The sequence below is a fragment of the Algoriphagus sp. genome (assembly GCF_039969895.1).
Lineage (GTDB): Bacteria > Bacteroidota > Bacteroidia > Cytophagales > Cyclobacteriaceae > Algoriphagus.
In genome coordinates this window covers 115344-161072 of the sequence record NZ_JBDVMZ010000010.1, presented here as the reverse complement: position 1 = coordinate 161072, position 45729 = coordinate 115344, and the positions used below count along the sequence as shown (strand labels likewise).

The 45729-nt window shown below is 40.6% G+C and carries 37 protein-coding genes, 1 tRNA gene and 1 pseudogene (1 of these 39 cut by a window edge); 10 read left to right on the top strand and 29 right to left on the bottom strand.

What is annotated here, in order from left to right; all coding sequences use genetic code 11:
• Positions 1-383 precede the first annotated feature (383 nt).
• From ABJH64_RS06055 to rpmH, 5 genes are all read right to left on the bottom strand, one after another.
• Positions 384-893: a DUF2480 family protein gene (locus ABJH64_RS06055; RefSeq protein WP_348277028.1), complete on the bottom strand. Its 510-nt coding sequence runs from the start codon at positions 891-893 to the stop codon at positions 384-386.
• The gene (gene tsaB / locus ABJH64_RS06050; protein WP_348277027.1) at positions 890-1579 is read right to left on the bottom strand and encodes a tRNA (adenosine(37)-N6)-threonylcarbamoyltransferase complex dimerization subunit type 1 TsaB; all 690 of its coding nucleotides are present in this window, start codon (positions 1577-1579) and stop codon (positions 890-892) included. The genes ABJH64_RS06055 and tsaB overlap by 4 nt, the downstream gene beginning before the upstream one ends.
• 5 nt (positions 1580-1584) lie before the next feature.
• Positions 1585-3246 carry a S41 family peptidase gene (locus ABJH64_RS06045; protein ID WP_348277026.1) on the bottom strand — a complete coding sequence of 554 codons (1662 nt, stop codon included), beginning with the start codon at positions 3244-3246 and terminating at the stop codon, positions 1585-1587.
• A gap of 103 nt (positions 3247-3349) precedes the next feature.
• Entirely contained in the window at positions 3350-3742 is a 393-nt protein-coding gene (rnpA, locus tag ABJH64_RS06040) for a ribonuclease P protein component (protein WP_348277025.1), read from the bottom strand.
• 48 nt (positions 3743-3790) lie between these two features.
• Positions 3791-3949 carry a 50S ribosomal protein L34 gene (gene rpmH / locus ABJH64_RS06035; RefSeq protein ID WP_091698287.1) on the bottom strand — a complete coding sequence of 53 codons (159 nt, stop codon included), beginning with the start codon at positions 3947-3949 and terminating at the stop codon, positions 3791-3793.
• A gap of 138 nt (positions 3950-4087) precedes the next feature.
• Between rpmH and ABJH64_RS06030 the strand changes: the two genes are divergently transcribed.
• Positions 4088-5734, top strand: coding sequence for a M61 family peptidase (locus tag ABJH64_RS06030; RefSeq protein ID WP_348277024.1), 1647 nt, complete (start codon positions 4088-4090; stop codon positions 5732-5734).
• 60 nt (positions 5735-5794) lie between these two features.
• Here ABJH64_RS06030 and ABJH64_RS06025 read toward each other — a convergent pair whose 3' ends face one another.
• The 8 genes from ABJH64_RS06025 to rimO all read right to left on the bottom strand — a co-directional run bounded on the left by ABJH64_RS06025 (position 5795) and on the right by rimO (position 14438).
• Positions 5795-6520, bottom strand: a complete 726-nt coding sequence (locus tag ABJH64_RS06025; RefSeq protein ID WP_348277023.1) for a peptidase, M16 family protein — start codon at positions 6518-6520, stop codon at positions 5795-5797.
• Positions 6521-6526: 6 nt separating this feature from the next.
• Positions 6527-8575, bottom strand: coding sequence for a pitrilysin family protein (locus ABJH64_RS06020; protein WP_348277022.1), 2049 nt, complete (start codon positions 8573-8575; stop codon positions 6527-6529).
• A 27-nt stretch (positions 8576-8602) separates the two neighbouring features.
• Positions 8603-9931, bottom strand: a complete 1329-nt coding sequence (locus tag ABJH64_RS06015; RefSeq protein ID WP_348277030.1) for a pitrilysin family protein — start codon at positions 9929-9931, stop codon at positions 8603-8605.
• Between the two features lie 189 nt (positions 9932-10120).
• On the bottom strand, positions 10121-11116 hold the full coding sequence (locus ABJH64_RS06010) for an adenosine kinase (RefSeq protein WP_348277021.1): 996 nt from the start codon (positions 11114-11116) through the stop codon (positions 10121-10123).
• Positions 11117-11322: 206 nt separating this feature from the next.
• Positions 11323-12486 (bottom strand): hypothetical protein, encoded by a 1164-nt coding sequence (locus ABJH64_RS06005; RefSeq protein WP_348277020.1) that lies wholly within the window; start codon positions 12484-12486, stop codon positions 11323-11325.
• 95 nt (positions 12487-12581) lie between these two features.
• The gene (locus ABJH64_RS06000; RefSeq protein WP_348277019.1) at positions 12582-12836 is read right to left on the bottom strand and encodes a type II toxin-antitoxin system RelE/ParE family toxin; all 255 of its coding nucleotides are present in this window, start codon (positions 12834-12836) and stop codon (positions 12582-12584) included.
• Entirely contained in the window at positions 12836-13045 is a 210-nt protein-coding gene (locus tag ABJH64_RS05995; protein ID WP_348277018.1) for a hypothetical protein, read from the bottom strand. Before ABJH64_RS05995 ends, ABJH64_RS06000 begins: the two co-directional genes overlap by 1 nt.
• Before the next feature lie 79 nt (positions 13046-13124).
• Positions 13125-14438, bottom strand: coding sequence for a 30S ribosomal protein S12 methylthiotransferase RimO (gene rimO, locus ABJH64_RS05990; protein WP_348277017.1), 1314 nt, complete (start codon positions 14436-14438; stop codon positions 13125-13127).
• Between the two features lie 211 nt (positions 14439-14649).
• On the opposite strand from rimO, the pseudogene ABJH64_RS05985 reads away from it, so the two are divergent.
• Positions 14650-15012, top strand: a pseudogene (locus ABJH64_RS05985) (GxxExxY protein).
• A 456-nt stretch (positions 15013-15468) separates the two neighbouring features.
• Here ABJH64_RS05985 and ABJH64_RS05980 read toward each other — a convergent pair.
• Positions 15469-16563: a hypothetical protein gene (locus tag ABJH64_RS05980; RefSeq protein WP_348277016.1), complete on the bottom strand. Its 1095-nt coding sequence runs from the start codon at positions 16561-16563 to the stop codon at positions 15469-15471.
• A 324-nt stretch (positions 16564-16887) separates the two neighbouring features.
• Here ABJH64_RS05980 and ABJH64_RS05975 point away from each other — a divergent pair, with 324 nt between their 5' ends.
• The gene (locus ABJH64_RS05975) at positions 16888-18897 is read left to right on the top strand and encodes a dehydrogenase E1 component subunit alpha/beta (RefSeq protein ID WP_348277015.1); all 2010 of its coding nucleotides are present in this window, start codon (positions 16888-16890) and stop codon (positions 18895-18897) included.
• Between the two features lie 172 nt (positions 18898-19069).
• Here the strand turns inward: ABJH64_RS05975 and ABJH64_RS05970 are convergent, their stop codons facing one another.
• From ABJH64_RS05970 to ABJH64_RS05960, 3 genes are all read right to left on the bottom strand, one after another.
• On the bottom strand, positions 19070-20197 hold the full coding sequence (locus tag ABJH64_RS05970; RefSeq protein ID WP_348299514.1) for a hypothetical protein: 1128 nt from the start codon (positions 20195-20197) through the stop codon (positions 19070-19072).
• Complete coding sequence (locus tag ABJH64_RS05965) at positions 20194-20448, bottom strand: hypothetical protein (RefSeq protein ID WP_348277013.1); 255 nt, start codon at positions 20446-20448, stop codon at positions 20194-20196. Before ABJH64_RS05965 ends, ABJH64_RS05970 begins: the two co-directional genes overlap by 4 nt.
• Before the next feature lie 601 nt (positions 20449-21049).
• Positions 21050-21265: a hypothetical protein gene (locus ABJH64_RS05960; protein ID WP_348277012.1), complete on the bottom strand. Its 216-nt coding sequence runs from the start codon at positions 21263-21265 to the stop codon at positions 21050-21052.
• Positions 21266-21562: 297 nt separating this feature from the next.
• Here ABJH64_RS05960 and ABJH64_RS05955 point away from each other — a divergent pair, with 297 nt between their 5' ends.
• On the top strand, positions 21563-22891 hold the full coding sequence (locus tag ABJH64_RS05955) for a DUF5723 family protein (RefSeq protein WP_348277011.1): 1329 nt from the start codon (positions 21563-21565) through the stop codon (positions 22889-22891).
• A gap of 52 nt (positions 22892-22943) precedes the next feature.
• Here the strand turns inward: ABJH64_RS05955 and ABJH64_RS05950 are convergent, their stop codons facing one another.
• The 4 genes from ABJH64_RS05950 to ABJH64_RS05935 form a co-directional block, all read right to left on the bottom strand.
• Entirely contained in the window at positions 22944-23402 is a 459-nt protein-coding gene (locus ABJH64_RS05950; protein WP_348277010.1) for a small multi-drug export protein, read from the bottom strand.
• A gap of 438 nt (positions 23403-23840) precedes the next feature.
• Positions 23841-24182 (bottom strand): STAS domain-containing protein, encoded by a 342-nt coding sequence (locus ABJH64_RS05945; protein ID WP_348277009.1) that lies wholly within the window; start codon positions 24180-24182, stop codon positions 23841-23843.
• Between the two features lie 308 nt (positions 24183-24490).
• Positions 24491-24964, bottom strand: a complete 474-nt coding sequence (locus tag ABJH64_RS05940; RefSeq protein ID WP_348277008.1) for a transcriptional repressor — start codon at positions 24962-24964, stop codon at positions 24491-24493.
• Positions 24965-25018: 54 nt separating this feature from the next.
• On the bottom strand, positions 25019-27235 hold the full coding sequence (locus ABJH64_RS05935) for a bifunctional (p)ppGpp synthetase/guanosine-3',5'-bis(diphosphate) 3'-pyrophosphohydrolase (protein ID WP_348277007.1): 2217 nt from the start codon (positions 27233-27235) through the stop codon (positions 25019-25021).
• Between the two features lie 154 nt (positions 27236-27389).
• On the opposite strand from ABJH64_RS05935, the gene ABJH64_RS05930 reads away from it, so the two are divergent.
• The 4 genes from ABJH64_RS05930 (at position 27390) to clpX (ending at position 30861) form a co-directional block, all read left to right on the top strand.
• Positions 27390-27471: transfer RNA gene (locus tag ABJH64_RS05930), tRNA-Leu, on the top strand.
• Between the two features lie 91 nt (positions 27472-27562).
• Positions 27563-28885, top strand: coding sequence for a trigger factor (gene tig, locus ABJH64_RS05925; protein ID WP_348277006.1), 1323 nt, complete (start codon positions 27563-27565; stop codon positions 28883-28885).
• Positions 28886-28960: 75 nt separating this feature from the next.
• A complete protein-coding gene (locus ABJH64_RS05920) occupies positions 28961-29635 on the top strand; it encodes an ATP-dependent Clp protease proteolytic subunit (protein WP_283414911.1) in 675 nt (224 codons plus the stop codon).
• Positions 29635-30861, top strand: coding sequence for an ATP-dependent Clp protease ATP-binding subunit ClpX (clpX, locus tag ABJH64_RS05915; RefSeq protein WP_348277005.1), 1227 nt, complete (start codon positions 29635-29637; stop codon positions 30859-30861). Before ABJH64_RS05920 ends, clpX begins: the two co-directional genes overlap by 1 nt.
• Positions 30862-30893: 32 nt before the next feature.
• Here the strand turns inward: clpX and lpxB are convergent, their stop codons facing one another.
• The 8 genes from lpxB to ABJH64_RS05875 form a co-directional block, all read right to left on the bottom strand.
• Entirely contained in the window at positions 30894-32015 is a 1122-nt protein-coding gene (gene lpxB, locus ABJH64_RS05910; RefSeq protein WP_348277004.1) for a lipid-A-disaccharide synthase, read from the bottom strand.
• 69 nt (positions 32016-32084) lie between these two features.
• Positions 32085-32465, bottom strand: a complete 381-nt coding sequence (locus ABJH64_RS05905; RefSeq protein ID WP_348277003.1) for a four helix bundle protein — start codon at positions 32463-32465, stop codon at positions 32085-32087.
• A gap of 71 nt (positions 32466-32536) precedes the next feature.
• The gene (locus ABJH64_RS05900; RefSeq protein ID WP_348277002.1) at positions 32537-32956 is read right to left on the bottom strand and encodes a 6-carboxytetrahydropterin synthase; all 420 of its coding nucleotides are present in this window, start codon (positions 32954-32956) and stop codon (positions 32537-32539) included.
• A 128-nt stretch (positions 32957-33084) separates the two neighbouring features.
• Positions 33085-34035: a DUF1735 domain-containing protein gene (locus tag ABJH64_RS05895; protein ID WP_348277001.1), complete on the bottom strand. Its 951-nt coding sequence runs from the start codon at positions 34033-34035 to the stop codon at positions 33085-33087.
• Positions 34036-34055: 20 nt separating this feature from the next.
• A complete protein-coding gene (locus ABJH64_RS05890) occupies positions 34056-35639 on the bottom strand; it encodes a SusD/RagB family nutrient-binding outer membrane lipoprotein (RefSeq protein WP_348277000.1) in 1584 nt (527 codons plus the stop codon).
• 10 nt (positions 35640-35649) lie between these two features.
• Positions 35650-38754: a SusC/RagA family TonB-linked outer membrane protein gene (locus ABJH64_RS05885; protein WP_348276999.1), complete on the bottom strand. Its 3105-nt coding sequence runs from the start codon at positions 38752-38754 to the stop codon at positions 35650-35652.
• 485 nt (positions 38755-39239) lie between these two features.
• A complete protein-coding gene (locus tag ABJH64_RS05880; RefSeq protein WP_348276998.1) occupies positions 39240-41162 on the bottom strand; it encodes an OmpA family protein in 1923 nt (640 codons plus the stop codon).
• 4 nt (positions 41163-41166) lie between these two features.
• Complete coding sequence (locus ABJH64_RS05875) at positions 41167-41793, bottom strand: 7-carboxy-7-deazaguanine synthase QueE (RefSeq protein ID WP_348276997.1); 627 nt, start codon at positions 41791-41793, stop codon at positions 41167-41169.
• Between the two features lie 227 nt (positions 41794-42020).
• Between ABJH64_RS05875 and leuS the strand changes: the two genes are divergently transcribed.
• Together leuS and ABJH64_RS05865 are read left to right on the top strand one after the other, a co-directional pair.
• Positions 42021-44795 carry a leucine--tRNA ligase gene (gene leuS, locus ABJH64_RS05870; RefSeq protein WP_348276996.1) on the top strand — a complete coding sequence of 925 codons (2775 nt, stop codon included), beginning with the start codon at positions 42021-42023 and terminating at the stop codon, positions 44793-44795.
• A 102-nt stretch (positions 44796-44897) separates the two neighbouring features.
• A protein-coding gene (locus tag ABJH64_RS05865) for a glycosyltransferase family 4 protein (RefSeq protein WP_348276995.1) crosses the window boundary here: on the top strand, positions 44898-45729 show its 5' portion. 194 nt of this gene lie beyond the right edge of the window; the window shows 832 of its 1026 coding nt (coding positions 1-832); the start codon lies at positions 44898-44900; its stop codon lies beyond the right edge, outside the window.

The following is a 45729-nucleotide window of genomic DNA, read 5'->3' as shown; positions in this document are numbered from 1 at the left end:
GGTCTTGGTCAGATGCCTCAATCTCCCGATTTCTGCTCCGTTTTTTCCCCTTCCTTGCTGAAGGGAGTGCAAAGGTAAAAGGTTATTTTTAAACCGCAATACCTAGCGCGAAATTTATTTTTGAAAGTTTTTCAGGTTACTACCCTCGCCTCTCTCTATACCCATCCGTTAGATCGGTGCGCAAAGGTAAGGACTCTTTTTTCTCTTCCTAGCTCTACGCTTAAATTTCTTTTTTTCAATCTAATCTAGAGAATTTTCCCTAATCCCTCTAACACCGTGTGCGTCGTTTGGGAGTGCAAATATCTACCTTTTTTGATTAAGGACAAGAGTGATCCACAAGAAAAACATAAAAAAATTCCGTGTTTCTCGCAGTCTATTAATTATCAGGACTTTTGTTTTTTGTACAGAGGAACGGTGCTGCATGGTTCGCCATACATAATGGACTTAGCTTGACATTGGATCAATGAAATAATTTTGCCGTAGGCAAATAAGGGGATAGGGAAATCACTGCATCCTTTGACCACAACTGGCCTATCTGTAAATGAATCGCTATCCAGTTTCCTAAGACTTTCATGAGAAATCATCACTTCAAGTTCTTTCAAATCTCCAATAGCAAAGCCAAGAGCTACGGAGTGTAGATAGGTTGCCACCAACATAAATGCCCAGTTAGGCACAATAGCATCAGCAGTACAAGTGATAGCAACCCACTTATTTTCATACTGAGTCCAATCAATTTCTTTAAGTGCTGCTCTAAATTCCTTTTCTCTGAGAATTAACTCCTGAAATAGAAAAGGCTTCAAGTCAAAAACCACACGTTCTTCCCTAGGGTATATATCCTCAAGGTTAATCGTAACGATAGAACTAATTGCAACTCTATTTATAATCTCACTCATATAAACAATGAATTCTTTTTGGATTGAAGGGCTTTGAATTCCTTCAGGTAATTTGGAACGAAATAGGCAAGGTCAGCAAACTTCTTCCTTTCGTACTTATGAAAAGCTAACTGTCCAATATAATCTGCAGAAATACGAACCTCAAGAAAGACAGCATTCGGATGATTAATAACCTTAGAGACTTTCTCCACTGCATCCCCAACGAAATATACTTTCCCTTTACCTAGCAGCTCTGAAAAGGAATGCTCATCGACAATTTCGGAATCAAGTTTAGCTGCGGTATTCATATCAAAATCGAATATTTCTCTATAAACCTCCATTCTTCTAGCGTCTAGCATGGCTACAACATACCCGGAATCATTCAGCCTCGCTTTAGCTCCCAAGCACAAAGCCTCTAATGTACTAACCGCGATTAGCGGTATGTCACAGGCAAACGCTAATCCTTTAGCAACAGAAACTCCAATTCTCAGTCCTGTATATGACCCTGGGCCTTCTGAAACAGCAACTGCCTCTACATCCTCTATGGCAAGGTCGCATGCTAGCAACAGAGAACTGACCATCCCCATTAACTTTTCGGAATGGGCACCAGGAACATCCAATGATTTCTCTCCCAATAATATTCCCGCTTGATGCAGCGCGATGGAACATATAGGTGTAGAAGTCTCTAAAGAGAGAATAACTGCCATCTGCTTTATTTTGAGGAAGCTGTCAACACTGATTTGACTTTGGCTGGGTCTTGAAGAAATTCTCTAGCCAATTGCACCACTTCATCATCCTGCAATCCTGCCTCAATCATTCCTTCTTGGAAATAATACCTAGACACAATTTCTTGGGAAAGAATTTTCTTAATTTCCTCCTTATTTGTAACGAGATCCTGCTCTTTACTGTGTTGCACTCTTTTTTCGAGAGCATCAATCTGAGCTTTGATCTCATCATAATAATCTACCTTCTCGGCATTCTCACGCATATCTTCCACAGATTTCTCTAAATAAGTGGTGTAATCGTATTCTTTTCCTTCCAGCCATTTTACGAAATCAGCATAATCTGAATCCGAAATTGAGAAGCTTGCTGGATCTGAGATTTCAGAATGAGCATAGAAATAATCCGTACCAAAATCAAAAACATGATTTCTTGCTACCAAACTATAAGATATCGGTGCGTAGCTTTTTTGCTCTATAGTTTCATCAGGCTCAATGCCTGCCCCGTCTAATACTTTTCTGCCATTTTTGGTGTAAAACACTTTCCTCAAAGAATCTGGAATTGTAAACAACTCATCGTTTTCTCTGCTTTGCAAATAATCGATGGCCTGAATACAGCGTCCGCTTGGAATATAATACTTTGCAGTTGTCACTTTCATCTGGGCGTTGTAGGTCAGAGGTACAGTGGTTTGTACTAGACCTTTTCCAAAGGATTTTCTACCTATCAAAACAGCTCTATCATAATCCTGAAGTGTACCTGCTATGATTTCAGAAGCAGAAGCACTTCGCTCATTCAGCAAAACCACCATCGGGATATCCTTATCTACCGGTGTCTTGGTAGTTTTGTAGGTATAATTCACGTTTTCTAGTTTCCCGATAGTTTTTACAACCTCTTTTCCTTTAGGTATAAAAAGATTAATAATCTCCACAGCCTCATTTACCAGTCCACCCGGATTATCTCTCACGTCTAATACCAGCCGATCTATGCCTTGGCTTTTCAAATCCAATAACGCATTTCTAACTTCTGTGGAAGCGTTAGTGGTAAACTCAGCTAGTTTGATGTAACCCGTTTTATCATCCAATTTACCATAATATGGCACATTCTTAATAGCAATTTTCTTCCGGATCACATCAAATTCAAGCGTATCCTGATCTCTTTTTATCACCAGATGCACAGGTGTGTTTGCTGGTCCTTTAAGAAGAGCAGACACGTCTGCTGTTCCATAGTCACTTACGTCAGTCGTATCGATCTTCAGTATGTAATCCGCAATCTTCAACCCTACGGTCTGAGCTGGGAAACCAGTATAAGGCATAATAACCATACTACCCTCTCCTCGATTTCCAATCAACGCACCTATCCCCGCGTATTCCCCTGTAGTCATCATGCGGTAATCGTCAGAATCTTCCTCTGGTACATAGGTAGTGTAAGGATCTAGCTCTTCTAACATCGCATTAATTCCGATGGTCACCAGTTTGTCTGGGTCTATATCATCTACATAATAAGAGTCTAACTCTCTGATAAGAGTGGCGAAAATGTCAATATTCTTCGCTATTGCAAATAGCTTGTCATTTTTAGCTTGGAACGCAAAAAATCCTGTGAGCACCATAGCTCCCAAAACAAAGATCAGAAGGGATTTTTTCAATGATTTATTCATACGTTAATACTTTTTTTAAAAAGGTCAATTAGCCAATCTTTTCATAAACTAGGAAGAATCTCAGCCCAAGGAATCATACCAATGGTTGACGTCCTTACTCTTTCTAAATTTCAGGTTGAGAAGGGACTTCACCGACTATACTAGCTAATTTCTTTAAAGCTAAAATGATTTTAGTCTGAATTTCTGAGAACTCCATCAGCTCCGAACTTACATATATTAAGCCAATAGACATAATTGGGGCTGAAGTAGGAATGATTGACTTATTTAGTCTATAGGCTTCACGCATTCTTCTTTTGACGAAGTTGCGCCCTACTGCTTTCTTGATTTTCTTCTTCGAAACGGAGAAAAGCACCTGAGAGGTTCCACCATTTTGGTCCTTTTTAACAATAAATTGGACTTTGAATGGGTATAAAAAAAAAGAGGAACCTTCGTTAAAAAGTTCCTTGATAAGCTTGTCGGCATGAAGCCGCTCACTTTTTCGGAGTCTGTAATTCATCACAAGGACTATAATCGTATGTGAACATACGAAAAACAGCGCTAAGAATTACTTCTTCAATGTCTTTTCTGAAGAAACAGTAAGCTTGTGTCTTCCTTTAGCTCTTCTAGCCTTAAGTACTCTTCTACCGTTAGCAGAAGACATTCTTTCTTTAAAGCCGTGCTTATTTTTTCTTTTTCTACGGGAAGGTTGAAATGTTCTTTTCATGATCGAATATCTTTATCTAATTGCTTGCTTGATTAAGTCTCCTTGGATTGCTCCCCAAAAAGGAATGCAAAGATAAGTACCATTTCTTTAAATGCAAACAAGCCAAAAAACATTTGACAGAATTCACCAAAATTTCCTATGATTAAATATCATATAAAATCTATTAATCCTGTATCTCAATTTATCCAAATCTCGCTCTATATTCCTGTAAGGCATCTTTCGAGGGTCAGACTGCAACTCCCAGCCTGGCGTGCAGGACGTTATCAGCTCGCAAATTACGTTCAAAATATTCGAAGTCTGCACGTGATCTCACCCACTGGACAGAGGATTCCGAATGCCAAACTCACCAAAGATCTATGGGAATTCAGCCCTGATCATGTGGGTGAATATCAAGTGAGTTATGAATATTATTGTGCGAAGATGGATGCAGGCTCCAGCTGGGTGGATGAAGAGGAAATCTATTTGAATTTCGTGAACTTTTGTTTTGAAATTGAGGGTCAATCCGAAGAAAGAATTGAAGTTCAGGTAGAAACCCCTGAGAATTTCCGAACCTGCACTACGCTTCTCTCTGAAAATAAGCTATACTTCGCCAATAGCTTTCAACAATTAGCTGACAGTAGTTTTCTGGCTTCTGAAAGCCTAATCCATGAAACATTTCAAGAAGGGACTGTCAATTTTCATTTATGGTTTCATGGGAAAATTCATTTTGACTTAACCGAGTTTAAAGAAAATATCAAGGGGTTTGCGCAAAAGCAAATGGAAGCATTTGGGGAATTCCCTGTTGAGGAATATCACTTCATCTATGAACTTCTCCCCTACCCGCATTATCATGGAGTCGAGCATCAGCGCGGAACCGTCATTACTTTTGGTCCAGCAGAAAGTCTATCAGATAGAAAGCACATGAACGAACTTATGGGCGTAAGTTGCCATGAGCTTTATCATGCTTGGAATGTGTGTCAGATCAGACCAGCGGAAATTATGCCCTACGACTTTTCTACTGAGGCATATCACCAGGCGGGCTGGGTGGTAGAAGGAATCACCACCTACATGGGAGATGTTTTCCTTCTCAGATCTGGCTATTTTTCCTTGGCTGAATATGTTGAAACTTTTGAGAAAATAATCAACAGAGAAGCGATAAACTTTGGCTGGCAGAATCAATCTATCTTAGACTCCAGCTTTGACCTTTGGATAGACGGCTATGTGGCAGGCATTCCTGACAAAAAAGTGAGTATTTATACCCACGGTGCATTAATCGCATTTTGCCTGGATGCGATGCTTTTGGATGAAAAATCCTCACTTCATGAAGTGATGAAGATCTTATGGAGAAGATTTGGCAAACCGAAGATTGGTTATACGCTGAAAGAAGTATGGGAGGCCATCCTGTCAAAGACAAGCCATCCTATTTATTTCAATCAGTTTTATGATGACTACATCGCGGGAAAAGAAGATATTTTCCCACTAGTAAAAAAACATCTAGACTCTCTAGGATTCGGATTAGAAACCAAAGCCAGAGAAGATCATTTGGCATCTCACTTCGGGATACTATTACAGGAGGATGGTAAAATCATCAAAATCCATCCTGCAAGTGAAGCCCACAAAAAACTAATGGTGGGTGATCTTGTAGTATCCCAAGAGTTAAGACACGGGAGCATCACCTTATCAATTAACCGATTTGGTCGAAAAATGAATGTGGAATTGGCGACTTCTGAGTCAATTCTATTCGCAGACTATTTTCTTCAAGTTAAAAATAGTAACACCAAAAGAGCTAGATGGATTGCTGGGTAAAACAACACGGGCCGTCCAATAATCAGACAGCCCGTAGTGTAACTTTATAAAATTTAAACCTCAATTAAATATCGACGAATCTAACTCCTGATTAAACTTTATTGAAGTGATTTTAGCTTCCAAAGGCATAGGTAGCATGGAGTTAGAGATCATCATTACCATCGGCATCACCAGCCCATCCACTTCTTTGTAATCCTGGTAAGTAACGGTACCAGCAGTAGTAGATTCAGTCTGTAGCTTCAATCCAGTGGCTACGCTATAATATTCTATCGTATCAGCATCTCCACCAGTGCTGAATGCAAGCTTGTGGGCTTGCTCACCCGCCACCTCAGCAGTGCCTTCATAAGTAGCAGTAATTCCCAATTCTTCTAAATACAATTCACGGAAGGCGTAAATCTGATTTTTCATTGCTTCTAATTGCTCTCCTGTCAAGGTTTGTTCTTGACCCATTGCAGATACTTTTGCGGTGCCGTCTTTCATTACGGTTCTAGATATAACATTACCATTCATCTCTGTCACATTCAGCAAACGCTGATTTTGCTGATCAATGACGCTTGAAATATCCAGTACCATTCCCTGAATCTCCGCTTGCATATTCATATCCATGTTGTGAATTGCCTTCATTTTGGCCTCACCTCCAGTAGCTTTCACATAATTAGCGATCACTTCTTGGACAGAGTTTACCACGATAGCTTGAGTTATCTTTTCTTTTTCTGCCAAAGTAGCCTGTGTGGTAACTGGTGCTGCTAGAAGGCCTAAAGCTGCTACTAATAGTATTTTTTTCATAATTGATTAGTTAAAATCCTCTTCTGTTAGAACAGGATTAAGTTCAAGGTTTGTCACCTTCGCTTCCAATGGTACAGGAATCATAGCTGACTTGATCGTCATAGCCATCGGGATCATTACTCCATTTTTTTCCTGATAGTCGGTGTAAAAAGTATCACCGGAAACTGGGTTTTCGTTTTTAATTTTCAAACCTGATTCTACTGAGTAATAGTTGCTCACCGTAGCACCAAGCGGAGTAGTCACAATAACCTTATAAGCTGGGGTTCCCTCCACATCTTTGATACCGTCAAGTTTCAAAGTGTAACCCATGGTACCGTAATAAAGCTCAGGTAAATAATAGGTTTCCATTTTTGAGGCGTCCATCTGCTCATCCGTCATATCCATAGATTGGCCTCGGACTTTAACTAATCCCTTGCCGTCTTTGATCACCGAACTTTGCATCACATTTCCACCTACAAGGGTGTTCTGCATGTAGCGCATGTTAGCATTGTCGAATACCTGCTCGATCGTCAATTGCTGACCCATGATTTCAGCTACCATGGTCACTTTTGCTGCTTTGATTGCACTTGCAGCACTTTTTCCACCTATAGCTTCTATGTAATTATCAATAACTTTCTCTACAGTCATATCCGCATCCACAGCAGCCATTTCTTTTGCAGGAAAGCCCATGTTGTCATACATAATCACTTCGCCAAACTGCGCCAATTTGTCTTTGATTTCACTTGCATTTCCTACCGCAGTGATGTACAAGTTGTCCGGATTGATTAGATTTTTCGCTGTTTGATTAATATCCTCCACAGTCAAGGCATTCATTTTCTGCAAATAGGTCTCATAGTAATCTTTTGGCAGACCGTATCGCTCTATATTCAAGGCAAAATTTGCTATCGTAGCAGGACTCTCAAGAGATCTACCAAAGGAACCTGCTAAGCTCGCCTTAGCTTTTTCCAATTCTTCCTGTGTCACACCCTCATCAACTAGTTTATTGATCTCGTAGATAAATTCCACCACGGCAGAATCAGTCACATCGGTACGGACAGAGGCATTTGCAGAAAACTGTCCTACTAATTTATCAGCTGCAAGCGAACTGTATGCACCATAGGTATAGCCTTTGTCTTCCCTTAAATTCATAAAAAGACGTGAAGAAGATCCTCCCCCAAAAATCTGGTTCAAAACTCTACTAGCGATGTAATCCTCATCACCAAGCGTCAAATCAATCGGCTGAGCAATGTCAATGACCGTCTGCACAGAAGAACTACGATCTACTAATCCAACCATAGTCTTAGTGGTAGGAGTTGGGTCATTGTATTCAAAACTAGGTACGTCGCCTTTTTCCCATTTACCGAAATATTTCTTCACTACCTTCTCTGCTTCCGCTTTATCCATATCGCCTACTATGGCCATATATGCGATATTAGGCTTGAAAAATGTCTCATAGTAAGATTTAATGTCAGCCAATTTCACATTCATTACAGATTCCTCTGTCTCCACCTCACCATAAGGATGCTCCTTGCCATACACCAGGGCAGAAGATAACCTTCCTGAAATCGCGTTTGGATCATCTTTGCTGGTAGCTAATCCTGTCAACGTTTGTTTTTGAAGTTTATCCAACTCCTCCTGAGGAAACTTTGGATTATAAAGCACATCTGCCATTAGTTCCAAAACTTTGTCTTGGTGTTTTTTCAATGAAGAGGCAGAAATAGAAGTAGATCCAGCCGAAAGGCTAGCTCCGATGAAATCAATCTCCTCGTCGAGTTGTTCCTTGGTTCTGCTATCCGTACCAGCCATCATCATCTGACCTACAAAACCTGTCAAACCAGCTTTATCACCTTCAAATAAGGGGTCTCTTTCCAGTACAAGTGTGAAAGAGACGCGTGGAAGTTTATCATTTTTCACTACAAATACTTTCAAGCCATTTTCAAGCGTGAACGTCTCTGCTTCACCGATTTTGATCTCCGGAGCAGGTCCAGATTCCGGAAGCTTACTTCTGTCCACTTGGGCAAAACTTCCCACAGAGACCAAAAGCGTCAATATAAATGCTATTGCTATTTTTTTCATTTTTCTAATAGTTTGGAGGTGAAAGAATTACTCGGTAGTCTCAGCAGATTTAGGTAGATAATACAGCACTACACGCCCCGTGAGGTCTAGGTATTTTTTTGCCACACGCTGAAGATCTGCTTTGGTCACTTTACCATAAATCTCCATCTGCTGATTGATGTAATCTGTGTCGCCAAAAATCACATGCGATTCTGCAAGATTCTGAGCGATACCTGCCATAGATGAATTTCCACTCACCAAATTATTTTCAATAATATTCTGAAGCTTTGCAAAATCCTGATCAGAAATACCCTCATCCTGCACCTGCTTGATCAGCTTGTCAATCTCTTTCTCCAAGGTCTCTGGCTCCACGCCCATATTGGCGATGCCGTACATGATGAATACTCCACCATCTTCGAGTTCTAAAGGAATCGCAGCAATGGCCAAAGCTATCTGCTGCTTATCTACCAATTCTTTGGTCATCAGAGAAGAATTTCCGCCCGTCAGATAGGTAGAAAGCATGGAAAGTGCGTAGGAATCCGGATCTGTTTGCTTAGGAAGATTGTAAGCTTGGATCACCGCAGGAATCTGAATATTGTCATAGATGACGTCTCGAATCTCAGCTGTCTTTTTTGGTTCTACCACATCAGGTCTATAGATTTCCTTGGTTCCTTTCGGGATTTCAGAGAAATATTCTCTTACCCATTCCTCAGTCTGCGCATAATCAATGTCACCTGCAATCGTCAACGTAGCATTATTTGGCACATAGAAATCCTTGTAGAATTGTTGAAACTCTTCTATCGAAGCTGCATTCAGATGATCCAATGATCCTATAGGAGCCCAATTATACGGGTGCTCTGAATAAGATCTCTTGAGTGTTTCGATCAGCAAACTTCCATAGGGGCGGTTATCGTAGCTTTGACGTTTCTCTTCTTTTACCACTTCCCGCTGCGTATCTACACCTGTCTGATCTACTTTAGATTGAAGCATACGCTCGCTTTCCATGTAGAGTGCAAGTTCAAGTTCGTTGGAAGGAAGCAGCTCATAGTAATAAGTAATATCACTTGATGTGAAGGCATTCAGCGTACCACCTCGTGCTTGGATGATATTCATGTATTCACCTCTCTCGATATTTGGCGAACCTTCAAACATCAAATGCTCGAAAAAGTGCGCAAAGCCTGTACGGTCAGGTTGCTCATTTTTTGAACCTACGTGATACAATACTGAAGTCACCACGATTGGCGTGGTATTGTCTTGGTGCATGATCACATGCAAACCGTTGTCTAGATCGAACTCTTTGTATTCGATTTTTTTCTGAGCCAAGGCGGGCAAAGTCAGCATGCCAGCCATCAGACCCAAAGCAGTAAATTTTCTCATCATTGTGTATTGGATTTAATTCTCTTGTAATAAAGCTAGTGTATGATCTCCATGAAAAGTAATACTGTCACTCTCAGACCATTCATTACAATTTTACCCTAAAAAAATACTATTAATCGAAATCTAAAAATTTAGGGTAAAATATTAATAAAAATAATGCCCTGAAAACTCAGTTCTCAGGGCATTATTTTATGGATTTAGCTTTGCCAAAATATCCTTTGCTTCATGCCACTGCAGCCTAGGGCCAAATTGACTGACGATCTTGGAACTAGCCATGGATGCCAGTTTGCCGCTTGAAGCATAACTATGCCCATTCGTAATTCCATACATAAACGCTCCGGCAAACATATCACCCGCTCCATTGGAGTCAATTGCGGTAGTCGCATAAGGTTCGATATCAATGAAGGTATCTCCATCATAGATCATCGCGCCGTTTTTTCCCTGAGTAATCACAAAGTGTTTGGCTACTTTTTTCAATTCTTCACGGGCTTGCTTCAGATTATCTTTCCCGGTGAATAGCATTGCCTCTTCCTCATTTGCGAAAAGCAAATCCACACTCGCTCCGATTACCTCAGACATGGGCTCTTTGAAATACTTCACCATAGCTGGATCTGAGAAAGTCATCGCTACTTTTACTCCATTTTCTTCAGCGATTTTCTTCGCATGCTTCATCGCCTGCTTGCCATTCTCAGAAGTGATCAGGTAGCCCTCGATATATAAATACTTAGAATCTTTGATCGCGGCTTCGTCCACATCTGCAGTGGAATAGGTTTGTGTGATTCCCAAAAACGTATTCATAGTCCGCTCAGCGTCTTCAGTCACCATCACCAGGCATTTTCCGGTGATGCCTTCCGCCAAACTGCTTTCATTCAAGTTGTGAGAAACGCCGGCATCCTTCATGTCATTCATGTAGAAGTGACCTAGTTCATCATTGGCAACCTTGCAGGAATAGTAGGACTTACCGCCAAACTGAGAGATCGCGATCACTGTATTTCCAGCCGAACCACCACATTGCTTTTTGGCCTGCTCGGTATCGATCACTGACATCAATGCATTTTGACGCTCCTCATCCACCAAAGTCATGAGTCCTTTCTCGACTGCATTGTCAGCAAAAAACTGATCTTTTACCTTGAATTCTATATCTACTAGGGCGTTGCCTATGCCTGTTACGTCGTATTTTTTCATTTTTTTATGCTGTATTGGAAAATTGAATTATTTTGAAATTGGAAGATTAGGTCTAGAAGTTGGAAAGTTGTAAGGTGGCAAAGTAGATGGAATTGGAAGATTGAAAGATTGGACTATTATCAGTCACCTTCATTCAAAATTCAGCATCGGCTAGTACATTTTCAGGTACCTCTGTCATCGGTCATCAAGCATCCAACATTAACCCATCAATCAAAGATCCTATGTCTTTCAAAAGGCTTGTCCCGATCAAATAAGAATCGATAGGTATGATGCGTTTTGTAAATATCTGCCAAAAGCTGTTCACAAACACGCATCATCTTTGGATTGAAATCGCCAATCCAGTTCATCTCGATGGTTTTATATTGAAAATCAGCCTTGCCACTCATTTTGTCATAACTGATGATCATCGCAGATTCCACTCCTTTTCCCTGATGCTCCGGCACTACGCCAAACACCAAACCGAGCATTTTGTTGGGCGGTGAGAAGGTTTTGTACCAAAGGAATTTGAGTTTACCGATCAGATCCATCTTCCCATTCACATGCTTGAAGATCTGGTTGATTTCCGGAATCTGAATAAAGAAGGAAACGGGTTCGCCTTTGTAAAAGCCAAAGTAAATCAGCTTTTCGTCAATGATCGGTTTCATCTTGGCAAACATCATCTGTGCTTCTTTTAGCGAAAGTGATTTGCCCATGTGCCTTGCCCATGCTTTATTATATACTGTCATGAAATAATCAGGCGCTTTTTCCTTCAGCTCCTTACCCTTCAGGTAATGGAATTCATAGTCAGGATTATCCATGACCAGCTTAGCTCTAGCAATCATCTTGTCATCAAAGCCTAAACCCTGAACATTTCTCGCGTAGGTAAACTGCTTGAAGTAAATCTGGAAACCGTAATCCTCAAAAAATTTCTGGTAGTATTTGAAGTTCCACGGCATATTGTAATTCGGCTCGGTGAAGCCGTCCACTAGCAATCCCCACCATTTGTCGCGTTCGCCAAAATTGATCGGGCCATCCATGGCTTCCATTCCTTCACTTTCCAACCAGGCTTTTGCTGTGTCGAAAAGTAGAAAGGCCGCATCTTGATCGTCAATACATTCAAAGAATCCTAAGCCTCCGGTCGGTTGTTTTTCCTTCATCTTTGGATTGATGAAAGCTGCTACACGACCGATGGTTTCTCCAGCTTCATTTTGCAAAAGCCAGCGCTTGGCTTTGGCTCCATTCCGAAAAAGCTTGTTGGTTTCTTTATGAAAAAGCCCCTCGATATCTGCATCAAGAGGCCGGATCCAATTTTTTTCATTTTTATATAACCTCACAGCCATCTCGATAAACTCCTTCTGATGGGCTGGCGTGGTGACTTCGATCAATTGCATTCGGGTGATTTTAGAATGCTAAATTAGGTAGATAGGCTGAAAGGGCAAAAATCAATTGCTGTGCTGCTTCTCCAGAAGCAGGATACTAAGAAAGATCATTCATAGATATCCTTTCGGTGGCCAACTGCAATTACTTCAATCAAAAGAATTTTATCTGCGATTTCATAGATTACTCTATAGTCCGCGACGCGAATTCGGTAGGCCTCTCGACCTTTCAATTTCTTACAACCATTCGGTCTTGGGGCGTCAGCCAAATTAAAAATTGCTGATTTTATAGTAGAAAAATAGGGCTCGGGTATCTTAGATAGAGACTTAATCGCTGTCTTCTTGATGACGATTTGATAAGCCATTATTCCCCTTTTCTAAGAGCATCTATCATTTCAAATGCCTCCTCAATTGGAATGGTAGGTTCATCAGACTTTTTAGCCTCGTCATATAAACGAACATCATCCAAATCCTCAAGCATTTCCACCATCGTTTCAAATTCCTTCACTGAAAGAACCACGGAAATTTTATTTCCAACTTGATCAGTAATATACTTTGGATTGATTGTCAGCATGATGAAAGATAATAATTTTGAAATACTCTCACTAATACGTTGATTTAGCTTTTTCTGTTATTTCAAAAACAAAATCCAATTACTCCTCCACATCCGCATACAGATCAAACTCTGTAGCATCAGTTACTTTCACATTTACAAAATCTCCAACTCGGCAATAAAATTTTGAAGCATCGATCAACACTTCGTTATCCACTTCCACTGAATCGTATTCTGTTCGGCCGACGAAGTGACCGCCTTCTTTTTTATCAATTAGGACTTTGAACGTCTTGCCGATTTTCTCCTGATTCAAATCATAAGAAATCTGTTCTTGAATCTCCATCAAGTTATTTGCACGCTCCTGCTTTACTTCCTGTGGAATGTTGTCTTCCATAGAATAAGCATGCGTATTTTCCTCATGAGAATAAGTAAACACACCCAATCGCTCAAATTTCATTCGCTCCACGAAGTCAACCATCTCCTGGTATTCCTTTTCTCCTTCTCCCGGATGACCGGCGATCAGTGTAGTTCGGATCGCGATGTCCGGTAAAATATCCCGGATGCTGTGAATTAGGTTTTCTTGTTTTTCACGGGTAGTGCCGCGACGCATAGCCTTCAGTACATCTGTAGAACCGTGCTGCAAAGGAATATCCAGGTAATTACAGATATTCTCGCGCTCTTTCATCACTTCGATCACGTCCATCGGAAAACCTGTTGGATAGGCGTAATGTAAGCGAATCCAGTCGATGCCATTCACATCTGAAAGTCTGCGCATCAACTCTGCAAGATTTCTCTTTTTGTAAATATCCAATCCGTAATAGGTAGAATCCTGTGCGATTAACAGCAATTCTTTTGTTCCGCCAGCAGCTTTGTGCTCTGCCTCTTTTACTAATTCCTCAATCGGTCTAGAAATGTGTCCTCCACGCATCAGCGGAATCGCACAGAAGGAACAAGGTCTATCACAGCCTTCGGAAATCTTCATATACGCATAGTGCGAAGAATGTGTCAATAAACGCTCTCCTACCAACTCATGCTTGTAGTCTGCTTTGAATTTCTTCAAAATCGCAGGCAAATCCCTGGTACCAAAAAATGCATCGACCTGTGGAATTTCCTTCTCCAGATCGTCTTTATAGCGCTGAGAAAGACACCCTGTCACATAGACTTTGTCCACCAAACCTTGCTCTTTGGCATCCACATACTGTAAAATGGTGTCGATAGACTCCTGCTTTGCATTGTCAATAAACCCGCAGGTATTGATAATGATGATGTTATTGTCATTCGTTCCAGACTCATGGGTGGCGTTGATGCCATTGCCTCGAAGCTGGGTAAGTAGCACCTCCGAATCGACTAGATTCTTGGAGCAACCCATGGTTACAATATTGACTTTGTCTTTTTTGAGAGTTCTCGCTTTCACAGTTTTCCTACTTTTTGAGGGGGCAAAGGTAGGGAAAAGTAACTGTAATTTTTCTTTTACCGCAAAGTCGCAGAGATTGCAAAGAATGACGCAAAGAAATCAATCTAGACTTCTTGAACCTTCAATTTAATTGCATTTCTCTGATTGTTTTATCGGTAGAAATATTTGAAGTTCAATTTCACTTTTTACCCTCTCAAATGACTGAAAATGAATTATCATCCATAATCATCGGACTGCAATTGAAGTTCACAAACAACTTGGACCAGGACTTTTAGAAAGTAGCTATGAAATATGTCTAGCTCACGAACTTAGGCAACGAGGTTTGGAAGTGAACACTCAATTAGCCCTACCAATAATCTATAAAGATGTGAATCTGGAGACAGGGTATCGAATTGACCTACTTGTTGAAAAAAAGGTAATTATTGAGGTTAAAGCTGTCGGTGAATTTTCAGAAATACATTAAGCCCAGATTCTCACCTATTTAAAACTTTCCGACCTCAAACTTGGACTACTTTTGAATTTTAATGTGAGCAAAATGGTCGATGGTCTAAAGAGAGTTGTTAATAATCTTTAGATCATAATAGGACTCTTTGCGATTCTCCTTTGCGAACTTTGCGCCTCAGCGGTAAAAAGAACCACGTGGCGCAAGTTTTCTAACCTGCCTGCGCCAAGGCAGGCTTGTGCTCCTCACATTGCAGTCTTCAGACTGCCAAATAGAACACCAGCTAACTTACTGATCGTGCCGTTGGCACTCGTGACTCAATTTATCATCTACTTTACTCAGAATTTCGCAGCGCTGGATTCGGGGCTTTTATAGGTCTTGCCCTTGGCAAGATCGATGCGAATCTTATATAATTTCTTTGCGGTATGGCGACTTGGTGGGAGGTTTTTTCCCTACTCAAAATCTTCGAGGTTCAAAAAACCCTAAAAGGTTAACCATAATCCGCTGCGCCGCCGCACGAACAAATCAAAATTCATGAATAACGGTGAGAGAAATTTCAAATTCTAAATTCCCAAATTTTAAATTCTTTTAGTACCCCGTGATCTCCTTCATCAATTCAAAAAAACTTTTCTTCCGCTCGGAATTGATCCCCCAGTCCACCGGTACACTTTGGTAGCCTTCTTCAAATCCCTCGTCTTTCATGCGGTAATCAAAGTATCCCCAGGAAGCATAGGCTGATATAGCAGCGGTGAAATTATTCAAGTCCTGATCAAAGTTAAAATGATCGTCCTCATTATAAACAATGGGTTGATTTCGGTAGCCATTTACATTTCGCGTGGCCTCAACTTGCTCGATAATCTTATTCGGATCTTTTACTCCATTCCCATGCAGTAAGATATAATCGGAAGCTTTCACTACATTTTCTTTTGGCACCGCTCCTCCCCCATAGCTCGTGCTCACTAGAAACCTATAGCCATTTTTCTCCTTACTTTTTACCAACTCGATCAACTCATGTACCCGCTCGGGCTGAAGAATCGCATGATCGTAGCGAATATTACATTCATTATTCACTTCGATAAGTACATTCTTATAGTCTTTGCTATGCAGCCAATCAATCACCTCACTCACAGCATTGATCACCGCTTTTTCATCTGCTAGATTTTCATCCTGTCCAAAATAAAACAAACCGACTATAGGCACCATTCCCAATTCATCTGCTCTATCCAAAATTCGCTCTAGCCGATCAAAATAAGCGGGCCTCAGTTCTCCGCTTTCTGTGTAAGCTGAATTGATCCAAGGCTGACTCTGTGAATAGCCATAAGGACTTCCGCCCTGTAGATTAATGGTGAAAGACAGCAGACCGTAGGATTTCCATGCTGCCATGTGACTCACAAATTCATCTGTATTCCGATCCGCATCCCATTCTTTGGTGTCTGAATACATCCAGTTTTTTACCGTCTCTGGGTTGAGATCATCAAAAACCCCTTGCACCATTCTAGAATTCATCAGCAAACCCTGAATTGGATTTCCTTTCCAACTTCTGCCCGAATAGGTCAATTCATTATTAATATAAAATTTATCTGACGATATGCTGACCACCGTATTACGAGGGGTTTGGGTAAAAGCGCTAAGTGCTGAAAAAAGATAAAAACAGCAGAAAAATCCGAGTGATTTATGATTCATGATGGGTCGGGGTTTGGGTAAATGTTAGGTTTACAATTTCTATTTTCTTTTGGAAATCAACCAAATAGGACGGATTAATTTTAATACTCATAGCCAATATTACCTTAAGATCACTTCAATACAGGCATTGTTAAACTAAGCTTAACTCGCTTCATGAGTTAGACAAACCCCTTTTCTCTACTTTTGAGACGTACAGCAAACTTTTTAACTCCTTGCATTTATTTTTAGCCCCGGGTCACTCCGGGGCCACTTTTGCAGGACGTCATGTTTTATTTTTTGGCAATTTACTTCCTTCCTGTACCTTAGGATTGAAATCCCAATTCTATGGAAACAACCGACCAAACTACTCAAAAACTAACTTTTGACAGAAAAAACTACTCCGACAACATCCTGCTGGAGCTATATGAATCGTTGCTGATGCCTAGGCGGATCGAAGAGAAAATGCTCATTCTTTTGCGTCAAGGTAGAATTTCAAAATGGTTTAGCGGCTGGGGACAGGAGGCGATTTCCATTGGGGCAGTAAATGCTTTGGCTGCAGATGAATACATCTTGCCCATGCATAGAAACCTAGGGATTTTCACAGGGAGAAATATGCCTTTGGAAAAGCTTTTTGCACAGTTTCAGGGCAAAGCCTCCGGATACACCAAAGGTCGGGATCGCTCCTTTCACTTTGGAAGTAATGAACATCACATCGTGGGGATGATCTCGCATTTGGGTCCGCAACTCGCAATCGCAGACGGGATAGCTTTGGCAGATCGCCTTTCCCAGGAAAAGAAAGTCACGCTTGTATTCTCAGGAGATGGCGCAAGTTCGGAAGGAGATTTCCACGAGGGATTGAATGTGGCGGCGGTCTGGAAATTACCGGTAATTTTTGTCATTGAGCACAATGGATACGGGCTTTCCACACCTAGTGAGGAGCAGTTTGCTTTCCAATATTTTACCGAAAAAGGCCCTGGCTATGGAATGGAGACGGTTCGAGTGGAGGGAAATAATGTGCTGGAAGTCTATGATGCGATCAAAACGCTAGCAGAAGATATCCGACAAAATCCTAGGCCTGTGCTTGTGGAAGCCATAACCTTCCGCATGCGTGGACACGAGGAAGCTTCTGGCACGAAGTACGTTCCCAAGCAACTCATGGAAGACTGGGCGAAGCTTGATCCTGTAGATAACTATGAAGCTTACTTGGATAAAATCGGCGTTTTAGATGAAAAAAAGAAGACTAAGATCAACGCCAAAATCAAAAAAGCAATCAATGATGGGCTGGAAATCGCCTTTGCTGAAGAGGCAATTTCTCCAAATCTGGAAACCGAACTTTCGGATGTTTACTTTCCTTTTGCGCAGCAAGTCATCTCCCCTCCTGCAAACTCCCCAAAATCAGAAAAGCGATTTATCGATGCGATCTCAGATGGACTGAGTCAATCGATGGAAAAGTATCCAAACTTAATCCTGATGGGTCAGGATATCGGAGAATATGGCGGGGCTTTCAAAATCACTGATGGGTTCAAAGCGAAGTTTGGTGCTGATCGGGTTCGTAACACGCCGCTTTGCGAAAGTGCCATCATCGGTGCGGGACTTGGACTTTCCATCAAAGGCTATAAAGCTATGGTGGAAATGCAATTCGCTGATTTCGTCTCGGTAGGCTTCAATCAAATCATAAACAACCTCGCCAAGATCCACTATCGCTGGGGACAATATGCCGATGTAGTCGTACGAATGCCTACGGGGGCAGGAATGGCTGCCGGACCATTTCACTCCCAGTCCAACGAAGCTTGGTTCTTCCACACGCCGGGGCTAAAAATCGTCTATCCATCTAATCCTTACGATGCCAAGGGAATGCTTAATGCAGCTTTGGAAGATCCGAATCCCTACCTCTATTTTGAGCATAAGGGCATGTATAGATCCATCAGCGCCGAAATCCCGGATGACTATTACACGGTAGAAATCGGCAAAGCAGCTTTGGCTAAAACCGGGGATCAGATCTCCATCATCACTTATGGCATGGGCGTTCATTGGGCGCTAAAAGCGGTGGAAGAAATGGAGGTCTCCGCAGATATTTTAGATTTACGTACACTTTTACCTTGGGATCAAGAAGCGGTAAAAGCGACAGTAAAAAAGACTGGAAAGATTATTTTCCTGCAGGAAGATTGCCTGACAGGTGGAATCGGAGCGGAGATTTGTGCTTGGATCTCCGAGCATTGCTTCCAAGATCTAGATGCGCCGGTGATGCGGGAAGGGAGTTTGGATACGCCTGTTCCTTTTGCACCAAATCTAGAAATACAGTTTCTACCTGTGGAACGGTTTAAAGTGAAACTGAGGGAATTGATGGAGTATTGAATTGGGAATTGTGAGATTGAGAGACTAGAGATTGGGAGAATAAGAGATTAGAGAATTGGGAGATTCCACGTTGTCGTTGTTTGTGTTTACACTGACAGCAAAATCAGCTAGTCTCCATATAATTTCGTTGAGTGAAGACAGTCACCGAGGTGGAGATTATCTGATACTAAAATCAGATCTCCTCCACCGAAATTAGATAATATTTGAATATATCCTCATCAGGATCTTTGGAAGATTGTATTAATATTTTCCCTTCTACCGTGATATGAAACCATTTCAGGTCAGGCTGTAGGGCTGTTAGATCAAATTCTCCAACCTTTTCAAATGAGTTGTTAAATAACTCTAGGTACACTTTCCATGAACTAATATTTTCAAAAACCATACGGTACATTAATTTATTATTGAGTCTAGTAATAGAGGCATAATGGACATCATTATTCCATTTAGTAAACTCCTCGCCAAACTTTTCATAATCTGAATTATCTGTTTTGACGGGTAGGTCTTTCTGTGTTTTAAAAAATTCTGACTCAAATAAATAGTCCGATTGCTTATAATCTTCTAAACTAAGGACACTAATTTTATTAAAAAACGGATAAGAGATAATCAGTAAAGAATCAAATACTGTCAAATATGGCGCATAAGTATTTCTAATAGTTACAGATTCGTTTTTAAATTGCATATCCTGTTTCATCATTTGATCATCATCAAATGAAAAAGGTAAATCATGAAAATTGTTCGAATCAAAATCATAACTCATTAATAAATGAGCATTCGTGTCATTATCATGGATAATTATTGAAAAATTATCTCCCATAAATGTAGACATCTGAAATGTACCATTTCTTCTATCAGCACCATATATAGACTTAATTGAGCTACTGCCATTATCTAGTTCATTAGTCATGTTCAATTTAACTGTATAATCATCTTTATTATAAAAAAAACTATTCCCATTCATGTAGATCACTCCAATGTACTTGTTATAGCTAAAAATATCAAAGGACGGAATACCACCTGGCCCCTCTTTTGAGACCTCTAAGCCAGATACTATTCTATTATTTTCCAGACTAAAAAAAGCAGTATCTAACCTCCTATAAAAGGTATTGAAAACAAGGAAAGACTCATTATTTTTGTCCAATGGAGAAATAGAAAAAGGCATTTCTGAAGACATACCAACTTCTCCAAAGTCCATATTCAATTCCTCACTGAATGAGATCTTGTAACTAAGCACTGAAGAGGATCCCTCTTCAGTGCATCCCCACAAAAAGGAAATTAATACTAGAAATATTAATCTTATCATTCTGGAATAACTGGCAATCCACCACAACTACTATTTGGCCCATCATCTGCTATAACTACCGTTGCCATATGACCCCCATTGCAAATATCTTTAATGTAGTAAGTCCCCGAGCAGAGATTCTGACCCATTGCCATAGCAACTACCACAACATCCGCCTGTCCACAGGCATTCCATGTGGCTCCATCTTCAGTTAGTGCAAACCCGGAAAAGCAAATAAAGCTAAATGCTATTCCAATTAATAATTTTTTCAAAAGTACTCATAAGTTAAGTTTAACCCCCTCTTGCACCATGCAGAGAGGCTAGTTAGAACTTCCAAATCCATCGAAAAACACATCTGAAATTTCATGTGCTAATAATTGTTTTTCAATGGTCACATAGCCTGTCCCGATTTTTCATCGGGAGAATCTCGCAGTGGCAATAGTAATCTCAACCTTTTTGATTTGTGCCATGCTCGATTTCATAACGTAATACACCACCGTTATTTGATTAATCCAACTATTTTATAAATAATTTCTGTAATTAGTTCACAAATCAATTATAGCAGCTTGAAATACATTTTACAATCTACTAAATGCTTAATAAATTTCTCAATATCAAGCTAAAATGATCAGCTCTCCATGTCGATTTTAGGAACTCGTACTAAGAGCAAAATAGCTTCATAGAACAATTCTGAAAGCGGAGACATTCGTCGAGGTTAGATATAGAGAATGAGAGATTCAAGTTTGACAGACTTGGAGATTGAGAGATTGACTGCCGGTATTAGTGTTTTCACTCGCAGCAAAAGCTAGCAGCATCCAAATCATTTCAGTGAGTAGCGAGACAATCCGAGGCGGAGATTATCTGATACTAAAATCAGATCTCCTCCACCGAAATTAGATAATATTTGAATATATCCTCATCAGGATCTTTGGAAGATTTGATCAGAATTTTTCCCTCTACAGGTAAATATAATAGACTTAGGTTTGGCTCAATAGCTGACATAATAAATTCACCTACCTTATAGTGAAACCCTATGCCAATTCTACCACTAGCTAGTTCAAATCTGCCAAAATCTACTTCCTGAAGCATTCAATCATTGGCATATTCTATCTTCCCGTAATTATCAAGTGACACAATTACATCATCTTAGGAATGTGATTGTCCACATAGTTGTCAGAAAATAGTCAACGGCATTATCTAAATTAGTAAGCTTAAGAATTGTTGCCGCTTTAGACAGACCAGCCTAACGGCAGCCAAGAGTCTTCGGTCTGGATAAGGGAACAAATTTTGGAAACAGTCAAGATTGCGGATAATATAGTTAGTAATTACTCTTTTCATACAAATAATTCAAACCTTAGTCTTTATTTACTTTTCCATCCCTCTCACATGAAAAACAACCTAAAAAAACTGTTCGTATCTCTGCTAGTTTTGAGCAGCGTGCACTACACCCATGCCCAATCTTATTTTGGTGGCACGGTGGACAATTATTCTGGTATTCATTCTATCCTTGTTAATCCAGGGAATGCTGCTGAATCACGTATGAAACTAGACCTAAACCTATTCTCAGTCAGCGCTTTTGTAGGAAATGATTACCTAAGTATCGATCTGAGTGACATCGAGAGCTTTTCAGACGGTTTTGATTTTGACTCAGATACTGAAAAGAACCCAACTAACGCTAATAATTTCTTTGGAAATGTAGATATCCTGGGACCCTCTGCGCTTTTCAACCTAAACGAGAAAAGCAGCATCGCAATTACCACCCGGGCCAGGGGCTTTTTCAACCTACTCAATATCGCGGGAGAGCTCTATGAACTCACCGCAAGTGAGGATGAGGTAGAAAGCTTTGATCTAACGATGGAAGACCTCTCTGGCGTAGTTCATGTATGGGGCGAGGTAGGAGTCACGTATAGTCGGGTGATTTTGGAAAAAGATAAACATTTCCTCAAGGGCGGAGCTACTTTGAAGTATTTGGTTGGAGCTGGCGGCGTTTATGGATTGAGCCCAATGTTGAGAGGTAATTATGATGCGACTACTGAAATATTGGCAACCAATGGTGAGCTATCTTATGGGTTTACCTCAGGGTTTGACTCAGAAGAAATCAGCTTTAGCGAAGTGACTGGTGGTCTTGGGGCGGATTTGGGAATCGTGTATGAGTTCAGAGATGCAGACAATTGGGATGAAAATCCATACAAACTGAGGCTGGGACTATCTGTGACCGATATTGGATCTATTAACTATAAAGAAACAAGTGACTTCCGATACGATATGAATGCCACTATTGATGCCAATGAATTTGACGAATACGATCTGGAAGACGTACTAGAAAACAACTATAATGGTACAGAAACCTTACAAGACAAGAAGTTTGGTTTACCTACAGCCATTCAGATTTTTGCTGATTACAGCATTACCAACAGATTTTTTGTAAGTGCTCAGGGGGCTATTTCCGTCAGAAAAGTAAGTGATATTCCGGTTAGTAATATCATCAATGCCTTCTCAGTCACGCCTAGATTTGAGATGAGATGGATAAGTGTTTACAGCCCGGTTAGTGTTCGCCAATACGACTCCAGCCTAGCATGGGGATTCGGCTTGAGAGCTGGGCCACTGACCGTAGGGTCTGGGTCTATTTTGACCAATTTGATTTCCAGCTCCTCTAAAACGGCAGATGTTTATGTAGCTTTGAAAATCCCACTTTATAAAGCCTCCCCCTATTGAAAAAAAGGTCTGGAATTGAAATTCCAGACCTTTTTTTGTGAGATTGAGACAATTAATTAAAGCCTCCAATAGCAATTACGGTGGTCACCCACACGATAAGACAGGAGATGAAGATCCCTATGGTATTCGCCAAAAAAGCCTTTTTCTTTTCCATTCCAAAAAGATAACTCGCGATAGTACCTGCATACACACCAGTACCCGGGATGGGCAGGAGTACAAAAAACATCAAGCCCCAGAAACCATATTTTTCCACGTTTTTTCCTGCTCCGGATTTAGCTCTGCGGCCAACAAAAATCGCTGCTTTCTTATAATGATACCATTTCAGCAGGTAACGATTGACAACATCAAGAAAAAATGTCATCACCGGGAAAACCATCACATTTGCAAAAAAGCAAAGCACAAAAGCCAAATAAATATTTATATCATTCAACAAGGCATAAGGCAGGCCTAGTTTCGCTTCCCCAAACGGAGAGATGCTCCATAGCATGGCGACAAGTATATCCAGAAACATGAAGTGGTGATTAAATGCTGCAAAAGTAATGATTTTCCCGTGAGAGTTAATTTCACGCCCGATCAAATCATTGATTTCATAAAACGGTTTTGGCCCAAAAAGTTTCCCATTTTTTGGGAAAGATTACAATTGATGAAAACTTTCCCATAACTCTCCTGATATAGATTGACCTTCTTTACTATTTGCTAAAACGCCTCGATTCAAACTTGAAGAAATAGTATTGGTGGAATTAAAGCTTTTTTGGACAGCCCTCAAAACAATCCCCGTACATCTACAACGTTTCTAAGAGCCTGTGATTTTGCTAGTGTGCTCATAATGAAGGACATGAAAAGATCAAAATAAAAACAAGAATTTAAGCGTGCGCTCAAAAAATGTATTCACAAAACTCGCGTTCCAATTCAATCCAAGAACTGAATGAGGTAATCATGTAGTCCAATACTACCCTTGCTTTTTGAAATCCTCTATAGAATCGTACACTGTAAATATGTTATTCAGCTTGGTGATGATCAATAATTTTTTTACGTGCTCAGAAGGCGCAGTTAAGTAAACTTCTCCGTCTTTATTTCGCATCTTGGTCAGCATCGTGATTAGTAGCCCGATACCACTGGAACTGATGTATCGTACCCCGCTCAAATCAACCACAAATTTTTTGGCTCCATCCTCCAGAGCATCTGAAACCACCTCTACCAACTTGGGACCTACTTCATCCCCTATCAAATCCCCTTGAATAAAAAGATAATGCGCCAGCGCATCTTTGCTTGTGTTATAGGTCAGTTTCATATGTATGTAATTTTTTATGATTATCCGCAATCTTGCCAGTATCCCAAACTCCCTTGCTCAACTCGTCAAAAGTCCTAAGACCGGTAACTGAAGTGGCCTCAATTCTAAAGTTGACCAAATCTTACTTGACTTTAGGCTCTTTATTGGTAGTAATGCGGATACACTCGTGATTTTTTATTCAAAGGTCAGATAATCAAACCTCAAGGTGAGGATAATTTCTCGCGGGTATTTAACTGATAAAGTTTTTTACTGGACAATTAAGAGATTCGTGCTAATATCGGTGATAAGCAGTTTGAGAAATTTTTATTTTAAATAGTTTCCGCTTTTCTATTATCGCAATTCTCCTTGAGACAGTTGCCGTAAAGAATTAAGGAGTGATGAAGAACCTTAAAATTCAGGATTTCCCCTACGGTATTCTGGATATTTTGAATTCGGGGATCACAAAACTCTAGCACCTGATTACAATCTGTACAGATCAAATGATCATGTTGTTTAAAGCCATAGGATTTTTCGAACTGAGCGAGATTTTTACCGAACTGATGCTTGGTGACCAAATCACATTCTACTAATAGATCTAGCGTATTGTACACGGTAGCTCTACTTACACGATAATTCTTGTTCTTCATACTGATGTAAAGTGACTCCACATCAAAATGTCCTGTTCGAGTATAGATTTCTTCGAGAATTGCATACCGCTCGGGCGTTTTTCGGAGCTTCTTATTCTCTAGATATGCTGTAAATATCTTTTTTACCTCTTCGAAGTGAGTAGTATTCAAAGCCATTAGTTGGGTATTTTTTCAAATATAACTTTTGTAAGTAAGAAAAGATTCATTGGATCAATCAAACCTTGAAACCTTTAAAATTCCATCGACACCTACCAAATTCTCAATCAACTTATCCAAATGCTCTGTGCTATTGACATATAGCTTGATCGTACCTTCGAAAATACCCGCATCAGAATCTACTGTGATCGATCGCATATTTACTTTCAAATCATTGGAAATCACCTTAGTTACGTCATTTATCAATCCTACTCTGTCTGTACCTATTATCCTCAAACCGGCCAAAAAGGCGATCTCTTTATGGCTCGTCCACCTGGCTTTGATCACCCGATTGCCGTGGTTAGACAGCAATTCAAGAGCATTTGGGCAGGAAGTTCTATGGATTTTGATGCCCTCATTGATCGTTACAAATCCAAATACATCATCACCGGGGATGGGATTGCAGCATTTGGCGAGAATGTAATCTACCACATCCATATCCTCTCCGATTAAAAGTTGGTCATGATCTGACCCTTTGAGACTTTTAATCTCCTTCGTGAAGGTAGATTCATCCTTTACTTTCTCTTGACTTGATTTATTCTGAAGTTTTTGGGTGGCTTTGAAATCCTTGAATGTCTTGATCGAAGTGGGATCAATGGCTCCTATTCCTACACGGAAATAAAACTCATTGGCCGTCTTCAATTCAAAAAATGCACGAAGTTTCTCTACAGATTCAGAATTAAATTCCATTTTCATCTGCTTCATCTTCCGCTGTACGATCTCCTTGCCATCCAATATCGCAGACTTTTTGTCCTCGCGCAGAGCATCCTTGATCTTAGCTTTCGCCCTAGTCGTGACTACGGTATTCAGCCAATCCTCCGAAGGCTTCTGCTTGTTAGATGTTAGGATCTCTACCTGATCGCCATTTTTAAGTTTGTGAGAAATAGGCACTAGGCGCTGATTTACCTTCGCTCCTATGCATTTTGCTCCTACTTCTGTATGGATTTCAAAAGCAAAATCCAATGCAGTAGAACCAAATGGCAGGACTTTCAAGTCGCCTTTAGGGGTAAAGACGAAAACCTCATCATGAAAGAGATTTCCTCTGAAATCATCCATGAATTCGATCGCATTACCATCGTTGGATTCAAGTAGGCCGCGAACCTGGGTAATCCAATCATCGAGACCTGATGGTCCTTTGCTATTCTCCTTATCCTTGTATTTCCAATGAGCTGCATATCCCCGCTCGGCGATCTCATCCATACGCTCTGTACGGATTTGAACTTCCACCCACTGACCAGTTCCACTCATCACAGTGGTATGAAGTGATTCATAACCATTGGATCGCGGCGTACTGATCCAATCCCGCAGTCTATCCGGATTGGGTCTATAGAAATCCGTGACGATGGAATACACCTGCCAGCAATCTGCCTTTTCACTTTCAAGATCACTTTCCAAAATAATCCGAACAGCAAACAAGTCATATACCTCTTCGAATGGGATGCCTTGCTTTTTCATTTTGTTATAAATCGAAAAAACTGACTTGGGCCTGCCCTTTATCGTAAAATCCAATCCGGTTCTATTCAGTTCTTCCTCAATCGGCAGGATAAAGCTTCGTATAAACTTATTTCTGTAGGACTTCGATTCGTTGATTTTGAATACAATCTCCTTATAGGTAGCCGTGTCGGTATATTTCAAATAGAGATCTTCTAGCTCTGATTTGATCGCATATAGCCCCAGTCTGTGCGCCAGTGGAGCATACAGGTACATTGTTTCCGAGGCTATTTTGAGTTGCTTGTGCCTTGGCATGCTGGATAGCGTTCGCATGTTGTTCAATCTGTCTGCCAGCTTGATCAAAATCACACGGACATCATCCGAGAGAGTCAGCAGCATCTTACGGAAATTCTCCGCCTGCTGGGAACTACCATATTCAAATACACCTGCGATCTTGGTAAGACCGTCGATGATCGTCATGACTTTATAGCCAAATTCTCGCTCAATATCCTCCAACTCCCAGTCAGTATCTTCGACCACATCATGCAACAAGGCTGCTACGATGGATGTGGTACCTAGGCCGATTTCTTCAACACAAACAAGGGCCACTTCCAGCGGGTGATAGATATAAGGCTCCCCAGACTTACGCCTCATGTCCTTGTGTGCCTCGAGAGAAACATTGAAAGCCCTTTTAATCAGTTTGGCGTCTCCATCTTTGAGGACTGGTTTTGCCTGTCTCAATAACCGTCTGTAGCGTTTGAGTATTTCTTTTCTTTCTACTTCTATATCCACTTCAATCATACTAGAGGAATTTAATACAAAAATGGGGCTATCTGCCCATTTAGCATCAAATGACAAATATTTTTTCTCATGCTATTGCATTTTATTTTATAGTACCTACATTTGCATCCACAATTGGATTTGGAAGAATTTTCATTTATCAATTGTACGTATTGCGGATGTGGCGAAATTGGTAGACGCACTAGACTTAGGATCTAGCGCCGCGAGGCATGGGGGTTCGAGTCCCTCTATCCGCACAAATACCGAACCCTCAATCACTCAACTGTCTTCAACAACAGGGTAGGGATTGGGGGTTTTTAGTTAATCTTCATTCTAAAATTTTAAGCTTTGGAAATCACACAAGACAAGCATTCAGCAAATCAAGCTTTAATTAAAATTAAATTAAACGAAGCAGATTACCAACCTAAGGTTGACGCAAAACTTAAGGACTTTGCAAAAAAAGCTAACATCAAAGGATTCAGACCTGGTAAGGCTCCAATCTCTATGGTGAAGAACATGTACGGTACTTCCGTATTGGTAGAAGAGATCAATACTATCCTTAGTGAATCGCTGAATAAATACTTGAAAGAACAAACTTTCAAAATCTTGGGAGATCCACTTCCTCAAGATCAGGGAACCATCGACTGGAAATCTCAAAAAGATTTTGAATTTGACTACAAAATCGGATTTGTGGAGAATGTTGACCTGACACTTGATCCAAAAATCAAAGCCACAAAATATGCTATTAAAGTAGATGATAAGTTGATCAAGGAAACACTTGAGAACCTTACCTCTCAATATGGCAACAGCACTAATCCTGAAGTGAGTGAAGAAGGAGATCATATCTATGGAGACTTGTCAGCCAATGAAGGTAAGTTTGAACAAACTGTTTCTCTGGACTTGTCTAAAATCACTAAAAAACTTGCGGGTAAATTCATCGGTGTGACCAAAGAAGCTGTCGTAGAATTCGATGCAAAAGAGGTGAAGAAAGGACAGTGGGAAGAAGCTTTTGGACTAGATGAAGAAGAAACTAAAGATCTTGATGGAAGCTTGACTCTAACTGTGAAAAACATCAACAGAAAAGAGAGAGCTGAGATGAATCAGGAATTCTTTGATAAGATTTTTGGCCCAGATCAAGTAGCATCAGAGGAGGAATTTGTCACTAAAGTACGTGAGACCCTTCAGGCTAATTATGACAAGGAGTCCAAAGTATTCACTGAGGAGGAATTGAAGAAAGTACTAACTGATGCAGCCAAGGTGGATCTGCCAGAGGCATTTTTGAAAGAGTGGCTTATGATCGCCAATGATGGCAAGGTGACTGCAGAAGATATAGAGAAAGAATTTCCTATGTACGCAAAACAGCTGACTTGGTCATTGATTTCTAATGAGATCGCTACTAAGAACGAAATCAAAGCTGAGCACGAAGAAGTGATCGAGAAAACTAAGCAGATGGTGCGTGAGCAATTTGCAGCATCAGGCCTTGGAGCTCAGATGGAAGACAGCATGGATATGTTTGTGGACAACTACCTCAAAGGAGAAGAAGGTCAGAACTATATGAACATGCTCACCTCCATTCAGAATGAAAAAGTACTGGCTTTTGCCCTAGACAAAATCAGTGTAAATGAAAAGGACTTAAGCATTGACGAGTTCAAGGAACTATTAGCGAAGTAATTCGCTTAAATCCTCATAAAAAAGCTCTTATTCAAGGGCTTTTTTTATTTTTGTTTACCACAACAAACTAGAAAGATGATCAACAAAGAAGAATTCAGAAAGTACGCTATTCACAATCAAGGCGTAAGCGGTACTGCTTTTGACCAGTACACGCAACATATCGAAAACATGACACGCTCAGTTATCGAGGAGCGTCCTCAGAATTTCAGAGAGATTGACGTTTTCTCCAGATTGATCATGGACCGTATCATTTTCCTAGGTACTGGAGTAGATGATCATATTGCAAACATCATCGTAGCACAGTTACTTTTCCTGGAGTCTGTAGATTCTAAGAAAGACGTTCTACTTTATGTTAATAGCCCGGGCGGATCAGTGACTGCTGGTCTGGGAATCTATGACACCATGCAATTTATCAATCCCGACGTAGCTACTATTTGCACGGGTATAGCGGCTTCGATGGGAGCAGTACTGCTCGCAGGTGGAGCAGCTGGCAAGAGATCCGCACTGAAGCATTCTAGAGTGATGATTCACCAACCTTCAGGAGGAATGCAAGGTAAATCCACCGATATGGAAATTTCCTTGAAGTTGATCCTATCCATGCGTGAGGAATTATATGGGATTCTATCCGAGCACACAGGTAAAACCCCTGAACAAATTGAAAAAGACTCAGAACGAGACTATTGGATGAAAGCGCCAGAAGCTAAAGCTTACGGCCTTATCGATGAAGTACTAGTTAAAAAACCAAAATAATGGCTCAAGTTACCTGCTCCTTTTGCGGTAGAAATAAGAAAGATGTAGATCTAATGGTGTCAGGTATATCTGCACACATTTGTAATTTCTGCATTGATCAAGCCCATTTGATTCTTGGCGAGGAAGATAAAACCAAGAAAAAGGATGGCCCAAAACCAAAAATCAAGCTTAAAAAACCGAAGGAACTTACTGGCTATCTAGATCAATATGTAATTGGTCAGGAAGATGCCAAGAAAGTTTTGACTGTTGCTGTTTATAACCACTACAAGCGTCTTTTCCAGAAGGAAGAGAAGGATGAAGTGAAGATTGAAAAATCCAACATCATCATGGTGGGCGATACAGGTACAGGTAAAACCTACCTTGCCAAAACCCTCGCGAAAACCTTAGAAGTTCCTTTCTGCATTGCAGATGCCACAGTATTGACTGAGGCTGGCTACGTGGGTGAGGATGTGGAAAGCATTCTTACTAGGCTTCTCCAGGCTGCGGACTACAATGTGGAAGCTGCTGAGCGAGGAATCGTGTATATAGATGAGTTGGACAAAATCGCTAGAAAGTCAGACAATCCATCCATCACTAGAGATGTAAGCGGTGAAGGAGTGCAGCAGGCAATGTTGAAGCTGCTAGAGGGCACTATCGTGAACGTACCACCTCAAGGAGGACGTAAGCATCCTGACCAGAAAATGATCGCGGTAAATACAGAGAATATTCTCTTTATCTGCGGAGGAGCATTTGATGGAATAGCTAGACACATCGGCAAGCGACTGAACACTCAGCCTATGGGATTCAGCAAAGAGGCCGCAGATGCGGTGGCTGATAGAGAAAATCTACTTCAATACGTGACTGCCCAGGATTTGAAAGCGTTTGGATTAATCCCGGAGTTGATCGGAAGGCTTCCCGTATTGACCCATTTGGATCCCTTACATGCCGATGCTTTGAAAAGGATTTTGACCGAACCAAAAAATGCTTTGGTAAAACAATATGCAAAGCTTCTCAACTACGAAGGGGTGAAAGTCACTTTTGAAGAAAGTGGAATCGATTTTATTGTAGAAAAAGCGGTGGAATTCAACTTAGGAGCAAGAGGTCTTAGGTCCATATGCGAAGCAATCATCACCGACGCGATGTACGACATCCCATCTGATGATTCCATTACGGAATTGATCATTGATGAAAAATACGCTCGGGAGAAATTTGATAAATCTAAGTTCAAGCGACTTCAAGTAGCATAATAGCACAAACCCTGTCTCTTCGGAGGCAGGGTTTATTTTTTGGAAAGGCTTTCCAATATCAATTCAGCAGTAGTCTGAGAAGCACTTGTCTCTCCTATCCTGTCTTTGATCAAATCATAACCTTGCAGCATATGACCTCTATACACGTGGTTTCCCAATATCTGTTGAAGTTCAGCTTTTAACTTAGAAATAGAAAAATCAGTTTGAATAAGTTCTTTTACCACTTCTTTGTCCGCTATCAGGTTGACCAATGAAATGTAGGGGACCCGAATTAGATGCTTGGCTATGGCATAAGAAATGGTACTGGTACGGTACACGACTATCTGAGGAACACGAAACAAAGCCGTCTCCAGTGTGGCTGTCCCAGAGGTAACCACAGCAGCGATGGAGTGAGAAAGCAAATCGTAGGTCTGATCATAAATCACACGAATTCCAGCAGCCTCTCCACGACGGTAAATCTCAGCGCCCAAGTCTCCAACTCCAGCTATTACAAACTGAGCATTTGGAAACTCTTTCACCAACTCAATCATACGATCGAGCATTGCATTGATCTCTTGAGCTCGACTTCCTGGCAGCAAGGCTATGATGGGTTGATAGCTCAATTCGTTCTTTTGAAAGAAAAACTCATGTCCTTGAAATTTTGAAATTTCATCCAGAAGTGGATTACCTACGTAATGCACAAGCATGTCGAATTTCTGAAAAAATGCGGGTTCAAATGGCAGAATAGAATAGATCTGATCAGTATTCGCCTTTAATTTCAGTGCTCGTTTTTGATTCCAAGCCCATACTTTTGGGGGAATATAATAGTGAACGGGAATATTATTTGCCTTGGCAAAGGCGGCGATCTTCATATTGAAGCCACCGTAATCGACTAAAATGATTGCATCAGGATGATAGGCTGAAATATCATTTTTTACAATCGTGAGGTATTTCAATACTTTTCGAAAACCAAGAACAACTTCCAAAAAACCCATTAATGCCACCTCAGCATAGTCAACTGCCAGTTCCACTCCTGCAGCTTTGGAATAGCTTCCACCCATTCCTCTAATCTTCAGATCTGGCCGTTTGGACAAAAGAGATCGTACCAAATTGGAGGCATGAAGATCACCGGAGCGCTCACCGGAGATGATATAAATTTTATGTGTAAATGCCAAGTATGATTTTGGTGAGTGGTTAACAGTAAATAGTAACTTTTGTACGGTATGATGATTAAAAAGACAGAATTACTTTTTAACGATTGAACAGAATAAATCTGCTTTATTCATCATTGCATTTAGCTTTGGATTGATGATCTCACATGTATTAACAACTAGGTCTCGTTCTCCTTTGCTGACCAATTCGCAATCCAAAGCAACCTCTATCCAATGTTGTGTTTCATATTGCTCAGCATCTGAGTCAGAAAGCTTAGAAATAAAATGATTTACATATCTTCTCTTACCCCAACTTTCCGCAAGTTGAGCTCCTACAGATCTTGATGATCTTCTAATTTGATCGGTCAAAGAATACCTTTTTTCAATTGAAAATTTCTTTGAGATAACATAAACATCCTTAGCCAATTGCCTTGATAACTTGTAAACATCGAGCTCATAATAAAAAACTAACATACGCCATAATACTAATTGTTTAAAAATAATCTACAACAAAAACTATTTACAACTCCCTAATCACATTTTCATTACTCCCCAAAGTACTCCACAAAATTTCTCGGAGTCTCATATAGCGTCAACTTATGCAATCCTCCATGAGCGGTGATCTCTTTCACAGCTGGCTCCAAAATTTTCCAGAATTCCATGATGAGATTTTCACAACTGGCCAATTTACCATGCATGAAATCAACATCGACATTCAAATTTTTATGATCCACTTTATCTATTACCAAGGTACGGATCAGGGTGCTGAGCTTTTTCAAGTCAACCACAAATCCGGTATCAGGATCTGGGAGGCCTTTTACCATCACGATTAGCTCGAAATTATGACCATGCCAGTTCACATTGGCGCAGGGGCCAAAAACCTCCACATTCTTTTCATCAGACCATTTTGGATTCCAAAGTTTATGGGCTGCATTGAAGTGTTCTTTTCTACAAACGTAAATCATCTCTAAACAGGAATAGGCGGCAAAGTTAACCAGAAGATGCGGAATATCGAATTCAACGAGTATATCATAAAAAATAAAACCCCGATGAGAATCTCACCGGGGTTTAAACTAATACATGTTAAATGAGATTAATCTCTTTCGCGTAGGTATTTGAAAGTCTCTTGGAACACACATCTGATGGTACCAGTTGGTTGCATCATGTAGTAACTTACTACTAGTGTTTTATCTGTATCAGAAACTATAGTGAACTTATTAACTCCAGAAGGATCCAGTGCTGCAGATCTACCATTTGAAGAAGGCTGACCATAAGCATTTACTACAGAAACTACATTGTCTGAATCATCCATACCGAAAATAGCAGAATAAGAACCATAACGGCTAATACCAGTACCAGTATTGAAGTAGTAATCCTGACCACCATAATAGTGATCCCATCTCTGAACTGTAGTACCAGTGATAGTTCTCAATTCTGCTTCATAAGGATAGATTGGTTTGAAGTTCGCGTTAGTTCTATCAACAAATGAACCTGTTACTTCATAGATACCATCATACTTATTCTTTGCACCCACAGCATAAATAGCTGTCTCAAAGTTTCCAGATATAATACCGAAAGACGATTCAGTGATAGTCAATGGAATTGCATAGCTCTTAGTGAAGTCAAACTTATTAGTGAAGATTTTGATCGTCTTCACCACTTGACGTTGACCCCTAGGGATTGTGACTTCCATTGCATCAATACTATACAGATTTGAAGGAAGCACTTCGTATTTAGTTCCCTCAGAGCTATTGTACTCTGCTAGAGCAGCTTCATCTACTTTGAATTTAACGTTGATATCTCGAGTGTTTTCCTGAGCTCCAGAGTAACTTACGATAATATCTAAGTCAACTGATTCTTGCGCCTTAAATGAACTAACATAAAGTGGGTAAACACTATTCACGGAAGCGATTAGACCAATGTCATAGAACTCTACGACATTTTCTACTTTGTCAGGATCGAAAAGAGGATCCTCATCCAAACAGGATGTAAGTGTCACCATAGCAACAGCAAACAGTCCAATTTTAGTTAATATATTTTTCATATCTATATCTAATTTTTAAATTATTGTGCTTGCCAGAAAATCAATGTTGAAAACTGATTCACTCCAGATGGAACACTAGCAGGATTAAGTTGGAACTCTGAAGATGCATATAACCATCTCACAGGAAGCTCATCAGGTCTAGGCGAAGTGGAGAGAATTGAAGCAAAACTCGCAGTAGGATTAGATGATCCATTAACTATTTTAGGATAAGTAGTTCTTCTGAAATCAGACCATGTCTCATGCGCATTGATGAAATTGTAAGCGATGTATTTCTGAGTAATGATAGCTTCTAACTTCTGTTCTTTAGATGTAGCAAGATTATAATTTACAAGATAGCTGTTTGGATTATCCATTTTGTAAGTTTCAAAATCAGCCTTAGGATCCAATCCAGCTTTCACATTTCCATTGATCTCTTTATATAAGTATCTGAAAGAAGCTATAACACCATTTTCAAATGCAGCTTTGTCATCTCCTGAAAGGAAACCTTTCATATAAGCTTCAGCTTGTAAGAAATAAGACTCAGCAGCAAGCATCATAGGTACGCTAGCTGTTCTACCTTTAAGTAATCCAATAGCATCAGTTGCGTTGGTTCCAGTTCCAGTACCAACATACCATGCGGTCTGATTTGCTAATGCAGCAGGATTATCAACTAGGTTACCCAACTGTCCCTTAGGAGTTCCTGCTGGAAAGCCTCTGTAAGTTGCAGCGCCTCGACCTTCATCTAATAATTTAACACCATTGTAGAATGAGTAAACATATTCTGAAGGGATAGCAGAACGTCCAGATCCAGAAAGCGCACCTGCAGCAGAGGTATGGTACACATCCCAATATGGATTTTGCTTACCAGCAGTTGCAATATAACCTGGGTTAACCTGTGCATCTTCTGTAATGAAACCTAAGCTAGTATTCATAGAAGCAAACTGTGTTGCTGCAAATGCACTAGTCTCAGAAGAACTAGACATTCTGATAAGTAACCTCAATTTCAACGTGTTAGCAAACTTAGCCCATTTGTTAACATCTCCACCGAACATCACATCAGCAGATCCAAGACCATTAGCACCAGATGAGTTGGTTAGCAAATCAATTGCTGTATTCAACTGTGCTACTAAATCTTGATAGATAGCTACTTGATCATCGTAGGCTGGAGTGACATTCTCAGCTCCTTTAAGCCCTTCGGTATAAGGAACATCTCCAAAAACGTCCACTAACATGTGGAAGTCCCAAGCTTTCATGACTCTGGCTACAGCATTGAAATAGGCTTTGCTAGGATCTTCAGCAGTAGTATTGATGATGTACTCATAGTTGATTAGGTCATCATATGTCGCAGACCAAGTTCCATTATAAGAATCTGTAGTGTAGTTGTATGTGACAACCGAACCCCATCCACCAAAACCACCAGCATTAACGGTATAACCATTGATCCACATAGCACTGGTATTATAGGAACGCAACAATGATGCTGTCCTCGTTAGTGCATTAGGAAGTACTAACTCGGGAGTTGCTGAAGTCGCGTCATTAGGATTCACATTATCTCCCAAAAAGGAATCACAAGAAGTGATTGTAATAAGTGAAGCAAGGGTAAATATTTTTAATAAATTTTTCATTTCAATCTAATTAAAATGTTAGGGTGAGAGAACCACCGTAGAATCTAGTAGGAGGTGTAGCAGCAAGAGTTACAATACCTACGGCATTTCCGTCAGAGAAGTTGAAATCTGGATCTGTGTAGATATTAGAATCCGGAGTAAAGATCAACAAGTTTCTGCCTTGAGCTGTAATAGTAGCGCCTTGAAGGAATCCAACCTTGCTCATTAGACTAGCAGGGAAGTCATAAGAAATAGCGACTTCTCGTAGTTTCCAGTAAGCACCATCGATTAGATAGTTTTCAGCAATGTTTCTTCTAAATGAACCATCCGTCCAAAAACCTGCACCACCGTCAGTTACTGTAATATTAGTGTTCTCGATGTACGTTCCAGGAGCCTCAGGATTCTCATAAGATGAATTTGGAATCACAAAACGCTCTCTGTTGAAGTAGGTAGTTGTTTCTCCAGAACCAGAGAAGTCAAATGATCCACCACCACTGTAATAAATATTGTATCCACCTCTGTATTCAGCAAGTGCATACAATCTGAAACCTTTGTAAAGGAATTCAGCATTGACACCTAGTCTGTGTCTTGGCTGAGTATTTCCAAGTTCCACTTGCTCTTGAGCAACACTTGGATAACCTGAGATAGCATCAACTATAATTCTACCTTGCTCATCCCTATTGTACACTGTACCAATCAACATTGGATATGGTCTGCCTTCGATAGCATACACTTGAGCGTTACCACCTGAAGAAAGTTGAAGTCTATCCAAGTCATCTGCAATTTCTTTTACAGTGTTGTCATTGAAGGTATAGTTAGCTCCAATATTAACTTGGAAGTTATTTCTAGCGAACGCTGTTACATTCAACATAGTCTCATATCCCTTATTAGATACGATACCTGTGTTTTGCAAATAGGAAGTGAATCCAGTAGCAGCTGATACTCCAGTAGATATAGTTTGATTTTCTGTCTCTGATTGATAGTAAGTGAATGAACCATTTACTTTACCATCAAATAAGATGAAGTCAGTACCAAATTCAAAAGATGATGTGATCTCTGGCTCCAAATCTGCTGCAACAAGACGATTATCAAGCGTATATCCGGAAAGGCTACCAAACGGGAATCCCCCAGATGGGCTAAATGTAGGATCTAGTTGGTAAGGACCTAGGTTCACCTGACCTACTTGAGAAACACCACCTCTAAGCTTCAATTGACTGATAACCTTATTCTTCAATGCAGGCAGAGCCTCTGAAGCTACAAAAGAAACGTTGGCAGCAGGATAAAAGAATGATCTATTTTCTTTAGATAGTACAGAGACCCAATCGTTTCTACCTGTCAATTCCACAAAAAGGTAGTCGTTATAAGCCATTTTAAATTGACCGAACACACCTACTTGACTAGACTCGGCGTTACTTTCACTTGCTCCTGGCTCGCCTACACGGTTAGAAACATTGTAAAGACCAGGAATTACGAGTCCATTAGCACTAACACCTACGCTCTTAGATTCATTTCTTCTCAACTGATTACCAAGCAATAGGTTGAAGAATAGATTATCACCTACCGGCTTTTTCAAATTAATCAAGAAGTCAGAGATAAGTTGATTGCTGTACCCAGATCCATCAGATACACCACCTGGGATATCTGTCTTCGCAGAAGAAATACTTTTCGTATAATCAGTGAAGGTAAACTGACCAGTCGTATTTTTATTGTATCTAGTTCTATTTGAGACACCTATTCTATAAGTAAAGTCCAACCACGTTAACGGCTTGTATTTCAGCTCTACGTTACCTACCAAATAGTCATTACCTGAATTTTGACGGCTATTGTCTTTTTGGAAATAAGGGTTGTCATAATACTCGTTATAGTATCCGTTCGGATTGGCAAAAGGGTCATTTCTCCAATCTTTGTAACTAGTCAATGGAACATGTGCAGGAGTTTGAAGGATTTGATCATACATACTACCTGTAGCAGTAGTGATGTCATATCTATTCTGAACATAGTTTGTAGAGAGATTCAAGGCAAGTTTGTCATTGAATTTTCTAGTACTGTTAAACCTAATCGAAGCTCTGGTGTAATTATCGCCAGGAGTTGTACCATCGTTATTAAGATATTGAGCAGAGAAGAAGTTGGTTGACTTGTCATCACCACCACTTATAGAAACGTCAGTTTGGTTTGTAACACCAGTCTCCCAGAAATCATTCTTAGAACCTGTGTTAGAGTAAGGAACTGTCTGGATAGAACCATCTTCCAATGGTCTTCCTATCTCTACCATTGATCCATCAAATCGAGGACCATACTGCTGGTTTTCATAAGGAACGTACTGCTGAGGGTATCCACCAGCATATCCTGAACCGAATTCATCCTGAATCTGAGGGAAGAAACTTACCTGCTCCAAATTAACTGTATGACCTACAGTTACTTTAGGAGCACCGGACTTACCTTTTTTCGTTACGATGATCAATGCACCGTTAGAAGCAGCAGAACCGTAAAGAGCAGCTGCGTTAGCACCATTAAGAACAGTGATTTCTTGAATATCTTGAGGATTAAGATTTCCCAAAATAGTATTTGGAACAATCACGTTATCTACTACGATCAACGCTTCGTTGTCACCAGTTAAAGAACGGCTACCTCTCAATATTACTCGCACATTAGGGTTTACACCCGAACCAGTTGTATTGATCTGCATACCTGCTACTTTACCTGTTAGACCAGCCGCCACGTTAGCAGCACGTCCTTGTGCTACATCACGAGTCTCAATACTGGTAGCATTGTAGCCCATCTCTATTCTTCTGGACTCAACACCCGCAGCACCGGTGATCACAACTTCACTCAAGCTCTGCACGTCTGGTTGCAATACAACATCGATGACAGACTGCTGACCAATTGTGATCTCTTGAGTGGTAGTTCCTATGAAACTAAACACCAAAACTGTCCCATTTGCTGGGATGTCCAATGAGTACTTACCATCAATATCTGTGGCAGCACCTACGCTAGTACCTTTTACTAATACAGTTGCACCTGGGATTGGTGAACCATCTTCGCCCGAAGATACTATTCCGGTTACTTTACGCCCCTGTGCAAATGCCACAGCACTTACTAGGAATAGCGAAAGCCCTAGGAGTAAAATTTTCTTCATAAGTTTTATGATTTGGTTTATATTATAACTCAATGATATTCTTATTGATGGAATATCGCAAAACCAAGGCTTGATTATTTACGTACAACCGCAATTGAACATTTTTACAATAATTGGGCATTAACGTCTAGCACGAAATTTTCATTGGTTTGAGAGGATAAAAATTTGGGAATAGAGTCCATTCCCTCCATTATTCTAATGTTAACAAAAGTTAATTTTTTATTAAAATAAAAATTATCAGGATTTAAAACCTAGTTCAAAACTATACCTATTTATATTCCTGATTTTGCCAAAATCACCAAATTTTAAAGGTATAATCACATTGAATCATGTCAAATTATTGCCTTTAATGCGAAATAGATAGAATTATAATCGGATAATTGATTTTTATCAAATAAAAAAACTACGTAGTTAAAAATTAAATTAACTTAATAATTTTAAGCACTTCCTTTGAAAAACAGTTAACCTGCCCGTCCCTCAGTTCTTTATAAAATTTTTATAGTTATTCTGCGGTTCAATGCTTGATTTTCCGCCGTGGTATTTGGCACCATAGGATTGGTATCTCCCTTTCCTTCTACCATTACTCTAGCTTCATGAAATCCATGATTTATCAGGTATTCTTGGACGCTTTTGGCTCGCTGCAAACTTAGATTGATATTATAAGTTGCGCTCCCCACATTATCTGTATGGCCTGAGATTAAAATATTCACATTTGGGTTTTCTGCCAAAAACTTCACTAAACGGGACAAAGAGGAAACAGATTCCGGCCGTAGGTCATACTGATCAAATTCAAAGAATACGTTTTCGAAAACAAACTCCTCCCCGGAAGCGACGGGAACCAACTCAACTTTCAGATCTTTCACATTTTTGATTTGATCGCGATCTACATTATAGATTTTGGGTAGAAATCCTTTTTTCTCAACATATAATCCAGAAATCGCATTTTCTGGATATAGCATGGTGAATGCGCCGGTTTTCCCATCTGCTTTGAACAGGTAGAGCGTGCTATCATTTGTCAGGGACACCAGTGATAAGGTAGCATCGATTGGCGCTCCTGTTTTCGAATTAAATACTTTCCCTTCAGTGACAGTAAGATTTTCACCCAAAGAAATTTCTTCCGGGAATTTGAAGCGGTATAATAAGGAGCGTTCATTCTCTCGTTCTGAAGTAGTCAGCTCAGTGAAATAGGCATAATCTTTTTGTGCCGTGATAAATAAAGCAACTTGGTCTAACTGATCATTAATAGGCAGTCCTAGATTCTGAGGCTTTGTAAATTCCCCGTCCACGACTTTTGACAACTGTATATCCATCCCTCCAAAACCAGGGTGACCATTTGACGAAAAAAACAGAATTTCATTATTGAAGAACATAAACGGGGAAATCTCATCCTTTGGCGTATTCACAACATTTCCGAGATTTTTCGCTTCCGACCAGGTGGCGTCATTTTGCATCACACTATACCAAATATCATTTCCCCCAAAGCCTCCTTTACGATTAGAGGAGAAGAAAAGGATCCTCCCGTCCGCAGATAGCGATGGCTGAGAATCCCAAGATCTGGAATTGACATTTTTGCCCATATTCCTAGGCCGTTGCCACATGCCATTCACTCTGTAGACTATATACAAATCGCAGCTTCCTTCCGAGTCAGGCGCATCACATGAGGTATAGATCAGAATATTTCCATCTGCGGTTACAGAGCAAGTGCCTTCATTATAAGGTGAATTAATTGTTTGAGCTATACTTTGGGGCTTTGACCAATTGCCTTCTGGAGACACAAAAGACATGAAAATATCTTCCTTATCGTTATTGCCGGTTCCATCACGCTTGGTGAACAGTATCTGCTCTCCGTCAGCAGTCAAGACCGGAAAATATTGTAATAGAAATTCATTAAGCGGCTCAGGAAGTCTCTCCTTTTCTATCTCTCGGAAAGTCCCCAACTGAGTAGCCAAAAAATCCATCTGCTCCTTCATCTCTACGTAGTAATGCGACTGCTTGAATGAAGAATCAAATAATGGATCTGCAGCCTGGAATTCTTGAAATGCTTCTTTGAATTTCCCCTGCTTCAAATAAAGATTGGTAAAAACCCAACCTATGTCTGCTCGATGTTTATTTGTAGTGTTTTTCCCTGCGAGTTTGGATCTACCTACGATTGCAGTGCTTTCAGCTTCTTCCAATCTGCCTTGGGTAATCTGTAGCTGCGCTAGTTTGACATAAGCCTCCAAAAAAGATCCCTCCCGGCTAATCGCATCTTTATATTTTGCGATAGCCCCATCATAATTTCGAGAAAGTGTGAGTTCCTCGCCCTCTTGATACATCTTAATCGCTTTGTTATCAATGATAGAAAAGCTTTGCGCTTTCACGAAAGAAATGGTCAAAAAAAGAAGAATTCCTACTAATACAGGGCGCATGGACTCAGGGTATGTCCATAAATTTATGAGTTTGAAGCGAAATTTTCCATTTTGGGTGATTTTTTGCAAAATCAATGATTACCGGCGTGAACTTATCGGCCTTACTCCACTCAGGCTGAAGACGTAATTCACAACTTGAACTCACAAGTCCCGCATGCTCCTCAGCAAACGCAAAATCACTCTGATGAAACACGACAACTTTCAGTTCGTCCGCCTCCTTATATATAGAGGGATGTGGTTTCTTAAATTTCTTCGGGGAAAAGCAAACCCAATCAAAGTCACCGGAAAATGGATGCGCACCTGAAGTCTCTATATTCGTAGTGAATCCCTTTTCTTTCAAAAGTGCTGTCAATGGACCTAGCTCATACAGTAAGGGCTCTCCCCCAGTGATCACGACCAATCTTCCAGGAAAAGCCATCGCATCCTCCACTATCTTTTCAATAGAAAGCACAGGCCACTTACCCGAATCCCAAGACTCTTTGACATCACACCAGACGCAACCCACATCACAGCCTCCAAGCCGGATAAAATAAGCAGGATGACCAGTAAACCTTCCTTCTCCTTGTATGGTGTAAAAAGCTTCCATGATGGGCAAGGAAACGCCGGAAGCAACTTGATCTTGAATTGTCATCTGAATTTTTGGTGAAGCGGGAGATTCCACCGCTGTGTAAGAAAGGGGCAAAGGTAAGAATTGGAATGGAAAAATCGAAGATTGAATGAATGTGGGAATTTGTTCAAATCCATCTTTTGATCATCATCAATTCAAAACTTAGGATCAATTGCCGATTTGAGCCGCAAAGCCCATCATTTTTTCTATTTTTGCAGGCGTTCAGCTAAAACCCAACGAATAATTCAATCATGGCGGAGTACAACTTAAAGGAAATCGAGAAAAAATGGCAGGCCTACTGGGAAAAGAATCAGACATTCCTGGCTAAAGTAAACCCTGACAAACCTAAATTCTATTCTCTCGACATGTTCCCTTATCCATCTGGAGCTGGCCTTCATGTAGGACATCCACTTGGATACATAGCTTCGGATATTGTCTCCAGGTTCAAAAAACTTAAGGGTTTCAATGTACTTCACCCAATGGGCTATGACAGTTTTGGTCTTCCGGCTGAGCAGTACGCTATCCAAACTGGCCAACATCCAGCGATCACTACTGAACAAAACATCACCCGATACACCGAGCAGCTCAAAAATATAGGTTTTGCTTTTGATTGGAGCAAAGAAGTGCGCACTTCCAATCCTGACTATTACAAGTGGACGCAATGGATCTTCATGCAGCTTTTCAATAGCTACTACGATCAGGATGCAGACAAAGCACTTTCTATTGACTCTTTGATTGGGCGATTTGAAAAAGACGGAAATGCGACGGTAAAAGCTGTTTCTGATGATGAAACGCCGATATTCTCTGCTGAAAAATGGAATGCTTTCAGCGAAAAGGAAAAGCAGGAAATGCTGTTGAAATATAGATTGACTTTTCTGGCTGAAACTACGGTAAACTGGTGCGCAGCTTTGGGAACCGTGCTTTCCAATGACGAAGTAAAGGATGGCTTCTCGGAGCGTGGCGGACATCCTGTGGAGCGAAAGAAAATGATGCAGTGGTCCATGAGAATCACTGCCTATGCGGATAGATTATTAAAAGGACTAGATAAACTGGATTGGTCTGAGCCAATCAAAGAAATGCAGCGAAACTGGATAGGCAAATCCATCGGAGCTGATGTGGTCTTTCAGGTAAAAGATTCCGATCAAACTATCAAAGTATTCACCACGCGGGTGGATACTATATATGGTGTCACTTATTTGGCTTTGGCACCAGAATCTGATCTGGCGGCTGCGCTGATCACAGAAGATCAACGTGAAAAAGCTGAAGCTTACATCGAAGTTGCGAAGAACCGCTCCGAACGTGAACGTATGAGCGATGTCAAAACCATCTCTGGTGCTTTCACTGGTTCCTATGCTATCAACCCTTTCAACGGAGAAGAAATCCAAGTTTGGGTGGCTGATTATGTGTTGGCGGGATATGGAACTGGTGCGGTAATGGCCGTCCCGGCGCATGATGAACGCGACTACAACTTTGCGAAGCACTTCGGCCTGGAAATCAGACAAGTGATTGAAGGCTCCATGGAAGAAGGTTCTTTTCCTGGAAAAGGTGGCTTGATTATCAATTCAGGCTTTATTTCCAATTTGTATATGAAGGATGCTATGGTGAAAGCAATAGAATTCTTGGAAGAAAAAGGCATAGGAAAAGGCAAAATCCAATACAGAATGCGTGATGCGATTTTCACTCGCCAACGCTACTGGGGCGAACCTTTACCGGTTTATTTCAAAGACGGTTTACCTTATCTGATAGAAGAAAAAGACTTGCCATTGGTTTTGCCGGAGGTGGACAAATACTTGCCAACAGAGGACGGTGAGCCTCCACTTGCACGCGCAAAAGATTGGAATTATAAAACTTCGGAGGGGGAATTTCCTTTGGAGAGAAGCACCATGCCAGGCTGGGCGGGCTCCAGCTGGTATTTCTTCAGATATACAGATCCAAAGAACGAAGCTGCGTTTGCAGACAAAGCAAAAACCGATTACTGGGGCGCAGTTGACTTATATATAGGAGGATCTGAGCATGCGACTGGGCACTTATTGTATTCCAGGTTTTGGACGAAGTTCTTGTATGACCTCGGTGTAGTGAGCATAGATGAGCCTTTCCAGAAGATGATCAACCAAGGAATGATCCAGGGTAGATCTAATTTTGTTTATAGAATCAAAGGCAGCAATCAGTTTGTTAGTTACGGTTTGAAAGACCAATACGAAACTTCTGCAATTCACGTAGATGTGAATATTGTCTATAACGACCAACTAAATCTAGAGAAATTCAAGGCTTGGAGACCTGATTTGGCAGATGCTGAATTCATCCTGGAAGACGGAAAATACATCTGTGGCACTGAGGTGGAAAAAATGTCTAAATCAAAGTACAACGTCGTGAATCCTGATGACATCATCGAGAGATACGGAGCAGACACCTTGAGATTGTATGAGATGTTTTTGGGGCCATTGGAGCAATTCAAACCTTGGAACACCAACGGTATCGATGGAGTTTACAAGTTTTTGAGAAAGCTTTGGAATCTATACCACACGAATTCTGGCGAATTCCAGGTTTCTGATGCTGAGCCAAGCAAAGAAGAGTACAAAGCACTTCATAAAGCCTTGAAGAAAATGGAAGAAGACATGGCTAATTTCTCGTTCAACACTTCCGTGTCTAGCTTTATGATTTGTGTGAATGAACTTACAGCGTTAAAATGTAACAAAAGAGCTATTTTGGAACCTATGGCTTTGCTGGTTTCACCCTATGCACCGCATATCGCAGAAGAACTTTGGAGCCTTCTGGGGCATGAGACTTCTCTCACAGAAGCCACTTTCCCTGTTTTTGAAGAAAGCTATTTGAAAGAAAGCGCCTTTGAATATCCAGTGATGATCAATGGGAAAATGAGAGCAAAGCTCAACTTGGATCTCGCACTTTCCAAAGAGGAAATCGAAAAGGCAGCTTTGGCCGATGAAACGGTACAGAAGTGGCTGGAAGGAAAAGCACCTAAGAAAATGATCGTCGTGCCAGGAAAAATTGTGAACGTGGTGATTTAATCAAGATTTACTTTTACAAAAGGAGCAAAGAAACAAATCAACAGTTTTCTTTGCTCCTTCCTTTTTTTAAGACCTATTTTTAATGGTTAATCAAAGCCTAAAATGATCATCTACACTTATCCCGTTCGCACAGCATTCACTGATCGTGATTTGGAGATGATTCAGCCAGAGATGAAAATCAAAGCACTGGAGTTCACTCAAAGTCCTGCAGCTCTACCTTTTTACTTTATTCTCCAGTTTATTCAATTGCTATGGTTTGCACCCAAAACCAGCCAATACCTCTGTTTTTTTGGCGGATATCATAGCATACTTCCAGTTTGGTTTGGAAAAGTATTTGGGAAAAAGTGTAGCATCCAGGCAGGAGGTACAGATTGCATCAACATGCCCGAGATAGGCTATGGAAACTTCCGCAAGAAGTGGCTGCGAAAAGCCACTGTCTATAGTTTCAAAAACTGCAGCTTAATCTTGCCTGTGGCTCAAGCTTTGGTTAAGCAAGACTATCGTTACGACCCTTCTATTTCGCCCAAGCAAGGGTTGTTAAATCTGATTCCAGATCTTAAAACCCCCATTAAAGTCATAGCCAATGGTTTTGACACAGATTTTTGGAAGGATTTGGACCAAAAGCGACAGCCTAAAAGCTTCATTTCTGTAGCTACTGGTACTTCAAATCCTGCCCGGGCACGAGTAAAAGGCTACGACCTCATCGAGCAGCTAGCGGCCAATCATCCTGACTGGTCATTCACACTGGCGGGAGACGCTACATACACTTCCCCAAACCCTAACGTAAAAATCATCGGCAAACAAGCAGCAAGTCAACTGCGCGAGTTGTATAACTCCCACGAATTCTACTTACAACTATCCACTTCAGAAGGCTTCCCAAATGCCCTGGGTGAAGCGATGGCATGCGGATGCGTGCCCATTGGATCTGCAGTAG

Excerpts from the sequence above, each read along its gene's own strand:
- ABJH64_RS05955 (WP_348277011.1), top strand. The coding sequence starts at position 21,563 with ATGAAAAACAACCTAAAAAAACTGTTCGTATCTCTGCTAGTTTTGAGC.
- ABJH64_RS05945 (WP_348277009.1), bottom strand. The coding sequence starts at position 24,182 with ATGAAACTGACCTATAACACAAGCAAAGATGCGCTGGCGCATTATCTT.
- ABJH64_RS05980 (WP_348277016.1), bottom strand. The coding sequence starts at position 16,563 with ATGAATCATAAATCACTCGGATTTTTCTGCTGTTTTTATCTTTTTTCA.
- ABJH64_RS05970 (WP_348299514.1), bottom strand. The coding sequence starts at position 20,197 with ATGATAAGATTAATATTTCTAGTATTAATTTCCTTTTTGTGGGGATGC.
- ABJH64_RS05950 (WP_348277010.1), bottom strand. The coding sequence starts at position 23,402 with ATGTTTCTGGATATACTTGTCGCCATGCTATGGAGCATCTCTCCGTTT.
- leuS (WP_348276996.1), top strand. The coding sequence starts at position 42,021 with ATGGCGGAGTACAACTTAAAGGAAATCGAGAAAAAATGGCAGGCCTAC.
- ABJH64_RS05905 (WP_348277003.1), bottom strand. The coding sequence starts at position 32,465 with ATGTTAGTTTTTTATTATGAGCTCGATGTTTACAAGTTATCAAGGCAA.
- ABJH64_RS06010 (WP_348277021.1), bottom strand. The coding sequence starts at position 11,116 with ATGAAAAAATACGACGTAACAGGCATAGGCAACGCCCTAGTAGATATA.
- ABJH64_RS05975 (WP_348277015.1), top strand. The coding sequence starts at position 16,888 with ATGGAAACAACCGACCAAACTACTCAAAAACTAACTTTTGACAGAAAA.
- ABJH64_RS06020 (WP_348277022.1), bottom strand. The coding sequence starts at position 8,575 with ATGAAAAAAATAGCAATAGCATTTATATTGACGCTTTTGGTCTCTGTG.
- ABJH64_RS06015 (WP_348277030.1), bottom strand. The coding sequence starts at position 9,931 with ATGAGAAAATTTACTGCTTTGGGTCTGATGGCTGGCATGCTGACTTTG.
- ABJH64_RS06000 (WP_348277019.1), bottom strand. The coding sequence starts at position 12,836 with ATGGCTTATCAAATCGTCATCAAGAAGACAGCGATTAAGTCTCTATCT.
- ABJH64_RS06045 (WP_348277026.1), bottom strand. The coding sequence starts at position 3,246 with ATGAATAAATCATTGAAAAAATCCCTTCTGATCTTTGTTTTGGGAGCT.
- ABJH64_RS05960 (WP_348277012.1), bottom strand. The coding sequence starts at position 21,265 with ATGCTTCAGGAAGTAGATTTTGGCAGATTTGAACTAGCTAGTGGTAGA.
- ABJH64_RS05995 (WP_348277018.1), bottom strand. The coding sequence starts at position 13,045 with ATGCTGACAATCAATCCAAAGTATATTACTGATCAAGTTGGAAATAAA.
- ABJH64_RS05895 (WP_348277001.1), bottom strand. The coding sequence starts at position 34,035 with ATGAAAAATATATTAACTAAAATTGGACTGTTTGCTGTTGCTATGGTG.
- ABJH64_RS05880 (WP_348276998.1), bottom strand. The coding sequence starts at position 41,162 with ATGCGCCCTGTATTAGTAGGAATTCTTCTTTTTTTGACCATTTCTTTC.
- ABJH64_RS05885 (WP_348276999.1), bottom strand. The coding sequence starts at position 38,754 with ATGAAGAAAATTTTACTCCTAGGGCTTTCGCTATTCCTAGTAAGTGCT.
- ABJH64_RS06030 (WP_348277024.1), top strand. The coding sequence starts at position 4,088 with ATGATTAAATATCATATAAAATCTATTAATCCTGTATCTCAATTTATC.
- ABJH64_RS05935 (WP_348277007.1), bottom strand. The coding sequence starts at position 27,235 with ATGATTGAAGTGGATATAGAAGTAGAAAGAAAAGAAATACTCAAACGC.
- ABJH64_RS05900 (WP_348277002.1), bottom strand. The coding sequence starts at position 32,956 with ATGATTTACGTTTGTAGAAAAGAACACTTCAATGCAGCCCATAAACTT.
- ABJH64_RS05920 (WP_283414911.1), top strand. The coding sequence starts at position 28,961 with ATGATCAACAAAGAAGAATTCAGAAAGTACGCTATTCACAATCAAGGC.
- ABJH64_RS05890 (WP_348277000.1), bottom strand. The coding sequence starts at position 35,639 with ATGAAAAATTTATTAAAAATATTTACCCTTGCTTCACTTATTACAATC.
- ABJH64_RS05875 (WP_348276997.1), bottom strand. The coding sequence starts at position 41,793 with ATGACAATTCAAGATCAAGTTGCTTCCGGCGTTTCCTTGCCCATCATG.
- tsaB (WP_348277027.1), bottom strand. The coding sequence starts at position 1,579 with ATGGCAGTTATTCTCTCTTTAGAGACTTCTACACCTATATGTTCCATC.
- ABJH64_RS06005 (WP_348277020.1), bottom strand. The coding sequence starts at position 12,486 with ATGCAATTGATCGAAGTCACCACGCCAGCCCATCAGAAGGAGTTTATC.
- ABJH64_RS06055 (WP_348277028.1), bottom strand. The coding sequence starts at position 893 with ATGAGTGAGATTATAAATAGAGTTGCAATTAGTTCTATCGTTACGATT.
- clpX (WP_348277005.1), top strand. The coding sequence starts at position 29,635 with ATGGCTCAAGTTACCTGCTCCTTTTGCGGTAGAAATAAGAAAGATGTA.
- ABJH64_RS05940 (WP_348277008.1), bottom strand. The coding sequence starts at position 24,964 with ATGGCTTTGAATACTACTCACTTCGAAGAGGTAAAAAAGATATTTACA.
- rnpA (WP_348277025.1), bottom strand. The coding sequence starts at position 3,742 with ATGAATTACAGACTCCGAAAAAGTGAGCGGCTTCATGCCGACAAGCTT.
- rpmH (WP_091698287.1), bottom strand. The coding sequence starts at position 3,949 with ATGAAAAGAACATTTCAACCTTCCCGTAGAAAAAGAAAAAATAAGCAC.
- ABJH64_RS06025 (WP_348277023.1), bottom strand. The coding sequence starts at position 6,520 with ATGAAAAAAATACTATTAGTAGCAGCTTTAGGCCTTCTAGCAGCACCA.